Annotated in this window: 53 protein-coding genes and 3 pseudogenes (1 of these 56 running past the window's edge); 27 read left to right on the plus strand and 29 right to left on the minus strand. The window is 70.4% G+C overall.

The annotated features are described in order from the left end of the window. The first annotated feature begins 1196 nt into the window (after nt 1-1196). Complete coding sequence (locus tag ACF073_RS36360) at nt 1197-1331, plus strand: hypothetical protein (protein WP_392075770.1); 135 nt, start codon at nt 1197-1199, stop codon at nt 1329-1331. A gap of 13 nt (nt 1332-1344) precedes the next feature. Here ACF073_RS36360 and ACF073_RS36365 read toward each other — a convergent pair whose 3' ends face one another. After that, complete coding sequence (locus tag ACF073_RS36365; protein ID WP_392075771.1) at nt 1345-1974, minus strand: TetR/AcrR family transcriptional regulator; 630 nt, start codon at nt 1972-1974, stop codon at nt 1345-1347. Nucleotides 1975-2081: 107 nt separating this feature from the next. On the opposite strand from ACF073_RS36365, the gene ACF073_RS36370 reads away from it, so the two are divergent. Further along, on the plus strand, nt 2082-3134 hold the full coding sequence (locus ACF073_RS36370) for an aldo/keto reductase (protein WP_392075772.1): 1053 nt from the start codon (nt 2082-2084) through the stop codon (nt 3132-3134). Nucleotides 3135-3179: 45 nt separating this feature from the next. Here ACF073_RS36370 and ACF073_RS36375 read toward each other — a convergent pair whose 3' ends face one another. From ACF073_RS36375 to ACF073_RS36420, 10 genes are all read right to left on the minus strand, one after another. Continuing rightward, the gene (locus ACF073_RS36375) at nt 3180-3488 is read right to left on the minus strand and encodes an ImmA/IrrE family metallo-endopeptidase (protein WP_392075773.1); all 309 of its coding nucleotides are present in this window, start codon (nt 3486-3488) and stop codon (nt 3180-3182) included. 230 nt (nt 3489-3718) lie between these two features. Beyond that, nucleotides 3719-4090 (minus strand): VOC family protein, encoded by a 372-nt coding sequence (locus tag ACF073_RS36380; RefSeq protein WP_392075774.1) that lies wholly within the window; start codon nt 4088-4090, stop codon nt 3719-3721. Between the two features lie 887 nt (nt 4091-4977). Further along, nucleotides 4978-5388 (minus strand): hypothetical protein, encoded by a 411-nt coding sequence (locus tag ACF073_RS36385; protein WP_392075775.1) that lies wholly within the window; start codon nt 5386-5388, stop codon nt 4978-4980. Nucleotides 5389-5515: 127 nt separating this feature from the next. Beyond that, nucleotides 5516-6037: a hypothetical protein gene (locus ACF073_RS36390; RefSeq protein WP_392075776.1), complete on the minus strand. Its 522-nt coding sequence runs from the start codon at nt 6035-6037 to the stop codon at nt 5516-5518. 211 nt (nt 6038-6248) lie between these two features. Then, complete coding sequence (locus ACF073_RS36395) at nt 6249-6890, minus strand: hypothetical protein (RefSeq protein WP_392075777.1); 642 nt, start codon at nt 6888-6890, stop codon at nt 6249-6251. Between the two features lie 537 nt (nt 6891-7427). Further along, nucleotides 7428-7607 carry a hypothetical protein gene (locus tag ACF073_RS36400; RefSeq protein WP_392075778.1) on the minus strand — a complete coding sequence of 60 codons (180 nt, stop codon included), beginning with the start codon at nt 7605-7607 and terminating at the stop codon, nt 7428-7430. 11 nt (nt 7608-7618) lie between these two features. Next, entirely contained in the window at nt 7619-8698 is a 1080-nt protein-coding gene (locus ACF073_RS36405) for a MerR family transcriptional regulator (RefSeq protein ID WP_392075779.1), read from the minus strand. Between the two features lie 304 nt (nt 8699-9002). Further along, nucleotides 9003-11036, minus strand: a complete 2034-nt coding sequence (locus tag ACF073_RS36410) for a hypothetical protein (protein ID WP_392075780.1) — start codon at nt 11034-11036, stop codon at nt 9003-9005. Nucleotides 11037-11683: 647 nt separating this feature from the next. Beyond that, nucleotides 11684-12448 (minus strand): maleylpyruvate isomerase family mycothiol-dependent enzyme, encoded by a 765-nt coding sequence (locus tag ACF073_RS36415; RefSeq protein WP_392075781.1) that lies wholly within the window; start codon nt 12446-12448, stop codon nt 11684-11686. Between the two features lie 113 nt (nt 12449-12561). Further along, nucleotides 12562-13779, minus strand: coding sequence for an MFS transporter (locus ACF073_RS36420; RefSeq protein ID WP_392075782.1), 1218 nt, complete (start codon nt 13777-13779; stop codon nt 12562-12564). 47 nt (nt 13780-13826) lie between these two features. Between ACF073_RS36420 and ACF073_RS36425 the strand changes: the two genes are divergently transcribed. Next, nucleotides 13827-15269, plus strand: a complete 1443-nt coding sequence (locus ACF073_RS36425) for a PLP-dependent aminotransferase family protein (protein WP_392075783.1) — start codon at nt 13827-13829, stop codon at nt 15267-15269. Between the two features lie 412 nt (nt 15270-15681). After that, entirely contained in the window at nt 15682-17652 is a 1971-nt protein-coding gene (locus ACF073_RS36430; RefSeq protein WP_392075784.1) for an acyl-CoA dehydrogenase, read from the plus strand. A gap of 1126 nt (nt 17653-18778) precedes the next feature. Here ACF073_RS36430 and ACF073_RS36435 read toward each other — a convergent pair. The 4 genes from ACF073_RS36435 to ACF073_RS36450 form a co-directional block, all read right to left on the minus strand. Continuing rightward, nucleotides 18779-19606 (minus strand): restriction endonuclease, encoded by an 828-nt coding sequence (locus ACF073_RS36435; protein ID WP_392075785.1) that lies wholly within the window; start codon nt 19604-19606, stop codon nt 18779-18781. Nucleotides 19607-19967: 361 nt separating this feature from the next. Continuing rightward, entirely contained in the window at nt 19968-21008 is a 1041-nt protein-coding gene (locus tag ACF073_RS36440; RefSeq protein ID WP_392075786.1) for a hypothetical protein, read from the minus strand. A gap of 153 nt (nt 21009-21161) precedes the next feature. Continuing rightward, nucleotides 21162-21290 (minus strand): hypothetical protein, encoded by a 129-nt coding sequence (locus ACF073_RS36445; RefSeq protein WP_392075787.1) that lies wholly within the window; start codon nt 21288-21290, stop codon nt 21162-21164. Nucleotides 21291-21593: 303 nt separating this feature from the next. Further along, on the minus strand, nt 21594-22226 hold the full coding sequence (locus ACF073_RS36450; RefSeq protein ID WP_392075788.1) for a type III effector protein: 633 nt from the start codon (nt 22224-22226) through the stop codon (nt 21594-21596). Between the two features lie 128 nt (nt 22227-22354). Between ACF073_RS36450 and ACF073_RS36455 the strand changes: the two genes are divergently transcribed. The 5 genes from ACF073_RS36455 to ACF073_RS36475 all read left to right on the plus strand — a co-directional run bounded on the left by ACF073_RS36455 (nt 22355) and on the right by ACF073_RS36475 (nt 25132). Then, the gene (locus ACF073_RS36455) at nt 22355-22786 is read left to right on the plus strand and encodes an Hsp20/alpha crystallin family protein (RefSeq protein WP_392075789.1); all 432 of its coding nucleotides are present in this window, start codon (nt 22355-22357) and stop codon (nt 22784-22786) included. Nucleotides 22787-22886: 100 nt separating this feature from the next. After that, nucleotides 22887-23282 (plus strand): DUF2267 domain-containing protein, encoded by a 396-nt coding sequence (locus ACF073_RS36460; protein WP_392075790.1) that lies wholly within the window; start codon nt 22887-22889, stop codon nt 23280-23282. 55 nt (nt 23283-23337) lie between these two features. Then, nucleotides 23338-23775: a DUF2267 domain-containing protein gene (locus tag ACF073_RS36465; protein ID WP_392075791.1), complete on the plus strand. Its 438-nt coding sequence runs from the start codon at nt 23338-23340 to the stop codon at nt 23773-23775. A gap of 211 nt (nt 23776-23986) precedes the next feature. After that, nucleotides 23987-24223: a hypothetical protein gene (locus tag ACF073_RS36470; RefSeq protein WP_392075792.1), complete on the plus strand. Its 237-nt coding sequence runs from the start codon at nt 23987-23989 to the stop codon at nt 24221-24223. A gap of 42 nt (nt 24224-24265) precedes the next feature. Further along, complete coding sequence (locus ACF073_RS36475; RefSeq protein WP_392075793.1) at nt 24266-25132, plus strand: ASCH domain-containing protein; 867 nt, start codon at nt 24266-24268, stop codon at nt 25130-25132. Here ACF073_RS36475 and ACF073_RS36480 read toward each other — a convergent pair. After that, a pseudogene (locus ACF073_RS36480) lies at nt 25129-25977 on the minus strand (IS5 family transposase). The gene ACF073_RS36475 and the pseudogene ACF073_RS36480 overlap by 4 nt on opposite strands. A gap of 930 nt (nt 25978-26907) precedes the next feature. Between ACF073_RS36480 and ACF073_RS36485 the strand changes: the two are divergent. Next, the gene (locus ACF073_RS36485) at nt 26908-27369 is read left to right on the plus strand and encodes a hypothetical protein (protein ID WP_392075794.1); all 462 of its coding nucleotides are present in this window, start codon (nt 26908-26910) and stop codon (nt 27367-27369) included. Between the two features lie 64 nt (nt 27370-27433). On the opposite strand, the pseudogene ACF073_RS36490 reads toward ACF073_RS36485, so the two are convergent. Further along, nucleotides 27434-27635, minus strand: a pseudogene (locus ACF073_RS36490) (transposase); the annotation flags it as partial. Nucleotides 27636-27963: 328 nt separating this feature from the next. Here ACF073_RS36490 and ACF073_RS36495 point away from each other — a divergent pair. Next, nucleotides 27964-28431 carry a hypothetical protein gene (locus ACF073_RS36495; RefSeq protein ID WP_392075855.1) on the plus strand — a complete coding sequence of 156 codons (468 nt, stop codon included), beginning with the start codon at nt 27964-27966 and terminating at the stop codon, nt 28429-28431. Between the two features lie 111 nt (nt 28432-28542). On the opposite strand, the pseudogene ACF073_RS36500 reads toward ACF073_RS36495, so the two are convergent. Both ACF073_RS36500 and ACF073_RS36505 read right to left on the minus strand, forming a co-directional pair. After that, nucleotides 28543-28860: pseudogene (locus tag ACF073_RS36500) on the minus strand (IS5/IS1182 family transposase); the annotation flags it as partial. Continuing rightward, nucleotides 28845-29276 (minus strand): transposase, encoded by a 432-nt coding sequence (locus ACF073_RS36505; protein WP_392075795.1) that lies wholly within the window; start codon nt 29274-29276, stop codon nt 28845-28847. The gene ACF073_RS36505 and the pseudogene ACF073_RS36500, both read right to left, overlap by 16 nt. Before the next feature lie 295 nt (nt 29277-29571). Here ACF073_RS36505 and ACF073_RS36510 point away from each other — a divergent pair, with 295 nt between their 5' ends. Next, nucleotides 29572-30018, plus strand: coding sequence for an ATP-binding protein (locus ACF073_RS36510; RefSeq protein WP_392075796.1), 447 nt, complete (start codon nt 29572-29574; stop codon nt 30016-30018). Nucleotides 30019-30394: 376 nt separating this feature from the next. On the opposite strand, the gene ACF073_RS36515 is transcribed toward ACF073_RS36510, so the two are convergent. Next, nucleotides 30395-30880, minus strand: a complete 486-nt coding sequence (locus ACF073_RS36515) for a MarR family winged helix-turn-helix transcriptional regulator (RefSeq protein ID WP_392075797.1) — start codon at nt 30878-30880, stop codon at nt 30395-30397. A gap of 150 nt (nt 30881-31030) precedes the next feature. On the opposite strand from ACF073_RS36515, the gene ACF073_RS36520 reads away from it, so the two are divergent. The 7 genes from ACF073_RS36520 (at nt 31031) to ACF073_RS36550 (ending at nt 38306) form a co-directional block, all read left to right on the plus strand. After that, nucleotides 31031-32191, plus strand: a complete 1161-nt coding sequence (locus ACF073_RS36520; protein WP_392075798.1) for a PP2C family protein-serine/threonine phosphatase — start codon at nt 31031-31033, stop codon at nt 32189-32191. Nucleotides 32192-32335: 144 nt separating this feature from the next. Beyond that, nucleotides 32336-33223: an STAS domain-containing protein gene (locus ACF073_RS36525; RefSeq protein ID WP_392075799.1), complete on the plus strand. Its 888-nt coding sequence runs from the start codon at nt 32336-32338 to the stop codon at nt 33221-33223. After that, nucleotides 33220-33636 carry an STAS domain-containing protein gene (locus ACF073_RS36530; protein WP_392075800.1) on the plus strand — a complete coding sequence of 139 codons (417 nt, stop codon included), beginning with the start codon at nt 33220-33222 and terminating at the stop codon, nt 33634-33636. Before ACF073_RS36525 ends, ACF073_RS36530 begins: the two co-directional genes overlap by 4 nt. Next, the gene (locus ACF073_RS36535) at nt 33633-34082 is read left to right on the plus strand and encodes an anti-sigma regulatory factor (protein ID WP_392075801.1); all 450 of its coding nucleotides are present in this window, start codon (nt 33633-33635) and stop codon (nt 34080-34082) included. Before ACF073_RS36530 ends, ACF073_RS36535 begins: the two co-directional genes overlap by 4 nt. Continuing rightward, nucleotides 34079-35125, plus strand: a complete 1047-nt coding sequence (locus ACF073_RS36540; RefSeq protein WP_392075802.1) for a SpoIIE family protein phosphatase — start codon at nt 34079-34081, stop codon at nt 35123-35125. Before ACF073_RS36535 ends, ACF073_RS36540 begins: the two co-directional genes overlap by 4 nt. Continuing rightward, nucleotides 35122-36849 carry a PP2C family protein-serine/threonine phosphatase gene (locus ACF073_RS36545; RefSeq protein WP_392075803.1) on the plus strand — a complete coding sequence of 576 codons (1728 nt, stop codon included), beginning with the start codon at nt 35122-35124 and terminating at the stop codon, nt 36847-36849. The genes ACF073_RS36540 and ACF073_RS36545 overlap by 4 nt, the downstream gene beginning before the upstream one ends. Nucleotides 36850-37115: 266 nt before the next feature. Further along, nucleotides 37116-38306 (plus strand): PP2C family protein-serine/threonine phosphatase, encoded by a 1191-nt coding sequence (locus ACF073_RS36550; protein ID WP_392075804.1) that lies wholly within the window; start codon nt 37116-37118, stop codon nt 38304-38306. A 14-nt stretch (nt 38307-38320) separates the two neighbouring features. Here the strand turns inward: ACF073_RS36550 and ACF073_RS36555 are convergent, their stop codons facing one another. Next, nucleotides 38321-38827: a MarR family winged helix-turn-helix transcriptional regulator gene (locus tag ACF073_RS36555; protein ID WP_392075805.1), complete on the minus strand. Its 507-nt coding sequence runs from the start codon at nt 38825-38827 to the stop codon at nt 38321-38323. Between the two features lie 229 nt (nt 38828-39056). Further along, nucleotides 39057-39599: a GNAT family N-acetyltransferase gene (locus ACF073_RS36560; RefSeq protein ID WP_392075806.1), complete on the minus strand. Its 543-nt coding sequence runs from the start codon at nt 39597-39599 to the stop codon at nt 39057-39059. Between the two features lie 313 nt (nt 39600-39912). Between ACF073_RS36560 and ACF073_RS36565 the strand changes: the two genes are divergently transcribed. After that, on the plus strand, nt 39913-40218 hold the full coding sequence (locus ACF073_RS36565; protein WP_392075807.1) for a hypothetical protein: 306 nt from the start codon (nt 39913-39915) through the stop codon (nt 40216-40218). A gap of 276 nt (nt 40219-40494) precedes the next feature. Here ACF073_RS36565 and ACF073_RS36570 read toward each other — a convergent pair whose 3' ends face one another. Continuing rightward, nucleotides 40495-41094: a TetR/AcrR family transcriptional regulator gene (locus ACF073_RS36570; RefSeq protein WP_392075808.1), complete on the minus strand. Its 600-nt coding sequence runs from the start codon at nt 41092-41094 to the stop codon at nt 40495-40497. 128 nt (nt 41095-41222) lie between these two features. On the opposite strand from ACF073_RS36570, the gene ACF073_RS36575 reads away from it, so the two are divergent. The 6 genes from ACF073_RS36575 (at nt 41223) to ACF073_RS36600 (ending at nt 48849) form a co-directional block, all read left to right on the plus strand. Further along, complete coding sequence (locus ACF073_RS36575) at nt 41223-42914, plus strand: amidohydrolase (protein ID WP_392075809.1); 1692 nt, start codon at nt 41223-41225, stop codon at nt 42912-42914. After that, nucleotides 42907-44352, plus strand: coding sequence for an APC family permease (locus ACF073_RS36580; RefSeq protein ID WP_392075810.1), 1446 nt, complete (start codon nt 42907-42909; stop codon nt 44350-44352). The genes ACF073_RS36575 and ACF073_RS36580 overlap by 8 nt, the downstream gene beginning before the upstream one ends. Before the next feature lie 472 nt (nt 44353-44824). Beyond that, entirely contained in the window at nt 44825-45985 is a 1161-nt protein-coding gene (locus ACF073_RS36585; protein ID WP_392075811.1) for a spore photoproduct lyase family protein, read from the plus strand. Nucleotides 45986-46035: 50 nt separating this feature from the next. Continuing rightward, a complete protein-coding gene (locus ACF073_RS36590) occupies nt 46036-46419 on the plus strand; it encodes an SRPBCC family protein (protein ID WP_392075812.1) in 384 nt (127 codons plus the stop codon). A gap of 401 nt (nt 46420-46820) precedes the next feature. After that, the gene (locus tag ACF073_RS36595) at nt 46821-48029 is read left to right on the plus strand and encodes a phosphatidylserine/phosphatidylglycerophosphate/cardiolipin synthase family protein (RefSeq protein ID WP_392075813.1); all 1209 of its coding nucleotides are present in this window, start codon (nt 46821-46823) and stop codon (nt 48027-48029) included. A gap of 232 nt (nt 48030-48261) precedes the next feature. Next, nucleotides 48262-48849: a GNAT family N-acetyltransferase gene (locus ACF073_RS36600; protein WP_392075814.1), complete on the plus strand. Its 588-nt coding sequence runs from the start codon at nt 48262-48264 to the stop codon at nt 48847-48849. A gap of 148 nt (nt 48850-48997) precedes the next feature. Here ACF073_RS36600 and ACF073_RS36605 read toward each other — a convergent pair whose 3' ends face one another. After that, nucleotides 48998-50116 (minus strand): SGNH/GDSL hydrolase family protein, encoded by a 1119-nt coding sequence (locus ACF073_RS36605; protein ID WP_392075815.1) that lies wholly within the window; start codon nt 50114-50116, stop codon nt 48998-49000. Nucleotides 50117-50607: 491 nt separating this feature from the next. Continuing rightward, the gene (locus ACF073_RS36610; protein WP_392075816.1) at nt 50608-51330 is read right to left on the minus strand and encodes a nitroreductase family protein; all 723 of its coding nucleotides are present in this window, start codon (nt 51328-51330) and stop codon (nt 50608-50610) included. Nucleotides 51331-51464: 134 nt separating this feature from the next. Here ACF073_RS36610 and ACF073_RS36615 point away from each other — a divergent pair, with 134 nt between their 5' ends. After that, complete coding sequence (locus ACF073_RS36615) at nt 51465-51968, plus strand: Lrp/AsnC family transcriptional regulator (RefSeq protein WP_392075817.1); 504 nt, start codon at nt 51465-51467, stop codon at nt 51966-51968. 161 nt (nt 51969-52129) lie between these two features. On the opposite strand, the gene ACF073_RS36620 is transcribed toward ACF073_RS36615, so the two are convergent. The 4 genes from ACF073_RS36620 to ACF073_RS36635 form a co-directional block, all read right to left on the minus strand. Beyond that, nucleotides 52130-54493 carry a glycosyl hydrolase family 18 protein gene (locus ACF073_RS36620; protein ID WP_392075818.1) on the minus strand — a complete coding sequence of 788 codons (2364 nt, stop codon included), beginning with the start codon at nt 54491-54493 and terminating at the stop codon, nt 52130-52132. A 405-nt stretch (nt 54494-54898) separates the two neighbouring features. Further along, nucleotides 54899-55561 carry a hypothetical protein gene (locus ACF073_RS36625; RefSeq protein ID WP_392075819.1) on the minus strand — a complete coding sequence of 221 codons (663 nt, stop codon included), beginning with the start codon at nt 55559-55561 and terminating at the stop codon, nt 54899-54901. A 124-nt stretch (nt 55562-55685) separates the two neighbouring features. After that, on the minus strand, nt 55686-56939 hold the full coding sequence (locus ACF073_RS36630; RefSeq protein WP_392075820.1) for a PQQ-binding-like beta-propeller repeat protein: 1254 nt from the start codon (nt 56937-56939) through the stop codon (nt 55686-55688). A gap of 198 nt (nt 56940-57137) precedes the next feature. Continuing rightward, nucleotides 57138-57335 carry the 3' portion of a purine-cytosine permease family protein gene (locus ACF073_RS36635; protein WP_392075821.1) on the minus strand. The gene runs 1452 nt beyond the window's last position, so 198 of the gene's 1650 nt are visible here — the last part of the coding sequence; its start codon lies off the right edge, out of view; it ends in the stop codon at nt 57138-57140.

The raw sequence follows: 57335 nt of genomic DNA on the forward strand, positions 1-57335 counted from the left end.
CGACATCGCCCGCGACCTCACCATCTGGTTGGCCGCCCGCGACTTCCCCCGACGGCCAACCAAACAGGGCAGCGATTTCTAAAACACGCTCTAGGTGAGAGGCAGTACGGGCTCAGGGTCTGCGCTACCAACTGCCCGAGCTGGACGCTCTGCATCATGCCCGGTTCGAGGACGTGATCCGGGAGCTGATGCACCGTGATGGCTGAATCGACGCGGTCCGTGTAGGTGATGGCGGTGGTCTTGGCTCTGATGTGAAGGCAACCGACCCGTACGGAAGGCGCTGGGTGATCCAGTGCAAGCACCGCCGCCAACGGCCTTGCCGTAGCTGCGGTGGGTCACCCGTCCGTTGGTGACGATCACTGCGACGTCTGCCCCGTGTACCGGGCGCGCTGTGCCGTTGAGGACCTACTGGTCCGGGGTGCCCACCCGTGACGTTCGCCAAGCAGCAGCGTCTCCACGTGGTGGACGTGCGGCGTCGAAGAGCGCCTGAGTTCTCCATGACGGGGGGACGCGGCCTGATCGGGTGGTGGAAGTGACGTATCCACCCCAAAGTGCTGACGTCTCTTTGCGTCCGCTCATGCGGCCTGGGTGGCGGGACGTAGCGCACGGTGGCGCATTTGGCCATTGTTCCGTAGCTCCATGATCACGTGGGCGTAGCGAGCCGCGAGGGGGCCATGCTGGCGTTCCCGAATCCCTGCCCATAACTTCGCCTCGGCTGTAGCGTTCCCAGGGAGGGAAGGATCGCCTACCGCCACAGCGAGCATGGGTTCCGGCAGCATTCATTCCATGATCTATATGTGCGGGTGCCGGTCGCAGCGCCGCGTGCTGCATTCGGCGCGCGGCCGCACCCGGCTCACCACGCCAGAGGCGCCGGCCTTCCGCTCTTGCCGTCCTCGCGGCATCCCGAAGTGCCCCCCCGGCGACGTCCAGCCGGTACAGCGTCGACCACAGCCGGGTGTTCGTCTCCTCCCGCACCGTGCCCACCTGCCGGGCCAGGCGGCTCGCGACCGGCAGCAGCACCCGCCCGCTCCCGCGACCACGCCGTCGCCCGGACGCGCGGGCGTGGACGACGGGGTCAGGCCGAAGGCGCTCGCACGTCCATCGGGAAGCTGGCGAAGAACACCCGGACGCTGTCAGCCGACCTCAACCGGATCGAGAGGCGGATCAAGGCACTGACCTGGCACTTCCTTCCGGAAATGCAGAAGACCCAGGACACCAAGGGCACCCTCTCAGCCCGCGCTGACGCGCAGAACGTGGCCCGGCTCCTCGCTGACTACCTCACGCAGGCCCACACCACGTTCTCCCGGGTCGAACACACGGAGGGGACATAGAGCGGGAATCCGATCACGCGCGGCCTTCGCCGCCCCGCAGGTACGCTCCCGCTCGCGCCGCAGCCACTGCGGCCTCGGCGGCCTGGTCCGCGGCGGCTTCGTCGAGGCGGTCGCTGCTGGTCAGCAGGCGGTAGTAGAGCGGTGCGGAGACGGCACGGATCACCTCGTGGGCATCGGTGCCCTCGGGCACCTCGCCCCGGTCGACGGCCTGCTGAACGCAGGGTGCCCACTCCTTGACGCGGATGTCGTAGAAGCGGTGCAGGGCTTCGGCTGTCTTCGCCTCGCAGGTGGCGGCGGCGATCACTGCCTTGAACAGCGCTCCTTGCCGCGGGTCGGCCAAGGTGCGCTGCACGAGCCGGGCGTTGGCCTTGAGATCGCCGAGCAGCGAGCCGGTCTCGGTACGCGGCAGTGACTGCTCGGCCATGTCCACCAGCAGATCGGCCACCAGGCCGGTCACGGTTCCCCAGCGACGGTAGACGGTGGTCTTGCCCACCTCGGCCCGGCGCGCGATGTCGGCGAGGTCCAGATGGGCAAAGCCATGCTCCGCCAGGGCGTCCCCCGCCGCCTGCAGCACCGCCGACCGCACCCGCGCCGTGCGCCCTCCAGGACGGACGGTTCCCGGCTCCGCACCCTCAAACTCCATAACGGGACTCCAGTTTCGTTAATCACTCGCACCTGCTACGTTGAGACTCCACACTAACGGAACTCCAAGACCATTAGTTCGGTTCGGGCGGCGAGAGAGGGAGAGCCATGGAATACAGGCGGCTGGGCGCATCCGGCCTCAAGGTCCCCGCACTGAGTTTCGGCGCCGGCACCTTCGGCGGCCAAGGGCCGCTGTTCGGCGCCTGGGGCAACACCGATGCGCACGAAGCGCGCCGGCTCGTGGACATCTGCCTCGACGCCGGGATCACGATGTTCGACACCGCCGACGTCTACTCCAGCGGGGCCTCCGAGGAGGTGCTGGGCGAAGCGATCAAAGGCCGCAGGGACCAGGTGATCGTGTCCACCAAGACCGGCCTGCCGATGGGCGATGGACCTGGTGATGCGGGCTCCTCTCGTTCGCGCCTGATCACCGCATGCGAGGACGCCCTGCGCCGGCTCGGCACCGACTACATCGACGTGTTCCAGCTGCACGCCTTTGACGCCGGCACGCCGATCGAGGAAGTCCTGTCCACGCTCGACGATCTCGTACGAGCAGGGAAGGTCCGCTACCTCGGCATCTCCAACTTCGCCGGCTGGCAGGCGATGAAGTCCCTCGCGAGCGCGGAGAAGTACGGCCACTCCCGCTATGTCGCACATCAGGTCTACTACTCCCTCATCGGCCGTGACTACGAATGGGAGCTGATGCCCCTCGGGCTCGATCAGGGCCTCGGAGCCCTCGTCTGGAGCCCCCTCGGCTGGGGACGGCTCACTGGCAAAATCCGCCGCGGTCAGCCGCTTCCGGCCAACAGCCGACTGCACCACACCGCGGACTACGGCCCGCCGGTCGAGGACGAACACCTCTACCGCGTGGTCGACGTCCTCGACGAGATCGTGCAGGAGACCGGCAAAAGCATTCCGCAGATCGCCATCAACTGGCTGCTGCAGCGACCGACCGTCTCTTCCGTCATCATCGGCGCCCGCGACGAGAACCAGCTTCGCCAGAACCTCGGTGCCGTCGGCTGGACTCTCACGCCCGAGCAGATGGCGAAACTCGATGCGGCGAGCGGCAGGACAGCGCCCTACCCGTACTTCCCTTACCAGCGACAGGAAGGCTTCGCCCGTCTCAACCCGCCAGCTGTCGCGCCTCCGCCCGCTGCATGACATCCGCGTCGGGCAGCTGGAGCGGTACAGCCGCGCGTCCCAGACTCAGGCGCTGACAGGCCCGGCTTGCCGCAGAGTCCGACAGGAGACCGAGTTCTCGGCAGCGGTACAGCAGGGAGTGCACCGAGACCCCCACACGTCGCACAGCTGCGACGGTTTGTGCAGGTCGGCTCGTGCGGGCAGGTCGGACAGGATCGACTCGCGGGGGGGGAACTCCGCCGCGGAGGTGTCGGTTTCACGCTCCTGTGCGATGTCACCGGGGCTGGCGTCGCCGTGCGGGACCAGATGGCCCAGCTCGTGGGCCGCGCTGAAGCGGTGGCGGTAGACGTCGCCGGTCCTGTTCGGAGTCAACACGATCAGCGGCCGGGGAAGCCGGGCAGGTCGGCCAGCGGAAGCCGGACACGCTTCTCCAGTGCCACACCACGCCCGCGCCAGCGACGCCCAGTGAGCACTTCACGTGCACGGCCCATGGCCTTACCGCATAACCCAGCCACACCACCACTGCACCCCGCCGGCACCGGCACGACGTCGGCGGGACGCAGCGCTGTTCACCGACGACTGGCTGCTGGTCACCCGGAGCGCGATCAGCCCTTGGCCGTCAGACAGAACGGATGCCCGGCTGGATCGATCAGCACCCGCCAGCGATCTTCATTGGGCTGGCACTCCGGCTTGCTTGCGCCCAGATCCAGGAGCCATGCCTCGGCCTCGTCCAGGTCGTCGACATCGAAGTCGAAGTGGAACTGCTGGGGGACGGTTTGGTCGGGCCAGCGGGGAGCCCGGTAGTCATCGACCCGCTGGAAACCGATGAAGAGTCCGTCCTCGTGGTTGAGACCGGCAAAGTCGGCGTCGGACTTCGGATGCGGTTCGAGGCCGGTGGCCTGCTGATAGAACGCAGCCAGCGCCAAAGGGTCTGAGCAGTCGAGTGTTATCGCGGACAGCTTCATCTGCGGTGGCATGGCAGCTCCGGGCCGGTCGGTGACTCTCGCGATGTCACACGCTAACTGATCGTTTCAGAATGACGTGCATGGTCAGGTGGTTGTGTGCTGCGAGGATGCGTTTTCGAGCGAGCGGTCGAGGACGGGGGCAGGTCGTGACGAAGTGGCAATTTTTGCAGGGGGAGTCCCTGCTCAGTGAGCTGAGTGAGTACTGATGTGACCAGCCGAACTTCTTGGCGCGCTATGCCAGGGCCGGGATGGGAGAGCGTGAGGACCTTGTTCGAGGCTTTGGCAGCTCTCCGGGGTCCGGATCCAGATGGGTCTAGGACTGTCGCAGTGGTGAAGCCCTGGCGTGACTTGGACCTCACGCTGGTTCCGGTCGGCGGCGGGCGGTCCGATGTCCGCCTCAGTTACTGACCCGGGGAGCGGCGACTCTTCTGGAGTCGTCGCAGGCAGATCACGCTGGGCGAGTTCTGGCAAGCCCTGGTAGAGGCCGGCGCGTCGGTCGTAGCGGATGCGGAGCCGTTTGGGGATCCCGCCGTCGCAGGGAGCGATGCGTAGCTTCTTCACGAATTCGCCGGAAGACCTGCCGAACGCACGGAAGTACATTGCGGCTTGTCGCGACTACGTGATGACCAAGATCGCGTACCTGTCCGGTGTCCGTGCGGCGGATCTGTGCGGGGTGTGCACGGGTGACATTCACTGGGAGACTGCACCGGCCGCCGGCGAGGTCCCGACGATGACGAAGGGCGCACGAATAGTGGCCGCGTATACTGCCTCGGCCGCCTTCATCGCATTGTGCGGCTCCATCGCCGGCGGTGTCAGCCGCCATGTTCCCGAGAAGGAAACGTCATCCGCCGGTCAGCAGAGTTCCATGGCCCTTCCGATGTCCGCACCCCTTTGCTGGGCTACGGATGTTCCTGCCACCAGCGGTCCGTCTCGGCGCGAGACACTTCGGCGTCGTACTGACTCGCATCGAAGTGGAGCTCCGGCGGGGGGTGGGGCACGGGGGTGTGCGCCGCCCCCGGAACCTCCCAGTCCGACCACTGCACGATCTCCCCGAACCGCTGGACGACCACGGTCAGGGAGCCACAGCAGCCACCGGTGCAGTCCGGTTCCCCCAGCTCCAGGCGGCGTGCCTCGCCGGTCGCCCGGAGAGGGCTGGGACAGTCGGTCGGCAGCGCATCAGTCGCATACGGTCCGCGGCCGTGTTCGCCAACCGCCTCTTCGACCACGTCCTCGCCGTTGACCCAGAACCGCAACTGCGCAGGGAACCGTGGCCCCGGCGGGAGCACCTTGATCTCCAAACGATCGAACATCAGGTCACCCTACGGCGCACGCCCGACATCGGTGTCGGCCGCTCGTCCGCCAGCCGAAGCACGGTAGTTGTCACATAAGCGACTTGTTCTCATCAAGCTCAGCAGGTGCCGGGCGGAAGTGTCACGCTCACTGCGCAGCGGGGTTGCTGTAGTCGTCGACAAGTGGGCTGTGGCGTTCGGTGAGTGGGCCAACGCCGAGGTCTTCGCGCATGAGCTTGCGCATCTCGGCGGCTGCTTTGCCGCGTGCCTCCCAGCGGGCGCGATCCTCTGGGCTGCTGACAACGGTGCCGTCGGCATAGCCGTCGCAGATGCGTCGCAGGCAGTGGAACACGCTGTTGGAGGCCTGGACGACGGGTTGGGGTGCGATAAGCCACATCCGTTCTGATGCGATTGCGATGCCTGAATCCCGAAAGGCTTCACGCAGTGCAAGCGCCCGCTCGTCGTCCGAGGGGTGCCCTCGCTTTGCCAAGGCCCGCAGGGTCTCACCGAGGACCTTCACCGTGGTGGTGTACTGCGTGTAGATGTCGAGCCGCAGTCGATGGGCTTCTTTGACATCCTCATGCTTCCACCGGTTCCGGTCGGCGATGAGAGTGGCGACGATGCCGATCGCGGCCCCGGTCAGAGTGGAGAGCAGTGGCAACCAATCCATGCAGGCCAGCTTGGGCCATCCCGTGACGGCGGCGCCAGGTGGCTGACCCCGTAACCCATCTCACGGCCGGCACCACGCCTGTCGAGCGGCGATGGTGGTCAGGCGGCTGCGCATCGCGGGAGCCCGATCGGTTCAGTGCACCGCCATGAGCCGCGCTTCACCGCCACTCACCTCAAGGCGGTAGTTGTCGAGACAGCACAGCGGTGGTCTGTCAGTGCAGGATGCTGACGGCTCGCGCGATCACGAGGAGTGAGGTCAACAGGGCGGAGACACTCTGGACACTCATCATGGCCTTGGCACGGGTCGTCAGCGGCATGGTGTCGGTCGGGCTGAAGGCCGTGGAGTTGGTGAGGGACACATACAGGTAGTCGGTCAGCGTCGGAACCCAGTCCGAGGTGGCACTGGCACCGTCGGCGACCTCCTGGACGGCGTCGTCGTTCTCGTCCTGGGAGAAACGGAAGTCCGCCAGAGGCAGCATGGAACGAGGCTCCTGGGTGCGGCTGACGGGGCCGCCTCGGTCCAGCTCCCAGTAGGCCAGACCGAAAACGATGATGTTGGTGAGCCACACCTGCAGCGCCGCCAGGAGCAGGGAGCGGCCGTCCTTCACCCCGGCGTACACCAGCTCATGGATCAGGACGGTCAATGCCACGAGGTTGCTCACGGCGATGACCGCTACCAGCGTCAGCGACAGCACCCGAAAAGCCTTCGTCTGCCGGGTCAGACGTTTCGGGTTGATCGCGATCAGTGGAATGAGCAGCAGGCATTCCAGGGCGGGCAGCACATAACGAGGAGCGATCAGCAGCCGTTGCGGCAGCACCAGGTACAGAGCGATCGCGGCCAGCGTCGCGATCACCGCCGGCAGTCGCGCCTCACCCCTGCGCTCATGCCGAGGATGCCTGGTGCTCGCATCTGCACGCCTACGCGCCATACCGCCTGGTCCTCCGTTTCCCGCCACGGGCAGCGCCACGGCGCCCTCGCATCCCTCATCGATGCCGGCCACCGGGCACCGCGAGCATGTACCCCGTCACGCCGGGGTCGGATCAGCATTCGGAGCAGTACATCGCCGACTTCCACCGGAGAGGATGACCGCGTGGACGAGTCGCACCGCACGATCTTCCGGCACCTCATGGACGACCGAGGCACCGCGGCGTCCGGACCGCCGTGGACGCCGGTCTCGCCACCCCTATGACGGACGTTCGGCCGACCATGCGATCGTCATAGCCCAGCGCGTGGTCCACCTGGTCACCGTGCACGAGGGAACCACCTGCTCCCCCGGTCCAGCCCGCGACCGCCTGGCCTGCCGGCGAGCCGGCTCCAGGTTGACCAACTCATCGGGGACGTCTTCACGGGCCGGATCCTAGGCGTCGAGCGCGGCGCCAGGCGGCCGGGCTCACCGACCGATCGGGTACAGCTTCCGGTTGAAGGGATGCGTCATGACCTGGCCGCTCCCGGAGCCGATGCCGGGGAGCCAGCGGAGCCGGCTTGGCCCCGTGGCTTGTCGGGCGAGTCGGTACTCGTCGGCTTCGCGGATGAGTTCGTGGGGACGGATCTGGTGCACGTCGAAGTGCATGCCGCTCGCTCCTACTGCTGGAGCTCCATGACGTCGGCGACTACGCAGCTGACGTTGTCGGGTCCGCCGGAGGCGTTGGCGAGGGCGATGAGTTCGCGGACGGCCTGCTCGGGCTCACTGATCTCGGAGAGTACTCGGTGGATGTCTTGACTCGGCACGACAGTCGACAGGCCGTCGGAGCAGAGCAGATATCGGTCTTCCATCCGCGCGTCGTGGAGGCGCACGTCGGGAGTGGTGTCGGCTCCTGGGCCCAGGGCCCGCTCCAAGAGCGACCGTTGGGGATGGGAGGCGGCCTCTTCCGGACTGAGGCGTCCTTCGTCAACCATCGACTGGACCAAGGTGTGGTCGTGGGTGATCTGGAACAGCTCTCCGCCGCGCAGGAGGTAGACGCGGGAGTCGCCGATGTGGACGAGTGCCAGCTGTGATCCGGTCCAGAGCATCGCGGTGAGCGTCGTGCCTGTGCCTTCGGATGCAGAGCCCGTCCCGGCGGCGTCGTGCACGGCCTGCTTGGCCTGTTCGATGACGTCTTCGAGGACGTTGAGGAGGTTGCCGGCAGGGATGCTGTCGGTTTCGAGGTGCTTGAGCGCGTCGATGGCGGCTGCGCTGGCAGGGGCTCCCTGGCTTCCGCAGCCGTCGGCGACAGCGAAGAGCCGGGATCCCGCGTACGCGGTGTCCTGGTTGCTCTCGCGGACGAGACCCGTGTCGGAAAGAGCGGCGTAACGGATTCCGAGGGGCTTGGCGGTCGGGGACATGGCGGGGTCCTTCCGTGACAGGTGGTCGATGAGGAAGGTGGCCAGGTCCCGTCGTGTGGCGGTGTCGGCCTCGACCTGGGCCCAGAACGCGCGGACCTCTTGGCCCGCCGGGCCCGCGTCCAGCGCGCAGACGTGCTGAATGCGGGCCAGCGGCATTCCCAGGCGCCGGAGCCAGGCGACGAGTCTGGCCTGGTCCAACTGGTCGGGTGCGTACAGGCGGTAGCCGGTCACCGGGTCGACGCGTGCTGGGCTCAGCAGGCCGAGCTCGTCGTAAAGACGCAGCGCCTTCGGCGACAGCCGGGACGCCTTCGCGAACGCCCCGATGGTCAGCAACCCCATGCTCGCTCCTCCTCATGCCGAGCGCATTACCCGGCCCACTGATGTTGTGGCCTCCCCCAAGGTGAAGGTCAACCAAGGAGGCGCCGGTGCCGGAAGCAGCCAGGGCTGCGTTCTCAAGGGCCAAAAGCGACGAGGCGGTCCATCGCGGCGAGGATCGACTGGCGGGCACCGATGGCGGCAGGCCCTATGCCATGGCATCGTGCCGCTTGTGATCTGCCGGGACCCTGCTGAACACCGCTGTGCGGCGGTCCCGCGCCCGACTGGGGCGGGGCCGCCGCACAGCGGTGTTCACGTACTGCGGGGCTCAGCGGCGGTACATCACGTAGAGCTTGCTGTTGTGGGAGGCCGCTGACGGTTCGTCCATGGGCTTCGCCGGCGCCTGCCAACTGACGTGGCCCAAGGCGCCCCAGTGCTGGGATTCTCGGCAGAAGCGCAGCGCGCCCTCCGTATCGCGGTGGAAGACCCACAGGTCGTCCTGGTGGACGGCGAGGGCAGGTCCGTGCGTGCTGGGCCACGCATTGACGGTGCCGACGTTGGTCCAGTGGGGCCGCACCTCAGTCCCGTAGAGCTTGCTCGTCCCGGTGGCCGCGTACATGCGCTGGTCAGTCCCGGTAGCGATCCGCCACAGCCGGCCCTTGTATCTGGCCATGGCAGCGGGCCGGGTGACGATCCAGCCGAGATTGTCACCCCAGCTGCCACGCCAGGAGGTCCATGTCTTGTGATGCCAGTGGGTGTTGAGCCGGCCGTCCGGACCCGAGTGGTTCATCCACAGGTACACGTCCAGATCGCCGACGGCCAGGGCCGGTGCCCTCTCCGCTTTCGAAGGCACCGACGTCACCTCGGTCCAAGAGGTGCCGTTGCTGGTGGTCGCCCATCGGAGCACGTCGTCCTTACCGGTCAGGGCGAGGTGGAGCTTGCCGCTGAACTCGCACAGCGCGACCGCGTAGAGGGAAGCCCACCCGTGGATCTGTTGGGGCTCACTCCAGGTCGTTCCGTCCATGACCGTCCACATCACCGCCTGGTCGGGCCGGACATACACGCAGTGGAGCTTGCCCTTGAACGACGCCAGCGCGGGCGCGGTCATGCTGTCCCACGGAAGCGTGACCGGTACCGACCAAGCGGCAGTGAGGCCGCTGCCGGTACGCACTGCGTACTCCAGGGCTCCCACGGGGAAGGGCACCATGTCGCCGCTGTACTTCACGGTCAGCAGGTGGTGGCCATCGCCGTTGAAGTCCCAGGTGCGGAGCTTGCCGCGGGCCATGAGCGCCAGATCGTACTGGTCGAGGAGGATGACCCGAGCGCACGAGAGGTCGTCCTCGTTGCGGACATGGCTGACGACCCAGGCGAACATGCCGGCGATCTCCGCCGCCAGGCCGACAAGCATTTCCGTGTGGCCGCCGGGCAGCATGCCGGCCAGCGCCCACCCCCAGTGGCTGAAGATCCGATCGCTCATCTCGGTCAGCGCGGTCTGCAGGGCCCGGGCCCATGCCGGGGGGCTCTGGTCCGCCTCCCAGCAGGACAGGGACAGCACCAGGCCCTCGCTGACCTGCCCCTCGAAGACAGTCCGGCGCGAGACGTCGAAGGTGCCGGTCTCATTGACCTTCATCTTGCCGAACTCCTGCGAGATGAAGCCCACGCCTGATTGCTTGTCACTGCCGGTGGAGGAAGCCCAGTAGATCTCGTCCTTGCCACCCCCCTGGTCGCCCACTGCCCGCCTGCACCGGAAGCTCTCCAGCTCCAGCTTCACCCGGAACGTCGGCGCGGTCGCCCGCTCCGCCCCGAGCCGCGACGGGTCCCCGGTGTCGTGAGCGGCGCCCGACACGCGCCGAGGCCGCTGGAAGACGGTGGCGCCGAACCCGTACGAGGGGAGCGCCTGTACAAACGAGGGGCTGTCAGCGTTTTTGCCGGCCGCGGTCGCCTCCCGGTCCACGATCGAGGTATTGGGCAGCGCCGCGTGCTCCTGACCCACCGCAGGCAGGACGAGCCCCAGATCGGTGAGAGCGAAGCCTGTGCCCACCGGTCGACCGGAGATGGCCGGGGGCACCACGGCCACCCGTTCGCCCAGCGCCTGCACCGCCTCCCGGTACACCCGGCCCCAGTCCTTGACCTCCTGCTCGGGCAGCGCCGCCCCCAGCACCTCCAGCAGCCACCGCTCCAGGTCGCTGAGCGCCTTGCCCTGCCGCAACCGGTCCGCGGCATGCAACGAGGCACCGATCAGCACGTTCGTGTGCCCCTGCGTCGCAAACCGCTCAGCCCGCGCCCTGGTGGATGTTCCCATCAACGAGTTGCGTAGCCGCTCCAGTCGTTCCGCCGGCGGCGCGTCCCCACGTTCGGTCACAGAACCCCCATCCCTGCAAAACACCCCACACCCGCACAGGTCAGGGCAGCGGCCCGAACCTCCCCCACCTGAAAGTCACAGAAACTGAACGCACCGTAATCGACTGGATATCTTCAAAGGTGTCCTGCAATGAGCCTGCCGCACTGGCGTGGAGCGTGGCGTACAGCGACAACGTCAGCGGTGGAGGCACGACCGACGCCCTCCGCCACACTGGTGGGACCACCGAGGATCTGGTCGCCGTCGGGCTGGCTGCCCTGCCGGCCCCGTGGCGGCTGGGCGTCTCGTTCCCCCGGCAGGCCGACCTCATCGCGATGCTCGACGTACGTCACGGCACCTGGCGGATCACGCCCGAGGTAACACGAGGAGCCACCCGGCGAGGTGCCGGGTGCGGGCGGTGGCGGGTCACGCAGCGTACGGAGAGGCACCACGAGGGAACTCGCCCACAGGAGCGTCCGCATGACCGGTCCCGAGGGTGCGTGGCGCCGTTGGCGGGGCGTGGGGCGGCTGCGGACCATGCCGCGGGCGCGCAGCTCGCTGAGGTCGGGCGGGCGGGCGGATGCACGGTCAAGCGCAGGGGATCAGGAACCGCTCAACCTGCCGGCGAGACGGGTGGGCGCACCGAGTGACCGCGTGACCGGCGCCCGGACTCACGGCTCGTCGCCCGCGTGGCCCCAGCCGGGCAGCGGCGGCTGGGGCCACGCCGGCGGGCGCGACAGGAGACGCGCCGGGCGGTCGGCCGTCAGCGTGCCGGCCGGAGTCCGCCCGGTGAGCCAGCCGAGCACCTGGTGCCCGGCCCCGGCGACCGAGGCCCCTTCCGGTGCCAGGGACCAGCTCCGGCCGAGGTCCACCGCCTCCACCGAGGCGAGCGGGAAGCCCCGGGCGCGCAGGGTCGCGAGGGTGTCGTCCAGTGCCCAGGCGACGTAGGCGTCGGGCCACTGCTCGGTGCCGTGGCCGGTGCCCAGGTCGAGGTGGTGGGTCTCCAACTCACGCAGACAGCGCAGCAGGACGTACCAGGCGGGGTGCCGCCAGCCGGGCAGCGCCGGCACCAGTCGCTCCCAGGCGGGGGCGGGCATCGCGCGGGCCCGGACGGAGAACCGGTCCAGATCGTGCCGCAACCGGGTCGCGATGCGGTCGGCGGACAGCAGGGCGTCCCGCTCGACCGCCGACGCGAGCGCCGCCGCGTCCGTGCGCGGCCCCGGTTCACAGCCGGTGTGCGCGAGCCCCAGCAGCCACACGTACGCGTCGACGGTGTGGGCGACATGCGCCAGGACGTGGCCGCGCGTCCACCCCGGCAACGCCGACGGCGCACGCACCGCCGTGTCGGACAGGCGCGACGCGGTGCGCAGGAGGCGGGCACCGGAGCCGACGACGTAGCCGATGGCGTCGTCCGCGAAGGTCGGGTGCCGGCTCACCGGAACTCCCCTACCGCCTCGGTGGGGCCCGTGATGGGACGGTTCCTCGCGTCCGACCGCGCCGCCCGCCCCCGCCCGGAGGTGGGCGGGGTGCGCCTCGTAAGCCGGGCCGTTCACGCCGCCGCCCGCCGATCACGCAGCGCCGGGCCCAGTGCGGCCGTCATCATCAGCGCCGTCAACGCGAACCCCCAGGCGTACCCCGTGTGCGTTGTGAGCAGGCCGAAGCCCGCGGCTCCGACGCCCATCCCGCCGTCGTAGGCGAGGTTCCACAGCGCGGAGACGGTGCCGTACGACGGGCGGGAGACGCGGCTGTACATGAGGGTGAGGGTGGCGTTCTGGACGACGCCGAAGCCGGTGCCGAACACGGCCGCGCCTGTCAGTACGGCGACCGGACTGGCCGTGGCCGCCAGCATCGACAGCCCTGCCGCCGACGCGAGCAGACCGGGGGCGACGAGCCGCGTGGCGCCCCGGCGGTCGCCGTACCAGCCCGCCGCGTAGCGGGCCGCGGTGGACGCGGTGCTCTGCACCAGCAGGGCCGCAGTGGCGATGCCCGCCGACGCGCGCGGGACGGCCAGTGGCAGGAACGTCACCAGGATGCCGGCGGCGAGTGCGGTGGCGAAGAAGACCGCCGTGGGGCGCCGCAGCCCGACCGCGCGCACGGCGGCCACCATGCCGAGCGCGCGCGTCTCGGCGCTCACGGCTCGGCGCTCGGGCGTGCTCGGCGCCTGGACCTCCCGAAGCGCCGCCACGGTCGGGATCGCCGCCAGGGCCGCCAGGCCCCCGGTCGCGGTGAGCGCAACGTAGCCGAGGTGTTCGGACATCCAGACCCCCAAGGGCAGGCTGACGAGCGACGGCACACCGCCCACCACGCCGACGAGGGCCAGCCCTTCGCCCCGGCGCTCGGCGGGGATCAGGGCCGCGGTCAGGGCGCCGCCGGCCACCATCGTGAGGCCGAAGCCCAGGCCGCGTACCAGGCACATCGACGCGGTCCACGCCGCGCCGCCGTCGAGGGGCAGTGCGAGGGCGGGGGTGCCCAGCAGGAACAACCCGGCCGCCAGCGGCCCCCGGTGGCCGTACCGGCCGAGGATGCGGGGGCCGGCCAGCTCGCCGAGCACCGTGGACAGCATGAGTGCGCTCGTCGCGAGGCCCGCCGCACCGCGGCCGACGTGCGTAGGCACCGCCGACAGCAGCAGGAAGAAGCTCACCGTCACGGCCACCACGCTCACGAGCCGCAGCAACAGGGCGCGGCTGAGCAGGGGTGGTCGCGCCGGTGCGGGAGCCTTCGCGGCGGTGGATTCCGGGACGAGGGGCGGGTCGGCGCCAGGAGTCATGCCGCCGACACTAGGGAGTGACCGGATCGCCGGTAAGCTCCAATTCCATGACCGTACAGTGGGCCGGTTTGTCGCCCGAGCTGCTGCTGGGCCTCGACCGGAGCAGTGGTGAGCAGCTGCGCGTCCAGGTGGAGCGGCAGCTCCGGGACGCGATCCGCGGTGGCCGCCTCGCCGCGGACGAACGCCTTCCCTCCTCGCGTGAACTGGCCCGTTCGCTGGGCCTGTCCCGCGGTCTGATCCAGGACTGCTACGCCCAACTGCAGGCCGAGGGCTACCTGGTCACCCGGGTCGGCTCGGCCACCCGCGTCGCCGCCTGCGCACCCCTCGCCGCCCCCGTCGAGCCGTCGGCCGAAGACACCGCGCAACCCTCGCGCCTGATAGCCGACTTCCGGCACGGCGTGCCCGACCTGGCCTCGTTCCCGCGTGCCGACTGGCTGTGGGCGGTCAGGGAGGCGGCCCGCCGGATGCCGACATCCGACCTCGACTACGGAGATCCGCGCGGCAGTCTGGACCTGCGCGGGGTCGTCGCCGCCTACCTGCGCCGGGTCCGCGCGGCCGCCGCCGAACCGGACCGCACTCTCATCTGCTCCGGCTACGCCCAGGGGCTGGCGCTGGCCCTCCAGGTGCTGGCCCGCGCCGGCGTCCTTGCCGTCGCACATGAGGACCCCGGCAGTCCCGCATCGACGAGCGCGGCCGTCCGTGCGGCGGGCCTCACCCCGGTCCCCGTCCCGGTCGACGCGCGCGGCATCGACGTGGCGGCTCTGGAGGCGAGCGGCGCTCGCGCGGTGATCGTCACCCCTGCGCACCAGTGGCCCACCGGTGTCCTCCTCGCCCCGGAACGCCGTCACGCCCTGCTCGCCTGGGCGCGGCGCCGCGACGCGTACGTCATCGAGGACGACTACGACGCCGAGTTCCGCTACGACCGTGAACCGGTCGGCTCTCTCCAGGGCCTCGCCGCCGACCGGGTGGTCTCGATCGGCACCGTCAGCAAGTCCCTGGCCCCTGCCCTGCGCATCGGCTGGCTGCTGAGCCCTCCGGCGCTCACCGCGCCGCTCACCGAGGCGAAGCGCAGCGCGGACCGGGGCACGCCCACCCTCGACCAACTGGCCCTGGCCCGGCTGATCGAATCGGGCCGATACGACCGCCATCTGCGCCGTATGCGCACCCTGTACGGGGCCCGCTGCCGGACGTTGCGCGCCGCCTTGGCCGAGCATGCCCCCGGCGTGCGCCTGACCGGCCTCGCGGCGGGGTTCCACGCCGTGGCCCATCTGCCGGACGGAACGGACGAGTTGACGGTGATCACGGCGGCGCGCGCCCGCCGGGTCGGCTTGTACGGGATGAGCGCGTGCCGTGCCTCGGGCGGCACGGAGCCTTCCCAACTCGTTCTCGGCTTCGGTGACGTGCCCGAACGGGCGATCGCGGAGGGGATCGCGGCGGTCGGTGACCTCCTCGGCGACGTCCGGGTGGCGGAGGCAGGCGTCCGGAGCTGACCGCGCGTACTGGCCCGGTCGCGGCGTTGAGCGCACAGAGCGGTCGGCTCTGTGCCGGTGGTCGTTAGGTCCGCGGTCGTCGCGGCGGTCGTCGCGGCACGGTCATGCAGGCATGCCGGCAGGCCACCCCCTCGGCAAGGTCGCCGGCAACAACGCCGTCGCCGACCTCCTCGGCTTGCCTCTGTGCGACTTCACCCCGGCTCCTGCGTCACCTGCCCGCCGCCGCGTCATGACGCCGCGTTCGAGGCGGCGGAGGACGGCGGCCCGGCCGCGCGAGACGGTGGCCCCGGCCTCCGGGGACAGCGCCCGGCATCCGTCCGGAACCGCGCGCCTGTCCCGAGGCCCCGCGCCGACCATGATGGGCGCGGAGGCCGCGCCGGTTGATCGTCACGGCTCCGGGTAGCGGAGCGGCATGGCCACCGAGAACACCTCCGCCCCCGCCACCGGCCGGGTCCAGTCCGAGATCGACGTCCCGTCCCTCACCGCCGTCCTCGACGGCGAGTACGCCGGGATCCGGGACCTCGTCCGGACCAACCTGGTCACTCACGCCGCTGTCCTCGACGAGGCCGAGGAGCTCGGCATCGACGCGTTCCGCGAGAGGGTCCGCGATGTCGTCGTCCAGCTGGCCGCGACCGGTCAGACCGGCACGGGCTTCCCGGCTGCGTACGGCGGCGGGGACGACGTCGGCGCGTCGATCGCCGCCTTCGAGACCCTGTCGTTCGGCGACCTCTCCGTCCTGGTGAAGGTCGGCGTCCAGTTCGGGCTCTTCGGCGGAGCCATCCTGCATCTCGGTACCGACCACCACCACAAGACCTACCTGCCCCGCCTCGTCACCGGTGAGCTGATGGGCTGCTTCGCCATGACCGAGACCGGTCACGGCTCCAACGTCCAGGCGCTCGGCACCATCGCCCGCTACGACCCCGAGAACCAGGAGTTCGTCCTCACCACCCCCGACGAGCAGGCCCGCAAGGACTACATCGGCAACGCCGCCCGCCACGCGGAACTCGCCGTCGTCTTCGCCCAGCTGGAGGTGGGCGGCCGGTCCGAGGGCGTCCACGCCTTCGTCGTCCCCCTCCGGTCCGACGGCCGGGTCCTGCCCGGTGTCGCCATCGAGGACGACGGCCGGAAGATGGGCCTCAACGGCGTCGACAACGGCCGCATCCGCTTCGACGGTGTACGCGTCCCCCGCGAGGCGCTGCTCGACCGCTTTGCCCGGGTCACCCCCGAAGGCACCTACGAGAGCGCCATCGAGAACCCCGACCGACGTTTCTTCACCATGCTCGGCACCCTCGTACAGGGCCGGGTCAGCGTCGCCGGAGCCGGTGTCGGCGTCGCCAAGGTGGCACTGGCGGTCGCCACCAAGTACGCGGACCGGCGGCGCCAGTTCGGGGCGTCCCCCGACAGCGGGGAACAGGTACTCCTCGACTACGGCCTCCACCAGCGCCGGCTGCTCCCCCTCCTCGCCCGCACCTACGCGCTGCACTTCGCCCAGGACGTCGTACGAGCCCAGTTGCACGAGGTCTTCTCCGGCGTCGAGGACGACCCGCAGGCGCGGCGCCGCCTGGAGTCGCGGGCCGCCGGCATCAAGGCGCTCGCCACCTGGCACGCCACCCGAGTGGTCCAGGAGTGCCGCGAGGCGTGCGGCGGGGCCGGCTACCTCGCCGTGAACCGCTTCGCCGCCCTCAAGCGCGACAGCGACGTCTTCACCACCTTCGAGGGCGACAACCACGTGCTCCTCCAGCTCGTGGCCAAGGGCCTGCTCACCGACCACGCGAGCGAGTTCGAGGACCTCGACCAGCTCGGCATGGTGCGCTACGTCACCGGCCTCACCGTCGAGACCGTCATCGAGCGGACCTCGGCGCACAAGCTCCTCGAACGCGTCCGCGACCTGCTGCCCGGCGGTGACGCGTGGGACCGGGAAGCCGGACTGCTCGACTCTGAGTACCAGCTCGCCATGGTCCGCTTCCGCGAGGAGCACATGCTCGCCGGGCTCGCCCGCCGCATCAAGCGCGGCATAGACCAGCAGGGCGAACCCGGTGCGGTCTTCTCACAGGTCCAGGACCACGTCATCGCCCTCGCCCGGGCCCACGTCGAACGACTGGTCACGGAAGCCTTCGTCGACAAGGTGCGCGCTCTTCCCGAAGGTGCCGAGAAGGATGCTCTGGGCCTGCTGTGCGACCTGTTCGCGCTCTCGACCATCGAAGCCGACCGCGCCTGGTTCATGGAACACGGCCGGCTGACCGTCCAGAGGTCCAAGGCGATCAGCCGCGAGGTGAACCACCTCTGCCGCAGGGTGCGCCCCCTCGCCGTCGACCTCGTCGACGCCTGGGGCATCCCGGCCCCCGTCCTGCGGGCACCGGACCTCGTCGGCCCCGCCGACTGAGGCGCCCCCGGGGCGTACACCCGCTCCGCCGCGGATTCCGGCGGAGCGTGGGCCGGCCCGAAGCGGTCTTGGACCGGCCGTCACCGCTGTACGAGGCCGGTCAGGAGTCCAGCACGTCCCGGACGTCCTCGGGAACGGTCGGCAGCGGTGCGTGCCCTCGCAGCGGCTCCGTCCGTCTCGGGAGTCCGGGGCGGTGGAGCGGGGCTGCGAGCGGGCCGCAGAGTGTACCGGTCGCCATGGCCTGATGCACGAATGGATCGCCAAGGGGCTGCTGGACCAGCCGCGGCCGCGTACCCGGCACCGCGGTTCGGAAAAGGCCGAGCACAGCGTCAACCAGCGCCGGCTGCTTCTGCTCCTGCTTGACAAGCGGCAGCAGGTGGCGGACCTGAGTGCGCTGGCGCAGGTGCCGCCGGCGATGTGGCTCTGGTCGGACGGCTGCGTGCCCACGCGCCAGGCACAGCGGGCGTGGGTGACCTGCGTCGGGCGCGGCAAGCGCAGCCAGGCAGTGGCGCGCGAGGGTGCTGCGGGTCTGCTGGATCAGGCCGGGCATCACCTGGCCGGCGAGACGGCGCGGGCCCGGTTCGTACGGATCACCACCGGACTGGGCAACGGCACGGCGCTGACGGTGTGCGGGCGGGCGGAGCTGCTGGACGCCGCGCGGGACGTGAGGGAGCCGGAATCGGTGTTCGCAGCCGGCGGCCTCGTCCGCGCGCTCGGCCCCGCGGGGGTGCCGATGACCGTCGAGGCGGTCGTCGGCCACATCAAGGCCCTCAGCGCCGCGCGTCGCACCCTGGACGGGACCGTGGACAGTGCGCTGCTGGAGCGAGCCCACCCTCCAGGAGCGGTTCGACCACGCCGGGGAGCAGTTGCTGCTCCTCCTGGGGTTGGAACTGCTTCGCCGCCGCACCCAGCCCACCGGGCGGTAGAGGTCGCGTACGCCGGTGGCGTCCTCGGGCCCGGCGCCTGTTGCTCGCGGCTGCGGTGGCGCCGGGAAATCCGCGAGGCCGGCTGGGCCCTGGCTGTGCCACGGCCTACCGCGCCGGCCTCCTCGGCGAGGGCATCCGCCTCTGGTCCGCCCGCTGAACGAGCAGGCCCTGAGATCGAACCGCCGATGCGACGACCCGCCTCAGGCCACCGACGGCTGCGCCTCCCACGGCCGCGGTCCCGCATCCTCCTGCCAGCGCTGCAGTTGCGGACCGTCGACGCACACGATGCCGCACTGCTCTGCGTAGTCGAGCGCGGGGGCGGTGAAGTCGCTGGTGGTGACCACGATGGCGACATCAGCGCCGTGAACGGTGAAGCAGGTGCCGCCGAAGCGCTGCAGGTCCTGTGAGCCGACCCGGTTGCCGTCGCAGTACCGCTTGCACTGGATGACGACCAAGCGCCCGTCGGGCGTCCTCGCCACGACGTCGGCGCCCAGGTCCCCGGCCCCGCCCACGACGTCCACGTCGAGACAGCCGTCGCGCCGGCACAGTTCGGCCACCGCTTGTTCGAACTCGTCCGGGTCCAGGGCCTCATAGGCGATCTCCACGGTGTCCGCGGGTGCCTCGGGCACGGTCTCGGGAAGCAGGACGGTGGGATCCGTGCCGAGGCTGCCGCCGCCGGCGCCGGCCCCGGCGGGGACCAGGCCGACGGCGGGCGCCGGCGGCTGAGCGTCGAGCGCTTCGACCGCCGTGTGCGTGGCTTCGTCCAGGGCTTCGGCCGCACGGCGCGCGATTCTCGCCGCCGATATGCGGCGCTTCCCGCGGAAGCCGGCCATGGCGGCGCCGACGCCCACAAGGGCGAGCGCCACGGCCCAGGAGGGACGGTGCACCGCGGCCGCGGCCGCGGTGCGGGCGGCCGCGCCCACCAGGGCGAGGATGACGGCGAGGAGAGCGAAGTAGAGGGCTGTCGCCCGGAGTTCGAACCGGCGGGAGCGGCGCGTGGTATGCCGGGTACGTGTGGGAACGGTCATGGTGATGTGTCCTCCCCTGGGACGTCAACGAAGATCAATTCGCGTCTTCCCAGGCAGCAGCCGTTCTATCGGGTCCGTCGTGCATACCTCTTCCAGCCCGACGGCAGGCGCGGGCTCGCTGCCTGTCGAGCCAGATGTCCTCGGCCCCGGTGCGATCCGCGCGGGAACGTGGCGTGGGCGTCAGGCCAGGGGCCCGAGCCGTCGGCCTCGATCGGCCGGTGCCTCCAGGGCAGCTACGTCCGCTCCTCTCCGCAGACGCTCATCGCCAACTGAGGCAGCCCACGCCGCCCTCGTCTCGCTCAGGCCCAGGCAGTGCCAGTCAACGCCCCGCCCTGCCGCGGCCTCCACGGATACAGAACGGCTACGGAGTCGCTCCGGAGAAGCTCACCCGCACCGCCACCACAGCGCCCGACCCATCCAGGTCGGCCGACACAGGGAAGTAGCCGTCGCCCCAGCTCGTCATCGCGCAGAGCAGTCGGGCGTCGCCGACATCCACGGTTCCGGCCTCGACTTCAGAGGCGCGAATCTGTCGCATGACCTGCCAGTGATGGGAGTGAGGCCGGAAGTCCACCATCATGCGGCGCCCGGTCTCGTCCTTCCAGCTCTGCACAGCGCGAGCCTTCTCCATCGCCTCCGCCACCCCCAGCCCAGTCCACCCGTGGACACCGTCCTCGCCGGGTTCGCCCAGTTCCGGTGCTGCGAACACCGCGGCGGCTTCCTCCGCGGCAGCACCCCAGAACGCGACGTCGGCCAAACCGTCCACAGGCTCGTCGTGCTTCCAGGAATTCAGGGCATCGGCATCGCCGAAGAGCACCCGGGCCCAGTCGACGCCGACGTCACCCAGCAGCACGGATGACTCCGCTGGGGCGTCGCTCATCCGAACCGCTATCTCTGACCAGCGCCGCCCGGCACCGTCGCCGAAGCCGACCCGCGAAGCCAGCACCGGCAGATGACGGTCACGGGGTACCCCGCCCACCGCGACGACGGGCACCCCGAACATCAGGAAGCTGCCGCCGCCCTCAGCGGCAGCCCGGCGTACGCGTTGGGCATGCGGTTCGCGGCCCGGCACCGCCTCCAGACAGGCATCCAGGCCAGCGGCCCGGCAGTGCGCTTCGAACATCGTCTGAAGCTCCGCTACCCGGGAGGCAGGGATGTCGTGCAGCATCGGGCCTGGCTGCCGGTCGAAGCCCCGGACCGCTGCCGAGGCATCCGGGCCGACCACGGCAAAGTCGACCGAGTTGAGCACTTCGGCAGCCATCACCGGGTCGTCAACGCCAAGGAGAGCAGGATCGATCTCCGCCGGCGACCGCTCACCGCTCCACACTCCCAGATGACCGCCGTCAACGATGACCAGGGCCCCCGATGGGCAGCTGATCTCTCCGAGCCTGAAGATCTCTTCCACGGCGCACGAGTCTACGATCGCCTCTCCGGCCGGCTGCACGCGCACCAGGGCGATCCCGAGACACGAATGCCTGGGCTTGAGTGAGAGGCATCGGCTCTCAGCGTCTCAGCCGAGGTCGGGCACTGCGGTTCAGAGACCTGCCGTGCCGGGCGCCTACAGGTCGAGGCCGAACTGGTTCACCAGGTCGGTGAACAGCTCCTGTGCGGTCTCCCGCAGGGCTTGGGCCTCGTCGAGCGGGGGCAGTGCAGAGGCGATCGCTGAGTTCCTGCCAGGTGACGTCATCGGCCCCCTGTTCGACCCGAGCCAGGAGCTGGGGTATCTGCTTGGCCGCCCCGAAGACGTCTTCCAAGTGCGCCCAGTCCATCACGCGTGTATGCAACAGCACGCCTGGCCGTCCGCCTTGTCCGGGAGCAGAACCAGCACCGGGCATTTCTAGTTGAGGTCGAAGGGCTCGGCTCACCCTGGGGTTCCCAGCAAGCGCGCCCCGGCTCACCGCGCCGCGGCGACAAACCAGTGCGGACCTGGGCATGCCACCACGGCCCGGGGCCCGAGCAGGAGCGGACCAGAGAGTCGGAACGGGTGGGCTCAGGGGTGTAGGAGGGTGTCGAGTTGTGCAGCGAGGTCGGGGTGGGTGGTGGTCAGGTGGGGGCGGGTGGCGTTGAGGGGGCGGATGAGCTCGGCGGGATCGTCGCAGGCAAGGGCCGCGTGGAGCTGGCTGAGCGGGAGGCGGGCCGTGGCGGGCAGGTCGGTGAGGGCGGTGATCTGGCCGGCGATGCGGCGCAGGTCGGCTGCGTTGCGGCGGGCCCAGTGGGCGTTGGTGCGTTCAGCGGCGCGGCGTTCGCGGGTGGCCTGGACGCGTTGTTCGCCAGTGGTTCCGGCGGGACCGGGGCGGCCGCGCAGGTAGCGGCGTTCGGCGGCCTGGCGGCTGGCGACGCCGAGGGGCTGGGCGAGGTCGGCCCAGCTGGCCCCCGCGCCACGGGCGGTTTCGATCAGGCCGGTCTCCCATCCGGCGAGCTGCTCGCGCACCTGCCGCAGCAGCATGAGGGAGGCCAGCGCCTGCTCCGGCCCGGGACCAGGTGCGTCCGGGGTGTCCGGGGACTCTCGCTTGGCGACGCGCAGGGCGTCGTCTATGGCGCGCAGGGCCGCCGCGGCGGCGAGGAACGACGCCGGGCTGTCGGCATTCGTGCTGGTCGTGGACGGCTGGTCGGCTGCGGTCACGGACACCTCCCTCTTGTTGTCATCAGGTAGACGACACCATGTTTGTCATCCATTGGATGACATGTTACAACGGTGTCAGTGAGGCGCATTGGCAGCAACTGCCTGAACCTGCTGGAGGTGTTTTCACGATGTTGATGCGCACTGACCCCTTCCGTGAGCTGGACCGGCTGACGCAGCAGCTGATGGGACCGGGGACCTGGTCCCGCCCGTCGGCGATGCCGATGGACGCCTACCGCGAGGGCGACGAGTATGTGGTGGCCTTCGACCTTCCGGGCGTCACCGCGGACTCGATCGACATCGACGTCGAGCGGAACATGCTCACCGTCAAGGCCGAGCGGCGGCCGGTGGCGAAGACCGACAACGTGCAGATGGAGCTGTCCGAGCGGCCGCTGGGCGTCTTCTCCCGCCAGATCGTGCTCGCCGACACCCTCGACACCGAGCACATCCAGGCCGACTACGACGCGGGCGTGCTCACTCTGCGCATCCCGATCGCCGAGCGCGCCAAGCCCCGCAAGATCTCCATCGGCGTCGGATCCAGCCACAAGGAGATCTCCGGCTGACACCGGCCGGACGTGTGCGGAGGGCGGGCACCTGATCTCCCCCTCACCCCGCTCTCCGCACCCCTGCGGGCAGTCCGAAGAAGAAGGGGTGGCAGCCGAGATGACTCTGCGACGCGAAGCGTTCCTCGGTCACGTGAAGGAACGCGGCGAGTACGACTCCGGGGAGGAAGCCGAGCGTGCGGCCCGTGTGGTACTCGCCCTCCTCGGCGCGCATCTGGTCGGCGACGTCCGCGCCCAGCTCGCGGCGTGCCTGCCGGAGGCCTTCGCCCTGATCCTGCTCAACCCGCTGCAGAGCGCCGAGCCGCTGCCCCCGGAGCGGTTCGTCCGCGCAACCGCCGCGTGGATCGAAGGCGCCACCGAGCAGACCGCGGCCTGGGACGTCAGTGCCGTGCTGTCGACCGTCGCCGACGCCGCCGGCGACGACCTGCTGGGCCAGATCCTGCTCCAGCTCCCCGTCGGCTACGACCTGCTCTTCGGCCGCCCCCAGCCCACCTGACCATCCCGTCCCCGGTGCCCGAACACCGGCCACAGCAAGAAAGGCATCCACCCCCGTGATCTCCGACCGGCACGCACCGTCCCGGCAGTCGTACGGGACGGCGTACGAGCAGATGCTGGAGAAGGTCCGCTACGAGGGCGCCTACCCCGCCCTCGAGAGAGCCGACGAAGCCGTCCGCCTGGTTCTTGCCGGACTGGGGCGCCAGCTGACCGGCGACGAACGCGTCGACCTGGCCGGCTGCCTGCCCTGGGAAGCCGCACGCGTACTGACCGCGCAGATCCCCGACCACCAGCCGCTGACCGGCTGGTCCTTCGTCAAGGACCTCGCCGCTCGCACCGGCGCCTCCCTGGCCACCACCCGCTGGGACACCGGCTCCGTCTTCTCCGCCGTCGCCGCCTACGTCGGCTCCGATCTGATCACCCGTATCCTCCACCAGCTCCCCACCGGCTACGCCCTGCTGTTCGGCCGCGCCGAACTCGCCCCGGCCGCGTAGACGGCGGCATGCGCACTCGGGGCGGGCGCGACGAACCACTGCGTCGCCGGCCGCACTTGCGCCCCCGACGCGTCGCCGTCCTGGCCGGGACCCCGACCCCAGCCCCAGCCAACACCCGAGAGGCTGCCTCGGCCGCTCGTGCGGTGCCCGCGATCCTGGATCAGTCCGACGAGCACGCCGCCCAGCTCGCGCCGAGAGCGGGGCCAACGCCGTGTGGACGGCGTTCGGTGCGGCCATCTGCGCGCTGTACCGGCTGGCCGCTCGCGTCCAGCTCGCTGAGGGCCCCGAGGGGGTGGCCGTCGCCCTGGACATGCACCCGGCGGCGGTCGCCGCCCCGCCCCGGGAACGCCGTGCGCACCGGCTCGTGGACCTGGCCGAGGGGCGGGAGGCGGCGGTGCGCGCCCTGCTGGCCACATCCTCTTTCCACAGGTCACAGGGCCTGCCATAGGGCCCAGCCAGGACAAGCTGAAACCCTGTGGAGCCCGCCTGCGTGGCGTGGCATGCTCTTGGGCGGCTGCTGAAGGAAGGGAAGGTCAAAAAGGTGTACGTCCCGTCATCTGCACGAGCTCTCGATGATGATGAGCGTGAGCTCGTGGAGCTGGCACGTCGCACCATAGACGCGCATACCGACGCCGGGCCCGATGAAGACGGGATCCACACGGTGGGCGCCGCAGTCATGGCCGCCGATTACCGGATGTTCGCCGGCGTGAACCTCTACCACTTCACCGGCGGGCCCTGCGCCGAACTCGTGGCTCTGGGAGCTGCGCGGGCCCAGGGTGCCCGCCAGATGCGCTGCATCGTCGCCGTGGGAAACCACGGGCGCGGGGTCATCGGCCCGTGCGGGCGCGATCGGCAGGTCTTCGTGGACTACTACCCCGCCATGCGCGTCATCGTGCCCACCCCCGCGGGGCTCACGTCCGTGCTCGCGGCCGACCTGATGCCGCTGGCCCAGCGATGGACCCCGGAGGCGGGAATGAACGGTCTCGACCCATCGCTCTACCAAGACCCCGATACGGCCGGTCCCCCAATCATTCGGTTCAACCCTCGCTATCTCGAGGTCGTCAGCTCCGGTACCAAGACCAAGACCACCCGCTTCCGGGACCCGACGCAGCTCGGCCCGGCACGGCTGGTGTTTGAGAGCGACCCTGAAGTCGTCCTGTCGGCAGAGGTGACCGATATCAGGCAGTGCCTGGTCAGCAACCTCACCGACCAGGACGCCCAAGCTGAGGGGCTGACGACCGCAGCCGAACTCCGGGAAGCCCTCAAGGGCCACTATCCACATCTGTCGGGAACCGACGAAGTCGACGTCATCACCTTCCAGGTCAACGACAAGAAGGGCGCCGCTTACAACGGCTAGCACAATGAGCTGAGTTGTCGGTGGGTGATCAGGCAGCAGGCGAGTTTGAGGAGCTCTTCGTGGATGTCGGCCCTACGTTCCCAGCGGATTCGCAGGCGTCGGAAGCCGTGCAGCCATGCGAAGCTCCGCTCGATCACCCAGCGGTAGGTACCCAGCCCGGTGCCGTGTCGGGTGCCACGGCGGGCGATGGCTGGCACGATGCCGCGCTCGCGGACCCGGTCGCGGTAGACGTCGTGGTCGTAGCCGGTCGGCGAATAGCGAGTCGGGTTTGCGGCGCGGTCGTCCGACACGGCCGCGGACGGGCGGGATCGCGTCGAGCAGGGGCAGGAGCTGGGTGACGTCGTTGCGGTTGCCGCCGGTCAGCAGGACCGCGAGCGGGGTGCCGTGTCCGTCGGTGATCAGGTGATGCTTCGAGCCGGCCCGGCCCCGGTCGACCGGCGACGGGCCCGTGTGTTGCCCCCTTTTAGGGCTCTGACGTGGGACGAGTCGACCACGCGGCGGGACCAGTCCAGCCGCGAGGCCGCGTTCAGTCCGGCCAGCAGCACCTCGTGCAGCCGCTGCCAGACGCCGGCCTCGTTCCAGTCCCGAAGGCGCCGCCAGCAGGTCATGCCCGAGCCGAAGCCCAGCTCCTTCGGGAGGTACTCCCACTGGATGCCGGTGTGCAGCACGTAGAGGATCCCGCACAACACCTCACGGTCCGGCAGCGGCTTGCGGCCCGGGTACCGAAAGCGCCGTTCACGCTGTGGCAGCAGCGGTTCCAGGCGGTCCCACAGTTCATCCGGCACGATCCACGGCGATGTCCCCACGCCAGGCCGAACGCTCAACTCCCCCCCGGACACGGCCATCAGCATCGATCCACCTCATTGTGTTAGCCGTTGTTAGAGCTCATAACACGATCTTGTTGAGGTGTGCTGGTCGGGCGTGACCAGCGGACCGATTCCGCCGTTCGTGGGGGGTGAGGAACCGGCCGTGGATCGTAGGCGAGGAACTGTGGGCACTGATCGAGCCGTTGCTGCCGCCTTGGCCGCTGCGGGCTCCCGTTCCCAAGCCGGTTGACGACCGGTTGTGCCTGCAAAGGGCACCCTGGTCGTGCTCTACCACTATGTCAGCTGGCAACTGCTGCCGCTGGGGCTAGGGTTCGGCTCTGGGCAGACGTGCTGGCGCCGGCTGGGCCGGTGGCACGAGGCCGGCGTCTTCGAGAAGCCGCACCGTCTCCTGCTCGCCGAGCAGCACGTGGCCGACGCATTCGACTGGACCCGGGTCTGCGTGACGTCGTCGAGCAGACCTTCTCGCGTTGCACCACTTCAAACGCCTGGCCGTGCGCTGGGAACGACGCCTCGACCTGCACGACGCCTTCGTCTCCCTTGCCTGCGGCCTCATCCGCTGGAGACGCCTCAAGTAGACCCGCCCGTGATCGTGATGCGGGCCTAGTGCTGTCCACCTGGCCCTGCAGCACATCACCGCCGGAGCCGGCGGCCGCCGGCTCCGGCGCCTGGCGCGCGCGGCATCCCGGGCGGCCCGATACCCGGAATCGGTGGCGAGGATCTCCAGGCGGCGGACGGCCCGGACGGCCGCGAGGGGGGAGTCCTTCGCCAGTCTCCCGATCTCCTTCTCCAGTTCCTCCGGCAGAGGGGTGACCGTCTCGGGGAGCGGTACCGCTGAGCGCGCGATGTCGGCGGTGCGCTGGTCCTAGAGCCTGTCCCCTTGTCGATGAGTCGATCTACTGATCGGCATCCCCTGAATGCTTGCGGCAGCGCGCATGGAACCCTGTCCACATGGACACATTCGCGGACCGACTCGACGGCGGGTGGACGTGGTGGGAGGCCGCCATCGAAGAGGCGCAGGAAGGACGCTGGGTCCGTGACGCCGTGGAACGGCAAGTCATCAAGGACATCGCTGCCGCCACCAACCCTCTCCACGGTGGGCGGATGGCCCCGTTCACCGAGGACTCGTGGCACATACGCATAGGGAGGATCGCGAACTGGGCCGGGGTGCTGCGGCTCGCGGCCTGGTCAGGCGGTTGGGTGCTCCAACCGGTCGCCGGACGCATCCCGTCACACCCTGCTGGCATGTCCGAGCTGCTGTCCGGCATCTACGCGGTCGGCGAGCAGGGGGAAATCTGGATGCGGCAGCTCCTGAAGGGCGAACTGCCGCCAGAAGCCGAGATCGCGAAGGCCGAGGGTTTCCTCACCGGACCTGGGTCCATCGAGGACCTTGAGCTCTTCTTCTACGACTGAAATGCCGTCCCTTCATCTGATCATCACAGCCGAACCTAGATGAGGATGGCGGCGAAGGTGGAGTTATCAGCTGCTTGTGGGCGGTCTGGTACAAGCCGACCTCGTCGGACAGGTCCCGCCAAGGCGAGCAGGTTCGGTACTTCCACGCGATGGCCTCCACGGTTCGGCGCTGATCGGCCCTCCGCTGGCCACGGACCGGGTCGGCCGGCATTCAGCGGCTCGTTCCGGCCCCACATCGCATCAGCGATCACTAACCGGACACACACATCCGATCAACTGACCAAACGATGAAAGAGACACGCCCTACAGGGCGTGTTGCGAAAGTGGCCGTCGCGGCAGCTCGTTGGTGCTCCGACGCGTACCGCTGCTTCATACCGGAGGCCGAGCTGTTGCCCCGGCAGGCTCCTCCGTGTGGCGGAGGTGGTCCGGCCGACGGGACGATGCCGGCGGTGGCCGGGTGGCGACATCCTCAGTGGGACTTCTCACCTCACTACACCGGAGCTTGTGATGGCCACCGCGTACCCGTCGCCCCAGGCCCGCACTGCTGCCCCTCGGTGGGCAGTCCAGCTGGCTTGGGCGACCGTCCTGTGCACAGTGCCCTCGTGTGTATGGCGGCTCTTACTCGGGTTCGGGGTCGACGTCGGCTTCACCGGCCCACTCGGTTCGCTGTACAAGGGCACGTCGATCATGGTCTACGTGCTGATCCTTTCGGTGGCCTCACAGGCAGCCGCTTGCCTGACGCTGGGGCTGGTGAAGCCCTGGGGCGAGCGGGTCCCGCTCTGGATTCCGCGGTGGGGCGGCCGCCGCATCCCGTCACTGGCGGTGGTCATACCCGCTGCGATGGGCGCCATAGCCGTGATGGCGCTGTGCGCGGCGGTCACCCTGGTGCCAAGAGGGCCGCTGGACAACCCCGACTTCCCCCAAGGGACAGCGGGCGTGATCATGGATGTCTGCTATGCCCCGCTGCTGGCCTGGGGGCCACTCGTCGCCGCCCTCACGATCGCCTACGCTCGGCGCCGTCGGTCGGGTGACCTGCAAAGTCACTCGACCGAACCGGCCTAAGGGCGTGTTGTGGATGTGCTGGTCACGTCCACTCGTGGGCACCGCCCGGTGGCGCTTGAGCCGGGTGATCCCGCACTCGACCGCGTGCCGCTGCTTGCAGTCGTCCTTGTCGAACTTTGGCGGCCGGCCGCCGCGCGATCCACGCCTGAGGCGGTTGCGGACCCGGTCCGCCGGAACCGGGATGGTGGGCTTGATCCCGCGTCTGCGCAGGTAGAAGCGATTGCCGCGGAAGTCGTATGCCGTGCCGGCCCGCACCCGGTCCGGGCGCTCGCGCGGTCTGCCGAGGCCCAGCCTCGGAGCTCGGATGGCTTCCGGGACCGCTTCGAATTGCGGAAAGTCGCCCCCCTGCCCGGCCCTGATCACGACGGACAGGGGCGCCTGCCCCTGCTCGACTGCGAGATGGATTTTGCTGGTCAGTCCGCCCCGCAAGCGTCCAAGGCCATGGCTGGCCAGCCGGCTCGACGAATCCCACTGGGCGATTCCTCCTGAAGGCCCCCCTCCTTCGCCGCTCCGGCGGCGTGCTGGTGGGCCCGGCAGGCGGTGGCGTCGACGGTGACGACCCAGGTGATCAGACCGCTGGCATCCGTCTCGGCCTGAAGCGGGGTGAGGATCCCCGTCCTGGTACCGTCCCGCCACTGCCGGCGGCGGAACAGGTCATAGACCTGGTCCCACGGCCCATGACGTTCGGGCACGTCACGCCGGGGCGTGCCGGTTCGAGTCCGCCGCCGTATGCCGTCTATCAGCTGCCGCCTCGTCCACACCCGCGCCCGACCTGGCTTGAAGCCCGTCGGCAGCAACGGCTCAAGTCGGGCCCACTGGCCGCTCGTCAGATCCCTACGTCCCACAGGGCTTGATCATCAACGAACAAGATCCACTCTCGCAACAGACCCTAAACGCCCACCGCCGGCACACCACTGACACCCGTATCTTCTGCCTCCTGGGCCCGCCGCGTCCGCCCTGCCCACCGGCTCCGCTCCTGCCCCTGAGCTGCACACTCGGGCACCTCACCATCGCCGGCACCGGCCCCCTCTCGATCGGCTGGGACCAGAAACCCCTCATGACCTGGACGACACCGGGTACGTGAAAGAACCCAGCCCTTTACACAATCACCCGATGAGGAGCCCGGCACAGGACGGATCTATGGTCACTCCACTGAGCGAGCCACACGGACACAAAGCCGCAGTACCTCTGCGGTACACCACCACCTGGACCACAACCGATACCCCGACCGCCGCAGCACGGCACGCCGTACGCGCCCTGCTGGACGAGGCCGGGCACCCGCCCGATGGCCGGCCGGGTCAGGACGCCCAGCTCGTCGTCAGCGAACTGGTCACCAACGCCGTGCGCCACGCACCCGGACCAGGCCGACTCATCCTCGACGTCACACCGGACCGGACTCTGCTGCGCATCACCGTCAGCGACAGCTCACCCGGTCACCGGCCCGAACCCAGGCCGCACGATCCGCGCCGTCTCGGCGGACACGGCCTGTACCTCGTCCAGCAGCTTTGCGGCCGCCTCAACGTCACCACGACCAGCACCGGCAAGCACGTCACAGCCCGCCTCCGCCTGGGCCGGCCCCACGACTAGGGCAACGCCAGGGCGGAGAGCGTCGGCGTGTGCGCCCCTGACAAAGGGGAACTCCGGGCGAGCCGCGGGCGCGGGCGCATGTGATCGGCGACCTGGCATATGCCCGTCATCGCAGTCCACAGTCGTCCTGGCAGCAGCAGCGCGTGCATGGCTCTTCGTCGGAATGGGAAAAATTCACCCTCGCCGCAGGCGTCGACGTGCCCGGAACGATGCCATCCGGCAACTGTTGTCGTTTGACAACTATGGCCTTCAGGCAACAAAGTGTCGGAGTCACACCGAGCGGGGAAGGATCTGGCATGTTCCGGTGGGCGGAAGTCGCTCCGTGGGCCGGCCGTCCACGCTTCGGAGCGCGCCGAGCGGTGGTCCGGCCCTGTGATCAGGCTGTCTGGTCCTTGGCGTGCGAGGCCTTGCCGGGTATCCGCAGTGCGGCTGAGTCGCGGAACGCCTCCAGCCCCTCCAGCAGCGCCGCACGCTTGGGTGCGGGCATCAGCTCGAGCACCGCCCGCAGCTCCGCCTCCCGGCGCGCACGCAGGTCTTCGAGGACCACACGACCGCGACTGCTGAGGTGCAGCCGCACCTCGCGCCGGTCGGCGGGGCTGACCATGCGCTCGACGAGACCGGCGGCCACCAGCCGGTCGCAGAGGCGGCTGGTCGACGGGGGCGTGGAGGCGAGCGAGTCGGCGAGGGTGCGTAGATTGATGCCGTCCTGGTGTTCGAGCATCAGGAGTACGCGCATCTGGGATGGAGAGGCCGGTGCCGTCGAGGTCCGGCCCCACAGGACTTCCAGCAACTCCACGGCCGTCGAGGTCGCACGCGCGACTTCGACGGGCTCGGGGCAGGGGCGGAAGACAGTCACCGTCACACTCTCGCAGGCACCTGGGACGCCTGTCAGCGTACTAGGTGCCTGTAGCGGCAAGGGATGGTTCGGACGGCCCGGCGTGCCCCGACCCGGGCGGCCTCGTCGCCCGGGCGAGGTCCGTGTACCCGTCGAAGGATAGGTGTATTTACGATCGTGAACAGATTTGTGACCGCGGAGCGTGCTCTGCGCACGGCGGCCCCGCACGAGTTGCTCGACGCCGTGCGCCGCGTGCTCGAGGCGGAGTACGCGGCGCGGTCCGTCGACCTGTACCTCGCCGACTACGGCCTCACGGTACTGCAGCCGGTGTCGGTACTCCCTCACACCGCGGAGCCGGTGTCGTTGCACAGCAGCCCCGCGGGCCGTGCCTTCGGTGCACAGAAACCGTTCACGGAGGGGATCCGTGGCGGTGGCGTGCGGGTACATCTGCCCGTCACCGTGCGCGGGGACCGGCTGGGCGTGCTGTCGGTCACCCTGCCGGACAGGGAGGACGCCCGCGAGCGTGTGGACGAGCTCGCGGACATCGCCGAGGTCCTCGGGCACGAAGTGATCGTGGCCGAGCGTGACACGGACGTATATCTGCGGGCCAGGCGCAAGGACCGCCTGACCCTGGCCGCTGAGATGCAGTGGCATCTCCTGCCCGGCCGCTCCTGCTCCCGGCCCGAGTACGACCTCGGCGCGCAACTGGAGCCGGCGTACGCGATCTACGGGGACAACTTCGACTGGTCCGTCACGGCGGACAACCTGATGCTCTATGTCACCAACGGCATGGGGGAGGGAATCGAAGCCTCCCTGCTGACGAACCTCGGCATCAACGCGCTGCGCAACGCCCGGAGGGCCGGCATCGCGATAGACGACCAGGCCGCTCTGGCCGACCAGGCGGTGTACGCCCACTACCAGGGACGCTGCTACATCTCGGTGCTGATGTTCGACTTCGAACTCGCGACGGGCCGGGCGAAGGTCGTGGACGCGGGCTCTCCGCAGTTGCTGCGGCTGCGTGACGGCGTGGTCGAGCGCGTAACCTTCGAGGCGCAGCTTCCGCTGGGAATGTTCGAGGAGACCGACTACGTGGTCCAGGACTTCCAGGCGGAGCCCGGTGATCGGCTCGTGTTCGTCAGCGACGGGGTGCACGCGGTCGCCTCCCCCAAGGGCGAGGCGTACGGGGACGCCGCTCTGGAGCGGGCGATCATGTCCACGCGTCTGCTGCCGGCGGCCGAGGTGCCGCGTGCCATCCTGCGCGAGCTGACCGGGCATCGCGGGCAGTCGGTTCCGCAGGACGACGCCCTGGTGGTCTGTCTGGACTGGCGGGGACGCTGAGCGGGCCGCGGGTTGAGATCGGGAGCGGTGATGTGGCGATGCTGTGTCGCTTCCGCCGCATGTGCGGTGCCAATGCTTGTCATGTGACAATAATTGACCTGGTTGTGTCGGTCCTGGCGCAACGGCCTGTTGTGAAGGGAGACGATGCAAGTGTCGGAGCAGGCGGCAGTCGAGTGGGCGGCGCGGGAACTGGCCGCGTTTCTGGAGCGCCGGCGGGAGCAGATCGCCCAGCGATGGGCGGACGCGCCTCTCTTCAGGACGGTCTTCACCGTCTCCCGCGACGAGGCGGTGGAGGCGTGCAAAACCGTCGTCGACGCCTTGGCGGACGTGGCCTCGACCGGTCGGCTGGAGAATTTGGCGGCCCCGGGGTTCGACTCGGCCCGGGAACAGATGGGGCGTATGGCCGCTTCCCGTGCCCGCAGCGGATACAGCCCGGCCCAGATCGCGGAGGAGACGGCCGGTCTGCGGGTGACGACCGCCGAGCTGCTGCGCGGCGAGGTCCGCGACTCGTCGGACGAGGCGCAGGAGATCCTGCTGGCTCTCACGGTCCTGATGGGCACGCTGAGCCTGGTGATCATGGAGACGACGGTCAGTGCCGGCGAGGAACTGATCGCGCGGCAGCGCCAGCAACTGCTCGAAGTGGCCACCCCCGTGATCAATCTGTGGGAAGGCATCATCGCCGTGCCGCTGATCGGCACGCTGGACAGCGCCCGCAGCCAAGTGGTCGTGGAGTCGCTGCTGGAGGCCATCGTGGACCAGCGGGCGCGCTATGCGATCCTCGACATCACGGGCGTGCCCACCGTCGACTCGCTCGTCGCGCAGCACCTGATGAAGACGGTCGCCGCGGCACGCCTGATGGGCGCCGAATGCATCGTCTCCGGTATCCGTCCGGCCATCGCCCAGACCATCGTCCAGCTCGGTATCGACCTGAGCTCGGTGCTCACGCGCAGCTCTCTCGCCGACGCCCTGGCCTACGCGCTCAGCGACCAGGGCATCGAGATCCCCCGCGCGGGCGGTGTGACCTCGCGATGACCACCTCCGTACCGGGTATGCCGGCCGCGGTGCCGGTCCTGGCACTGGGGGACATCCTGCTGGTCTCCCTCCAGGGGGAACTGCACGACAGCGTGGCGGAACGACTGCAGCAGGACATCGCTGACCGCGTCGCCCGCACCGAGGCCGGCGGTGTGGTGATCGACGTCTCCGGCATCGAGATCGTCGACTCGTTCCTGGGCCGGATCATCGCCGAGATCGCGGCCAACGCCCACCTTCTGGCTGCTCGTACCGTTCTGTGCGGGATGCGGCCCGCTGTCGCGATCACGCTGGTCGAACTCGGGCTGACCCTGCCCGGAATGGTGACCGCCCTGGACGTCGACCGCGCTCTCGAACTGCTCCGGCACGATGCCTCCACCGGCGCTCCGGGCACCACCCGTGCGGGGTGCGCGTGACATCGGCATCCGATCCCGCCACCGCGACGACCTGCCCGATCGGCTCGGACGCGGATCTCGCATGGGTGCGCCACCAGGTGCGGCAGTTCGCCGCCGAGATGGGGTTCGGGCTTGTGCAGCAGACGAAGCTCGTCACCGCGGCCAGCGAACTGGCCCGGAACACCCTGGTCCACGGCGGGGGCGGGCACGCGAAGATCACCCCGCTGGTCAAGGGGACGACGCCCGGCCTGCAACTGTCCTTCACCGACAACGGCCCCGGCATCCGCGACCTCGAGTTGGCGATGAGTGACGGCTACACCACCGCGGGCGGCCTGGGACTGGGTCTCAGCGGTGCCAAGCGTCTGGTGGACGAGTTCTCCATCGACACCACGCCCGGCGAGGGGACCGAAGTCACCCTCATCGCCTGGGCCGCCGGCGTACCGGGCACTCGTCAGGGGACCCGATGACACAGGTCTGGACCATTCCGGTGCATGACTCCACCCGAGTGCGGGACGCCCGCGTGGCCGCCGAGGAGGCCAGCGCCCATGCCCGACTCGACGCCCAGCGCACCGCGGTCGCGGCCCTGGTCGCAACCGAGCTGGCGACCAACCTGCTCAAGCACGCCGACGGCGGCCGTCTGCTGATCGACATCGACGATCGCCCGGGAACCGGCGACCGCGGTACGTCGGTACAGCTCGCCGCCCTCGACCACGGGCCAGGCATCCTCGACGTCGTCCTCGCCATGCGGGACGGCTACACCACCAGCGAGGCGTCGCTCGGCGCGGGGCTGGGAACCTGCCTGCGCATCTCCAGCGCGTTCGACCTGTACAGCACCCCACGCGGCACCGTCGCGGTCGCCCGCGTCGATCAGCGCGCCGGTCAGGAGGAGACCCGCTCCGCCGTCTCCGCCGGAGGAATCAACATTCCCTTCGCCCAGGCCGAACACTCCGGAGACGCCTGGAGCTGCGCCCGGTCGGGCTCCCGTTCGACCCTGATGCTCGCCGACGGCCTCGGTCACGGAGCCAAGGCCGCCCAGGCGTCCAGCACCGCGGTCGACGAACTGCACCGTGTCGCTCACCTGCCGGCCGCGGAGATCCTGCGACACCTGCACACGGCCCTGCGGCCCACCCGCGGGGCGGCGGTCGCCGTCGCGCAAGTGGACACGGACAACGGGGAGCTCGATTTCGCCGGGGTCGGCAACATAGGCGCCCGCCTGCACACCGCCGGTTCATGGCAGCACCTCATCTCCCACCCCGGCATCGTCGGCGCCCACTACCCGGCGGCCGTACCCGTACGCCGGCTGCCCTGGCGGCCGGGCAGCCTGCTCGTCCTGCACAGCGACGGACTGCCCAGCCGGTGGGCACCGCCTGACGACGCCGACCTCCTGGTCCACGCCCCGGCAGCGATCGCCGCCACCATCCTCCGGGATGCCAGCAGCGCCGCCAGCCCCGTACGAGACGACACCTGTGTAGCCGTGCTGACCTCCGACCGCCCGGTCCGGCGCCCGTGATCCCGCCGGACATCCGGAAGATCACCTCGACCGCCGATGCCGCCCGGGCCCGGATCTTCGCAGCCCGTCTCACGGCCGCACTGGGCGTGCCCCCGGTCGAACAGGCCCGTTTCCTCACCGGGCTCACCACGCGCCTGCGCGAGGAGCTGGCCCGAGGCGGCACGGAACTCACCCTGACCGTGGAGTCGTCCGCGTCCGACGGGGCCCTGCGCTTGCGGGCCGTATCGGAGCCCGTCTCACCCGGGCCTGATCGCACACCGTCCTGGCGGCTCACCCTCGCCTGTCCCGGCCCCCTGCCCCGGAACACGCCCCGGTCGGCGGCCCCGCACGAAACCGCTGACGCGGAAGCGATCCTGGCGGCGGACGAGGAGGTCGCAGCGGTCCTGCGTCACCTGGACGAGACGGAGGAACAGCTCCGGCTGCACCGTGAGGAATTGCACCAGACCAACCGCGGTGTGATGGCGCTGCACGCGGAGCTGGACGCCGCCGCACGAAACCAGCGGGACCTGCTCGATGCCGAACGAACGGCACGTGGCCAGGCGGAGAAGGCACGGCGCCTGCTGACCTTCCTCGCCGACGCCAGCGCGGCGGTGACCGCGTCCCTCGACCAGGAGGAAATCGTGCGTTGCCTGCCCGAGCTGCTCGTTCCCGAGTACGCCAGCCAGGTCGACGTATGGCTCTTCGACGAATCGGCCAGCACGAACGGGGCCCGCTCCGCCGCCGCGGTCGCCGCCGCGCGTTGCGACCGTCCACAGCACGCCGGAGCGTACCCGGGCGCGTTCCCCGGAATCGACGACCTTCCGCCCTCGGCGCTGTCCCCGGACCGGCCGCTGCTGTCCATCCCCCTCACCGCGCGCCGCACCTCGGGCGTGCTGACACTGACCGCACCCGGCGACCGCTTCGACGAGGACACCAGCGTGATGCTGGTCGAACTCACCCGACGGGCCGCCATCGCCCTGGAGAACGCCCGCCGCTACGAACAGCACCGGGACACCGCCGAAGCTCTGCAACGCGCTCAACTCACCGATCTGCCCCCCGCCGAGGGGCTGCGCATGACGGCCCGCTACCTGCCCGCGACCCGGGGGCTCAACATCGGCGGCGACTGGTACGACGCCTTCCCTCAACCGGACGGCAGTCTGATCACAGTGGTGGGAGACGTCACCGGACACGGGCTGCGCGCTGCCGTCATCATGGGCCAACTGCGCACCGCCCTGCGCGCCTACGCGGTCGACAACGACAGCCCCGCCCGGATCCTGACCCTCCTGCACCGCATGCTGCGCCACCAGCAGCCGAATCTCTACGCGACCGCCGTGGTCGCCCGCTTCAGGCCCGGCGATCCCCATGTCGTATGGGCCGCCGCCGGGCACCCTCCGGCCATGGTCCGGGCACCGGACGGCGGCGTGCGCGTGCTGGACACCCGCCCCGGCGTGATGCTCGGAGTCCCCCTGCCCTACGAGTACGAGGACCACACGGCCGTACTGCCGGCCGGCTCGACCCTGGTCCTCTACACCGACGGTCTCGTGGAGCGGCGGGCACACGGCATCGACCCGGGGATCGAGCTGCTCGAACGGACCCTGGCCGACCTGGACGAATCCGCGGTGGAGGACTTGGACGGGTGCGCCGAGTCGTTGCTCAAACCTCTGGTGCACGACTCCGAACGAGACGACGACGTCTGTCTGCTCCTGTGCCGTACGGTTGCACCCGCACGCCCGAAACCTGAGTGAACCCAGCGCCCGCGAGGAAGGCAGAGGGTGCCGTCCGGTCGCGAGCCGTCGGGAGGGACCGATCTCCTCACTGCACGGACGGCCGGTGAGGCAGCACCGCCGTCCGCGCCACCGGAACCCGGCGGGAAGGCCTCCCCACCCGACGCCCGTCCGCTGCCGGAAGAGGGTGTCGTCGGCGGTGGTGCGGTGAGCATTGCCCGGCCCTGCCGCATCCCGGCCGTCGGTCGCGATAGCGTGGGAGCCACGGGAGAGTGGTTGGAGAAACGGTGAACACCTCTGGACCGGGCTCGTCCGTGGAAGCCCAGCTGCGCGCGGTTCCGCCTCACGCCCTGGTGTCCACCGCGGGCCGCCTGCTGGCGGAGCGTTTCGGCGCGCTGCACGCGACGCTCCTAGTCGCCGACTACGGCTTGTCGGTTCTGCAACCCGTCACCCATCCACCGCACACCGGCGAACCGGTCTCCGCCCACGACGGTCCCGCCGGGACCGCCTTCACCGCCCAGAAGCCCGTGGTGGAAGTTACGGCCGACCCGGCCACACAGGTGGTGCATCTGCCCATCACCGTGCGCGGCGACCGCCTCGGGGTCCTCTCCGTGCGTATGCCATCGGCGTCGGCCGACGCGGGCACCGTGCTGCAGCTCGGTGATTTCGCCACGGCGCTGGGCCACGAGGTCGCCACGGTCGACCGGGACACCGACCTCTACCTGCAAGCTCGTCGTACCCGCCGCCTCACCCTCGCCGCCGAGATGCAGTGGCAGCTCCTCCCCGGCCGTGGCTGCGCGCGCGCCGAGTACGTCATCGGCGCTCACCTGGAGCCGGCCTACTCCATCGGCGGCGACAACTTCGACTGGTCGACCAGCGCCGACCACCTCACACTGACCATCACGGACGGTATGGGGCAGGGCATCGACGCCGCCCTGCTCACCAGCCTCGCCGTCGGTGCCCTGCGCAACGCCCGCCGGGCCGGCATCGGCCTCGCGGACCAGGCGTGCCTCGCCGACCAGGCCGTCTACTCGCAGTACGGCGGGAAGAGGTACGCCTCCACCCTTCTCCTGCGCTTCGACCTGGCCACCGGCACGGTGTGCGCCGTCGACGCCGGATCCCCCCAGCTCTACCGGCAGCGGGGCACCACCGTCGAACGCGTCGAACTCGAGGCGCAGATGCCCCTCGGCATGTTCGAGGAGACCCTTTACGAGGAGCAGACCTTCCAGGTCGAGCCGGGTGATCGCCTGGTCTCCATCAGCACCGGCGTCCACGGTCCCCGGTCAGCCACCGGAGAGGCGTTCGGCGAGGGTGTGCTGCGCCAGATCCTGAGCGCGACCCGCCAGACCTCCCCCCACGAAACGGCCCGATCCGTCGTGGCCGGCCTGCTCGAACATGTCGGCGGCGAGGGGCTGCTCGCCGACGCCACCATCGTCTGCCTGGACTGGACAGGGCGCGACGCCCAGGCGACCCCGTAGGGACAGCCCAGCCCTCAAGGGGGCTGCTGAGGTGGCTGGAAGTACCTCTGGTCCTGAACGGAAGCGATCCCCTTCATGCCACGGATCAGCGCCGAACGCGCCGCGGGTTCCATGGCAGCCAGCAGTTCGTCGAGGGCCTGGGTACGTCGCCGGGCCACATCCCCCATGACGCGACGCCCTTGGCCGGTGAGTCTCAGCTGCACCTCACGGCGGTTGTACGGGTGCAAAGCGCGCTCCAGCATGCCGGCCGCCTCCAGCCGGTCACAGAGCCGACTGGCGGTGGGCAGCCCGATGTCCAACCGCTGCGCCAGGCCGGTGAGGTTCACCTCCGGGGCCATCTCCAGAGCCCGCAGCGCCCGCAGCTGATGGAGGGACAACCGGACCGTCGCCTCCTGCGCGGCCACTGACCACAGATGCGCGAGACGCTCCACGGCATCGGCGATCTCATGCGCGCCGACACTCGGCTGGTCACCCGAGCCCTCAGCGCGGCCGTCGGCGCCGCCGGGAAGTGTCACGAACACATCACTTTCAGTCGGACTGGGTGCCGTGGGAACACCCGATACTCAATCGCTACCCGAGCATCCGGAACGCAACCAGCGTCATTCGGGGGGACAGCCGGCCGACGCCCAGAGGGCTGCGAGGCCCGGCACGCGGTCGAGTGCGGCATCAATCGCCCCACGAGACATCGAGCCGTGGCCACCAGATACGACATCGCGGTCCGCTACGAGGCCACCGTCCTCGTTGCCGCCGTCACCGAGTGGGTGAGACGTACTGGACCGACGACAACTCGAACACCCGGACTCGCCGGCCGCCGGTGGGATTGACGGTCTCACGGACCGGACGCATCCCCAGTTTGGTCATGATCCGTTCGGAGGCGTCGTTGCCCACTTGAGCGATGCTGACGATTCGCTCCAGCCCTCGCTCCTCGAAGCCGAACCGTACAGCGGCTGCGGCGGCCTCGGTGGCCAAGCCCCGCCCCCAGTGGGAACGCCCCAGCCGCCAGCCGACCTCAACCGCCGGCAGTACCTCCGGCAAGAAGCCGGGCACCGAAAGGCCGGTGAACCCGGCCAGCTCGCCCGTGGACCGGATCTCCACGGCGAACAGGCCGAAGCCCTGTGACTCCCACTCGCTCTCCCATGCCTGGATCCCGCTGCGCGTCTGCTGTTCGTCACGGACGCCGCCGTCACGGATCCACCGCATGACCTCGGGGTCGGCATTGACGGCAGCCATGGGCGCAACATCTTCCTCGCGCCAGCGACGCAGGACCAAGCGGGGAGTCTCAAGCGTGACCATCCGATCATTCTGGATCACACAATGGGGGCCCCGCCATCCTCTCGGCACTCGCCGTCCGGGCCCCGGTGACGGCGTGGCCGCCTTGGTGACGAACGTCGTCGTGCGCTGACTCGGGCGGCTTGGCTGTGCCGGTTGCTGCGGATGACGGCCTTCGCCCGGAACCCGCATCGTGTCTCACTCCATCAGGTGTAGGAGTGGCCTGAGTGGGCAGACAACCGGATCGAATGCTTCCGTTTTGACGCTGCTCAGGGCCCACGCCTCGCGCGGCTCCCCTCGCAGCCAGAACGGCCGGTGACGCGAGGAGGAATGGATCATGGGGCTGACGCGACGCGTGGCGATGGCGGGCGTTTCCGCGACGATGATGGCGGGGGCCGTGCTGGCCGGTGGCAGCTCGGCGATGGCGGCCACGACCGTCTCGCCTGCCGCGGGGCGTCTCCCCGCGCAGAGCGCAGCAGCCGACGGCCCTCGAAGCGATCGTCACCGTGATTCCCAGCGGCCCGCGGATCGCTGGATAGAGGATCAGCTGGCGACCTTCTACCCGTCGTACACCCATCGACCGGCGGCCTTCGACCCCTGGGTCCGGGACCAGGTGGCGACGTTCTTCCCGGCCGGTCGGTGAGTCGGTCGGCGATGCCGCCACGGCAGGGTCCCGGGCACCGGCCTGAGGTGACCTGAGACCCGCGTGCCGCCTGGGCGCCGCCGGCAGCCATCGCGAGGCCGCGGATCTGCGCTCTCGGCGAGCGTCCGTGTGCGCGCAGGCTGGGCGTCCGGATGGAAGGCGGCGTGGAACTCGTCCGGACCCTAGGCCGTGGCACGTCCCGCACGCGGGAGTCATCGGGAGGCACCGACACGCACCCCGGCCACGCCCCGGGCGCCTGGCCGGCCGCGCCGACCCTTACACGGCTGGCGCACCGAAGGCGCGGGCGGCGGCGAGCATGGCGTCTACGGCCCGTCGTACGCTGATCTGGCTGTTGCCGGCCACGATGTGCAGCCCGTAGGCGTCCTCCAGCGCGACGAGGTTGAGGGCCGCCGTCGCTGTGTCCATGGAGAGGTCGAACACCCCGGCGCCGGCGCCCTGTTCAAGGACGGCCCGGTACGTGGCCAGTTGCCGCTCGTACATCGCTTCGACCAGCGTGGTGTGCAGTGGCGAGGTACCCGCCACCACGTCGAACTCGTACAGCAGACGCATCAGCGCGTCGTCGGGCCCGGTCGGCAGTCCGGCGCGGATCGTCTCCCCCAGCAGCCGGGCCGGGTCCGCGATCGTGTCCCGCAGTGCGTCGCGCCGGTCGCAGAAGCGCTCCATGCCGGCGCGGTACGCCTCGCTCAGCAGCGCGTCCAGGTCGTCGAAGTAGTACAGCACCGCGCCTCGGGTCAGTCCCGCGCTGCGCGCGACGTCGGCCAGCGAGAGGGAGCGCAGACCGGTGCTGGCGGTGGTGTCGATCACCGCCTGGATGAGGTGGGCGCGGCGTTCGTCCTGGTTCTTGGGGCGGGCCATGCCCTTGACAGTAGCCGAGGTCCTCATGACACTCGACCCATTCTTTGACGCTGCTGTCAAAAAACTCGCGCACCGTCTCCGGGTGCTCTCGCGCCCGTTCGCAGTGCGATCCAGAACCGAGGACCACCATGCTCGACACCCTGATCACCGGTGCACGTGTGCGCACCTTCGACGACGCCCGGCCGTGGGCCGGTGCCGTCGGCATCACCGGCGGGCGCATCGCGTTCGTGGGCGAGGAGACGGACGCCCCCGCGGCCCGCCGGCACCGCCGTCTGGACGGCGGCCTGCTCACCCCCGGCATCATCGACAGCCACAACCACCTGCTGCTCGGCTTCGACCCCGACGCCGTCAGCCTGGAGGGGGCCGACACCCTGGACGAGGTGCGCCGCCGCCTGGCCGAACTCGCCGGGGCGCGTCCGGACCTGACCTGGATCTGCGCCGAGAACGCCGTCTACTCGGTGGTCCACGGCCGCCGCCCGCAGGCCCGGGACCTGGCCGGCATCACCACCCGCCCCGTCTTCGTCACCACCTACGACCAGCATTCGGTGTGGCTCAACGACGCCGCCGTCCGAGCGCTGGGGCTGGACGAGGGCGGAGACATCCCCTGGGGCCGCCCGGAACGGGACGCGGACGGCCGTGCGACCGGATGGGTCACCGATTTCTACACCAGCGCCATGACGACGGCGGGCTTGGCCGGCCTGCAGCGCGACATCCCGATGTACTCGCCGCAGCGGCGCTACCGCAAGCTGCTCGGCAGCCTGCGGATGGCCACCGCCGCCGGCATCACCACCGTGGTCGAACCGCAGGTCCCGCTCGCGGAGATCGACCTGTTCCAGCGTGCCCAGGCCGAAGGGCGCCTCAGCTCACGCGTCATCGCGGCGCTCTTCCACCCCATGGGCTCCGACGGCGCGTTCCGCCGGCGCCTGCGCGACGCCGCCGACGCCGCTCCGAGCGGCGACCGCCTCGCGTTCGGCCCGGTCAAGCTCTACGCCGACGACGTGATCGAACCCCACAACGCGTGGATGCTGGACGACTACGCCAACCGGCCCGGCCACCGCGGTCACCCCTCGGCGCCGTCGGGTGAACTCGCCAAGGTCGTCACCGAACTGGACCGTCTCGGCTTCCAGACACACACCCATGCCACCGGTGACGGCGGTATCCGCCTCGCCCTGGACGCCATCGAGCACGCCGCGCGCGTCAACGGCACCCACGACCGCCGCCACGGGATCGTGCACGTCGAGTGCCTCGCCCCGCAGGACCTGCCGCGCTTCGCCCGGCTGGGCGTCACCGCGGCCATGCAGCCGCGCCACTGCTCCCCCGACCTCGTGGCCGGCACCTGGATGGAGAACGTCGGAGAAGCCCGCTGGGACCGGGCCTGGCGGCTGCGTTCCCTCATGGCGTCCGGCGCCCACGTGGCCCTCTCCAGCGACTGGCAGGTGGGAGAGATGGACCCGCTGGTCGGCTTCTACTCGGCTCTGACCCGGGCCGGGCTGGACGGCAAGGACGCCTGGACCCCGGCGGAGCGCCTGGGGCTCGACGAGACGCTGCGCGGCTACACCGCCGAGGGCGCCTGGGCCTGGCACCGGGAGGACGCGTACGGCGTCATCCGTGTGGGTGCCGAGGCGGACCTCGTCGCCTGGTCCGCCGACCTCTACGCGCTGGAGGCGGACCCGGCGGCACTGCTGCAGCAGCGAGCGGAGATCACCTGGGTGGGCGGCGAGGTCGTCCACGAGGCCGCCGCAGCGCGCCCCACCGCCGGCCACTACGCCGCGCTCACCTCGTGCTCGGCCCGGGCCGAGGACGGACACGCCCATGCCTGACCTCTCCGCACAGCGTTCCGGGACGTCCGCGGCCTGTTCCGACGGTGCCGCGTCCGCCTCCGTGCCCGCCGCCACGGCCGCTGGGCGAGCCGCCGGGGACACAGGCGGCGCGCGGCTGCGGGGCGGCCTCGGGCTGCGCCACATCGTCTTCCTCGGCCTGGCCTTCATGGCGCCCCTGGCGGTGTTCGACACCTTCGGCCTGGTCTCCGAGGAGACCGGCGGCCATGTACCGCTGGCGTACCTGGCCGTCCTCGTCGCCGTGGGACTCACCGCGCTCAGCTACGCGCGGATGGCCCGCCGCATCACTTCCGCCGGCTCCGTGTACACCTACGCCGGCAGGGCGCTCGGCGCACCCGTGGGATTCCTGGTCGGCTGGTCCGCCACGCTCGACTACGTCCTGCTCCCCATGCTCAACGCCCTCCTGGCCGCGATCTACATGGGGGCCGTCCTCCCCGCGGTCCCGGCGTGGGTGTGGGTGCTGTCCACCGTGGTGATCTGCACGGCTCTGAACCTGGTGGGCGTGCGGCTGGCCGCCAAGGTGAACGTGCTGCTCGTCATCGTCCAGGCCGGGGTGGCCGTCGCGTTCCTCGTCTTCGCCGTGCGCGCCGTCGTCACCCACGGCCGGTCCTTCGGGACCACCGGGTTCGACCTGACCACGGTGCCGCCGCGCGACCTGTTCGGCGGCGCCTCGCTGCTGGCGTTGTCGTTCCTCGGTTTCGACGCCGTCTCGACGCTCTCCGAGGAGGCCGCGCGCCCGCGCCGGGACATCCCACGGGCCATCCTGTTCATCGTGGCCGCCGCCGGGGTGTTCTTCCTCGCCGTGACCTACGTGATGCAGACGCTCTTTCCCGATGTCTCGGCCGTGGGCGACATCGTGGGCGCTTCGCCGGAGATCGCCCGGTACATCGGCGGGGCCGCGTTCCAGACCGTCTTCGTGTGCGGGTATCTCACCGCGGTCCTCGGGTGCGGTCTGACCCAGCAGATGAGCGCGGCGCGGCTGCTCTTCGCCATGGGACGCGACGGGATGCTGCCGCAGGCGGTCTTCGGGCGGGTCGATCGACGGACCGGCGTGCCCGCCGTCAACGTGCTCGTCGTGGGTCTCGTCGCCGCCTCGGCGGTCTTCCTGGATCTCGGCAGCGCCGCCTCGCTGATCAATTTCGGTGCCTACACCGCCTTCGCCGCGGTGAACCTGGCGGTGATCGGCTTCTGGGTCCGCGACCGGCGTGCGGGACGACCGGAGGCCTCCGGGTCCGCCGCTGCCGTTCTGCAGCTGGTCCTGCCGTCACTCGGGTTCGTCGTGAACGCGGCCCTGTGGGTCAGCCTGGACACCCCGGCCAAGATCGTGGGCGTCTGCTGGGCTCTGGCGGGCGTCGTGATCCTGGCCGTGCGCTCGGGCGGATTCCGTCGCCCGGTCCACACGCCGGACCTGACCGAGTGATGATCCGCTCCCCGTCCCCGGCAGGCCGCAGGCACTGTCGCCGACCGCCCCGCACCGGCCGTGAACGCAGCTTCCCGGTGTGGCGGAAGTACTGCACGGGCGTCCGCGCGGTGGGCCCGGGCCGGTGAGCGGAGCACGGACGTGCAGACTTCGGGCAGGCGACCTGGCGCCGCGCGGCTGCCGGGGCATGCCTTGTGGTGCCTGACGCTCGGGCTGCCGGCTCTGATCCCCGTGGGCGTCGAAGACCTGTCCGTCCTTGGATCCGGAGCAGCAGCACGGCCCCGGGCTGCTGCCCCGGCGAAGCCGTTGGCCGTTGCCCGGCTCCGGAGCGCGACGGCCCGGCCCTTGCCGAGCCGCGCCCGTCTGCTGCGGGGCCTGACAAGTGCCTCGGCGGCGCGGACCCGCTCGGCGGTCACCTGTCGAGGGGCCGGCGCCCGCGTCCTACAGTGTGAGGACAACCCTGGGAGTCACCGTGCACCACCCCACTGAGGAGCAGCTCAGCCTGTTCGGGCCGCCGGCCGAGGAGGCCGGCACCGCGCCGTCCGCGGGGCCGGCCTTCCGCGACGGCCCGCAGGCGCGGCGTACCCTCGCGGTGAACCGGGTCTACGCGGAGCCCGAGGCCGCCGCCTCCTCGTACGGGCGGCGCATCCTCGCGCGACTGCCGGACGCCGAGCTGGTCGAGGTGCCATCGCACTGGCGTATCCCCTCACTGCACGGCAACGAGGGGAACGTGGCCCGCTGGGTCCGCGTGAAGAAGGAGTCGCTCGTACTCGGCATCAAGCGGAGTCTCACCGTCCGCCCCAACGGCCGCTCCGCCGACTGGATCGCGCCCGGCGCATCGAACGGCTGCGCCCTCGCCTGCGCCTACTGCTACGTGCCGCGGCGCAAGGGCTTCGCCAACCCGATCACCCTGTTCACCAACGTCGACGCGATCATCGGCCGGCTGCACCGGCACGTACGCGCGCAGGGCCGCAAACCGGAGCCGAACCAGTGCGACCCGCAGGCCTGGGTGTACGACATCGGCGAGAACGGCGACTGCTCGGTGGACGCGCTGGTCTCCGACGGCACGCAGGAGATGATCACCGCGTTCCGCGACTGGCCCACGGCGAAGGCGTCGTTCGCCACGAAGTTCGTCAATCCCGACCTGCTGGGCTACGACCCGCGCGGGCGTACCCGCATCCGCTTCTCCTTGATGCCGGAACCCGACGCGCACCTTCTCGACCTGCGCACGAGCCGGCTCGCCGACCGCGTCGGCGCCGCGTCGGACTTCCTCGACGCAGGCTACGAGGTGCACTTCAACCTCTCCCCCGTCGTGCTGCGCCCGGGATGGCGCGCGGACTGGGCGGACCTGCTGACCCATCTCGACGACGTACTGCCCGCCGCGGTGAAGCGGCAGGCCGCCGCGGAGGTGATCATGCTCACCCACAACGAGGAGCTGCACCAGGTCAACCTGGGATGGCATCCGCGGGGTGAGGACGTGCTGTGGACGCCGGACACACAGGAGCGCAAGCTGTCCCAGAACGGCGCGGTCAACGTCCGCTACCGCGTGGAGGTCAAGCGGCACGCCCTCGACACCCTGCGGGACCTGATCGCGGCGCACGCGCCCTGGCTGCGCGTCCGGTACGCGTTCTGAACGCGCGCAGCGCAGAGTAGACCGCCACCTGCCGAGTAAAGGGGACAGCGATGCGGCACACCGTCGTCGTCTCGGGCCCGGCCGCTCCCGCCGAGGTCTGGGAGCGCTACGCCCGCTACGACCAGTGGCCGCGCTGGGCGCCGCATCTGCGCGAGGTGACGGCGACCGGCGACCGGATCGCGCCCGGTGCCACAGGAGTGGTGACCTCCGTGGGCGGTGTGCGTGCGCGTTTCGTGGTCACTGCCGTCGACGAGGCAGGCCGCACCTGGAGCTGGCAGGTCACCGCCGTCGGCGTCCAGATGACGCTGCGGCACACCGTCGTCCCGCACGGCACCGGCTCACGCGCCGTACTGGACATGACGGCCCCGTGGCCGGTGCCCGTGCTGTACGCGCCCCTGGCCGGCTGGGCACTGCACCGGCTCACCGGATCGTGAGCGCCGGCGGCGACCTGGCCGTTCTCTCCCCCCGGCCGGCGGTCGCCTGCATCTGCCGCCGCCACCGCCCGCCGGACGGATCGACGTCGTACGTGTGCCGGCACGGTCCGCTGCCGGTCCTTGGGCTTTCGCGCCCTCCCTGCACGGGCTCACCGAGGCGGTCCGCGCCACAACCGCCGATCCTGCGGAGACCTCCGCTGGGCTGCTGGGCCGTCTGTCCCCCGGCGCAACAACGACACGGCGCTGATGGCCTGACGACTGAATCCCGCACAGCACGGTTGATGGCGCGCTGGGCCGGCCGCGCGGACAGGAGTGAGGCGCTGTCGGCCGGGCATCTGCTCTTCCGGGCCCGGTACGGCAGCCCCCGACGGCCCTTTCATCGATTCCACAGGAGATACGGCGTGATTCTGGACGGGATACCGGCTCCGGCTGTGCGCGGGGACGCGACCGAGACGACAGCCCGAAAGCAGCGCCTGCGCCGCCGCCTGGAGCGGCTGATCGGTGTGGCGGCCACCGAAGGCAACGAGCTGGTGCCCCTGCGCAACGGTGACGAGATCTTCCCGGCGATGCTGGGGGCGATCCGCTCGGCCCGGCACACGATCGATCTGATGACGTTCGTCTACTGGCGTGGCCAGATCGCCCGTGACTTCGCCACCGCGCTCGCCGAGCGGGCCCGCGCGGGGGTGCGGGTGCGCCTGCTGCTCGACGGGTTCGGCGCCAAGGAGATCGAGGGGCAGCTGCTGGACCTCATGGCCGAGGCGGGCGTGCAGGTGGCCTGGTTCCGCAAGCCCTTCTGGCTGTCACCGTTCAAACAGAACCACCGCTGCCACCGCAAGGCCCTGATCGTGGACGAGCACACCGCGTTCACCGGCGGCGTAGGGATCGCGGAGGAATGGTGCGGCGACGCCCGCCATCCGGGCGAGTGGCGTGACACCCACGTGCAGGTGCGCGGCCCGGCCGTGGACGGCATCGCGGCGGCGTTCGCCCAGAACTGGGCGGAGTGCCACGACGAGTTGTTCGACGACCGTGACCGCTTCACCGAGCACGAGCAGGCGGGCTCGTCGACGGTACAGGTGGTGCGCGGTTCCGCGAGCATCGGCTGGCAGGACATGCAGACCCTCATCCGGGTGATGCTGACCTCCGCCGAGGAGCGGTTCCGCCTCGCCACCGCCTACTTCGCCCCCGATCCGTACTTCGTCGACCTGCTCTGCAGGACCGCCCGGCGTGGTGTCCGCGTGGAGATCCTGCTACCCGGCCCCCACACCGACCAGCGTGCCTGCCAGCTGGCCGGCCAACACCACTACACGCGGTTGTTGCGGGCAGGTGTGAGCATCCGGCAGTACCAGCCCACGATGATGCACGCCAAGATCATCACGGTGGACTCGGTGGCCGCGCTCATCGGGTCCACGAACTTCAACCGGCGGTCCATGGACCATGACGAAGAGGTGATGCTCGCGGTCCTGGACGAGACGTTCACCGCTTCGCTGGACCGTGATTTCGACGCCGACCTGAAGGACAGCGTGGAGATCGACCCTTCCCGCTGGAGGAGACGGGCGGTGCTCCAGCGCGTCAAGGAGATTGCCGTCAGCCCCGTCCGGCGCTTCCTGTAACGCGGGTGGGCCAACAGTGCGCTGCGGCCCTTCATCGACGAGATCCAGAGCGGCGGCTGCTGCAGGCCGGACGCGACGAGACAGCCGCACGCGCGTACGGCCTGCGAGAGCAGATCGAGCAGCTCACCAGTAGCCTCGTCGAGACTGAGGCCCGCCGCTGAGCCCCTCCCTTCAGAGGCACCGCACCTATAACCGATCGACACCCTGAGCGTGAGGGCGTTAGCTGGCCGGCATGCCAGAACTGCGCACCGATCGTCTCCTGCTCCGGCGGTGGCGGGAGTCCGACCTCGAGCCATGGGCGGAGATGAACGCCGACCCCGAGGTCCGAGAACACCTTGGGGAACTGCTGACGCCGGAGCAGAGCGATGCCACGGTGGCCGTCATGCAGGCCGAGTTCGACGAACGAGGGTTCGGGTGGTGGGCGCTCGAAGCACGGGAGACCGGTGAGTTCATCGGCCGTGCGGGCTTGGACGAGGTGGGCGCGGACATGCCGTTCGTGGGGGTGGATATCGGGTGGCGGTTGAAGCGTTCGGCGTGGGGTCACGGTTTCGCGACCGAGGCCGCCCTGACCTGTCTGGCCTTCGGCTTCGATGTCCTCGGGCTGCCGGAGATCATTGCGACGACTACCGCCGGCAACCTTCGTTCCCAGGCAGTGATGCGGCGGATCGGCATGACCCGCCGCCATGACGACGACTTCGAGGACCCGAGTGTGCCCGAGGGGCCGCTTCGCCAGTGTGTGCTGTACCGGATCACCCGCAGGATGCTCACGGACGATGCCCCGCGGCGGAACACCACCAGCGGAACCACTCCCCCGCCTTGAGCGGTGGCTTCACTCGAAACGAACTGCACGCAAACGGACTTCGGGCTCTTCCGCAGTGGCCACAGCGCCTGTGCTCGTCGGCCAGGTGTTCCGGCCGCGTCTCCTTGCCACAGGCGCCGTGGCTCTGGTGTCGGGTTCGGCCTGCTGGTCAGCTGTCGAGGAGGGCGATGCGGATGGCTCGTTCGACGTGCGCGGCGGTGTTGGCGTAGCCTGCGGCGTTGGGGTGGACCAGCGTGACACGCTTGTTGATGGGAGCGCAGTTCAGCAGCGTGCCGGCGAGCTTGGCGGGCCAGTAGTCCGCGGCGGTGCCGCAGATTCCCTCGACCCACTTGGTGTCTGCGGGCTGGCAGGCGTCGTGGCCCACGCTGGAGGAGTAGACGTCGACGTAGCGGTCGCCGAAGAACGACGTCACGCGCTGGATCGTGCTGTTCAGCGGCTGGAGGACGTCGTCACGGAGCCAGTCGATGTCGGCGTGCTTGATCAAGCTCAGCTCGGTGAGGGCGAGGCGGTTGCAGGCGCTGCTCTCCTGCGGCAGGACGGCCGGATAGCCGACGGTGATCACCTTGGCGTTGGGCGCGGCCTCGTGCACCTTGGCCAGCATGGCGATGTACTCGTCCTGGACCCTGGCGAGTTTGTCCTGGATGCTCTCCTCTCCCTCGGGCGGGTTGGTGTAGTGCTCGCGGCAGGACTTGCCGGGGGTCGCGCCCAGTTCGAGGCACTTGAGCAGCATGCCGCCGAAGGGGAGGCTGTTGCCGCCGACGCCGATGGTGACGACGTCGGTCTGGTCGTTGAGGTGCGCTCGCTGGATCTGCGGGTCGACTGCGGTCCAGCCGCCCGCGGGGGGCTGGACCGGACTGATCGGCGTCTGCCTGGAGGTGGTGATGTCGTCGATGGTGGCGTTGCCGCAGCTGACGTTGGTCAGGTGGACGGGCTTGCCCGGCGGGAACTCGTCGAGCTCCCGCTCGACCACGCCGGGGTAGGCGTCGCTGGTGCGGTCGCAGCCGTCCCGCGACGCGCTGCCGAGCGGGGGCTGCGGGTTCCCGACGAACCCGCCGGCGGTGTACGAGTCACCCAGCGCGGCCCACCGATAATGATCGGCCGCACCGGCGGAGCCCGAGGGCGCAAGTGCGGATACCGCCAGCGTGAGCCCCACGGCCAGTGCTCTTGCGCGCAGGCGGGACACGGGGTGTCGCGCAGCTCCCCCCGGACGGGCCGGCAGGGCCGTCGAGGCGAGGGCTGCCAGCCTGCCCATGAACGTCGAACGCATCCAGGATCTCCATTCACTCAACGTAGTCACGCGACTACGGCATGAAGGTAGTTGAGGGCAGGTGATCGTCGGACGGGTGCACCGGGGTAAACCACCCGAGCGCATTGTGCTGAGGCTCTGGGCCGCGGTGAGCGCGCGGGGAGCCGCCCCCCGGCGGTGAAGAGACGTGCTGCGGACAGCTGACGGCGTCGGACCGCGCCAGGAGGACATGGTCGCCGAAGGGCAACGTCATTCGGCTGCCAGGGGGCCTGCCTCCCGCACGGTTTTGCGCCGTGGCAGTCGGTCTACGGCTACTTCGCCCACCGGCGGAGAGACGGGGACTTCACCCGGCTCGACGGACTGCCGCGGAAGCTGGTGCGGCACAAGGAGCGTCCCGGTGCTGAACGCCTCCCGGTCGCGGGCCTGTCACTAGAGGCTCGCGGAACAGGAGCCGCGCGCTCCTGATCGGGGCGGGGCCAGGCGCCAGGGCCGGGCTCGTCATGACCGGAGCCCTATCGCGGGGATTGCCCGGCCACGCCTGGTCGCGCCGCGATACCGGCCGGGCTCTCGGCGATCGCCTCCGCCAAGGGCTTGCGTACCAGGTCCGGCACCTCGCAGTCGGCCGCCGCATAGCCGATGGGAAAGAGGATGTAGGGCCGTTCATTGCCGGGGCGCCCGCAGATCTCGGTGAGGAAGCCCATCGGGTTGGGCGTGTGCGTCAGCGTGCTCAGTCCCATCGCGTGGAGGGCCGCGATGAAGAGGCCGCAGGCGATGCCCACGCTCTCGTTCACGTAGTAGTTCTTGCGCAGCGAACCGTCCGGCATCGCGGTGCTCTTCTCGGCGAAGCAGACGACGATCCACGGCACGACGTCGAGGTAGCTCTTGTCGGATGTCGTCTCCAGCCGCGCGAGCGCGGCACGCCACTCGGGCGGGATGCGGCCGCCCTCGTAGTTGGTCCGCTCCTCCTCCTCGGCGGCGACGCGGATGCGGTGCTTGGTCCCGGCGTCGCCGATCACCGCGAACTTCCACGGCTGGAGGTGGGCCCCGGAGGGGGCGGTGTTCGCCGCGGCGACGGCGAGGTCGACGCAGGTGCGCGGGACCGGTGCGTCGCTGAAGAACCGCACGCTGCGCCGCCGTTCGAGGAACGACACGAAGTCCTGGCCCCGCCGGACCATCTCGTCCTCGTCGTAGCGGTGGGGCCGGTAGGGGACGAAGGGGTGGTTGTGCTGCCTCACGACTGCTCCTCGTGGACGGGGCCCACAGCGTGCGCCCTGCGCGGTCGAATGGGCAACAGGTCCCCCGTTCCCTTGTTAATCTGACAGGAAATGAGGCAGCCGGGTGCCTCTGAGGGCGCAGATCGGCGGGTGCGGTGGCACGGCGGGGACTGGACGCGCTCGACGGCCGGATGCTGCGGCTGCTCCGGGACCGCCCACGTGAGGGTTTGCTGGAGATCGCCCGCCAACTGGGCGTCGCACGGGGCACGTTGCAGGCACGACTCGACCGGCTGGCGGGCGCGGGCGTGGTGACCGGCTTCGGGCCGGACGTGGACGTCGCCGCGCTCGGCCATGTGGTCGAGGCGTTCACCACGTTCGAGGTGGACCAGCCGGCCCGCGAGGCGATCACCGCCCATCTGCGGGGCGTCCCGCAGATCCTGGAGGCCCGCGTCGTGACGGGGCCCGGTGACATCTGGTGCCGCATCGCCGGCACGAGCAACCAGCATGTGCAGCAGGTGATCGACCGTGTTCTCGAGGTGCCGGGCGTGCGCCGCAGTACGACGGTGATCGCGCTCAGTGCCGTCATCCCCTACCGGGTGCAGCCACTGGTCGACGAGGTGGCCGGCCTCGCGGGGGAACCGGACTCCCGCCGCGGATGACCGGCCGGCCGGGTCGTTCCCTTTCCCCGGCCGGGCCAAGGGCGTACGGTTCGCCGGCCGGCGCCCCTTCCGGAGGACCCGGCCGGCGTGCCGGTGAGCGCGACGCCCGTGGAGTCGACGCGGCGGCCCCGCCGGGGTCGCCGTCGGGCGTCGTGGCGCGGCTATTTCAGTCCGTCGTTCAGCGCGGTCATCAGCTGACCGTTCGGCGTGTCACCCGACATCTCCCAGACGAAGCCGCCCAGGAGTCCCTTGGACTTGATCCAGGCCGTCTTCTTCCCGATCGACCAGGCGTCGTCGAACGTCCACCACTGGCCGCCCGGCCCGGTGTAGCCGTACGTCGAGACGGACTGCTCGTCGTGGCGGACGGTCATGGCGGGGAAGCTGGTGATCAGATTGGAGTAGCCGCGCACCCCTGCCTCGGTGTCGAACTGGCCGGGTGCCGCGCCGCCCGCGTCCTGCCACTCGCCCGCGGCCCCGCCGTCGGTCACGGACTGCCAGCCGCGCCCGTAGAACGGGAAGCCCACCGTCAGCTTGCGTGGGTTGACGCCGGCGTCGAGGTAGGCCTTGACCGCGTTCTCGACGCTGAAGTGGAAGGGGTAGGGATCCTGTGCGTCGGCGTAGAGGTTGGAGCCGTGGCCGGTGCGCTTGGGTTCCCAGGAGTTGTCGCTGCCCGCGCCGTGGAAGTCGTATCCCTGGACATTGGCGTAGTCGAGCGAGTCGAAGATGCGGCTCAGGTCCCAGCCGGCGGAGATCTTCGCCGGGTCGGCGGGGGTGAAGGCGGTCAGCAGCCGGTGAGCGCCGCCGAGCGCGTCGAGCTGCTTGCGGAACTCCGCGAGCAGTGCGGTGAGGTTGGCCTTGTCCTGGGTGCCGTAGTGGTTGCCCGGATGGCCTTCGGAGCCGGGCCACTCCCAGTCGATGTCGATGCCGTCGAAGATCCCGGCGGCCGTGCCCGGGCCGCCCGCGCCGTTGTAGACGGGCAGATCACCCTTGATCCACACGTCGACGCAGGACTTGACGAACTTCTCCCGGGAGGACTGCGTGGCCGCGGCGTCCGAGAAGAACTTCGAGTACGTCCACCCGCCGAGCGACACCACTGCCTTCAGCTTCGGGTACTTGGCCTTGAGCTTCCTCAACTGGTTGAGGTTGCCGCGGAGTTTGCCCCAGCCGTCGTCGGCGACTCCGTCCACCGACTGCTCGGCCGACATGGGCCGCGCGTAGTCGGCGTCCGCGTCGCCGGCGCCGGTTCCCTCGTCCGGGTCCTGGGGGTTCTGGGAGACGCCCTTCGTCACCCCGGCCTGGCAGGTGAGGTTGGCCGGGTCGAGGTTCTCGAAGGCGTAGTTGACGACGTCGAGCTTGGCCGCGGCACCCGAGGTGTCCAGGTTCTTCACGAAGTACTGGCGGCCGTAGATGCCCCACTGCGCGAAGTAGCCCACCTTGAGCTGCTTGCCCTGTCCGGCGACGTCGTCCGTGGTGACGGACACGGTGTTCGACGCGGGTGAGGCGTTGTCGGCGGTGTCGCGGGCCTTGACGGTGAAGGCGTAGGCGGTGGCGGGAGAGAGCCCGTCGACGGTGGCCGTCGTGGTGTCGGCGCCGACAGTCCTGGCGAGGGTGCCGCCGCGGTACACGTCGTAGGCGGCCACGCCCACGTTGTCGGTGGCCTTGTCCCAGGACAGGGCCACGCTGGAGGAGGTCTTGCCGGTGGTGCGGAGGTTGCCGGGCGCCGTCGGGGGTGACGGGTCGGTCGCCGGGTCCACGGTCCTGACCGCCAGCGGAGCGCTCGCCGGTCCCGTGTTCCCGCGCGTGTCCTTGGCGCGCACGGTGAACGTGTAGCCCGTCGCCGGTGTCAGTCCGGTGACGGTGGCGGAGGTACCGGTCGTGGTGGCCACGGTGTCCGAGCCGTTCAGCACCTCGTACGAGGCCACGGTGTGGTCGCCGCCCTGGGCGGGGGCCCAGCTCAGCGCGACCGAGTGCGCCGTGACCGTCGTGGCCTTCGGCGTCCCGGGAGCGGTCGGCGGGACGTCGGGGGTGCCGTCGCACTTGTCGCCGTTGACCGTGCAGCCCGTAGGGGTGCCGATCGGCCCGTTGGCGATGAACCAGTAGCTGTACGGCTCGGTGCTGCCGCCGGCCGGCACACCGTCGTTGTAGAAGGCGTTCTTCACCGTGACGTGCCGGCCGGAGACGGTCGCGTCACCGTTGTAGTGGCCGGTCACGGTGACCCCGGCCGGCAGGTCGAACTCCAGGGTCCAGCCGTTGACGGCGGCCGGGCCGCTGTTGCGAACGATGTACGTGCCCTTCCACCAGGATCCGTTGTCCTGGGCGGTGAACGTCGCGGTGAGGGTCCCGGCGGCGTGGGCGGGCGCGGCGAGCGTGGTGAGCAGCGCGAGCGGCAGCAGCAGGGCGGTGCCGAGCGCGGTGATCCACCGCCGGAACGCCGCCTCGCGGCGCCGGGCGCCGGGGCCGCGGGGGAGCGATCCGAGCGGGCGTCCGCGGGACGGTGCGCGTGGTGGTCTGCGCAAGTGGAACATGGCTCTCCCTGTCATCGTGGGGTGGTGCAGGGGCGAGGTGAACCGTGTGTGCGCGGTGCCTGACTGAGGGCTCACAACGTAGAAGGTCTGGACCAATGCGTCAACGGCTGCGGGGGCGCTGACGCGTCCAAGGTGTGAGATGCCGGTGGGCCGCTGAACCCGGCGGCCTCCGTCGTCACTTCCGCGTCCCGAGTCGGGGGCGTGCCACCCGCCGCCCTTCGTGAGATCACCACGCAATCAGAGACGAGACCGCTCGGCGGCGCGGCGACGTCTGGGGACGGCGGTCCACCTGTTCGGTCTCGACGGCACCGACCCGACGTTCAGGGAGATGTGCGGCCGGTCGGCCATGTCGGGCATGCGCAACCAGGCATCCCGTAGGGGCCGGCGCGCGCTCAGCCGTCGGCGTCACACCATCGGGATGAGGACCCCGGGAAGGTCACCGGCCGCCACGGCGTCCTGAGCGGCGGCCAGGCCGCAGTACTCCCCCACGGCCGTGAACACGGCCGCGGGAAGCCGGGGCCCGTGCTCCTCGTGGTACGCCGCCACGGCGGCCTCCCCGACGTCCCCGATGGCCGGGAACACCGCTCCCGCCGCCCGGAGGGCCGCGTCCAGCGCGGGACCCTCCCCGGTGTCCTCGCCGAAGTCGGCCTGCCGGATCCGTCCGCCGCCGGGCGCGTGGACGATCCGCGCCGGCGGGCCCCACCGGTTCCACGCCACGCAGACGATCTCCTCGCCCGGACCGGGCCGCATCGACCCCACCTCGCGGAACCCGGTGGACCAGGTGGCCGCCCCCCAGTCCTCGGGCACGTACACCCAGCCCCCGCAGGTGCCCTGCACGGCGCGGTTCACGTGCGGTGACCGGTCCCCTCGGTCCCGCGCCGGCACGGTGACGTCACGGCAGGGGGTCCGGACGGCCAGTGCGTCGAGGCCGGCGCCCAGCCCGATGAGGAACTCGTCCGCCTCCACCCCACGGGCGCAGGTCAGCGAAATCCCGCCGAGCATCTCCGGCGAAGGGGCGGATCCGTGCGTGTTGCTGTGTGCGCCCATCCAGGTGATCCCGCCAGACATACGGGACACCCTGATGACCGGCATCGGGGAGCCGGCTCGCCCGGGCGCCCGCCGAGGCCCGCACCGGACGCGGACTGCCCCCGGCCGGTCCGGTGCCCCGGCCGGGGCACCGGACCGGAGCGTGCTACGCCTTGCCGAAGGCGATCAGGGTGCCTTCGGCGCCGGGCACGAAGAGCCGGCCCCTGGCCGTGGCGATGCCGGGGACGACGAAGCCACGCCAGTCGTCCTCGGGCGGGATGAACGCCCCTGGCACCGGTGCGGGATAGCGCCGGTAGGACCAGACGACCGCGCCCGTCTGCTGGTCGAGCACGACGAGGCGGCCGTCGGCGTCGTCGACGTACACGTAGCCGTTGGCCACGAGGCGTACGGTGGCGACGTCCACCGAACTGCGGTAGGTCCAGGCGGCCTTGTAGGTGCTCGTGCTCAGCGCCCTGACCTCGCCGCGGTGGGCCACGTACACCCGGCCCGGTCCGAAGGCCGGGGTCGCGTCCGCCGGCAGCTTGCGCAGGGCCTTGCCGGTCTTCTCGTCGTAGGCGGTGACCGTCTCGTCGTCGCTGTCGCTGCTGCGGGTCCAGGCGGCTCCCGCGCCCAGGACGACCGGATTTCCGTAGGCGCCCGACACGTCGGGCACGACGAACCGACGCAGTTCTGCGCCGGTCTTGAGGTCCAGCTGGTGCCAGCCGATGCCGTCGAAGCCGACCCACACGCCGGAGGAGTCAGCGACGGTCGGGGCCCAGGCGTGCTGGGAGAGGGGGGCCGTCCAGACCCGGGCACCGGTGTCCGCGCGCAGCGCCAGGGCCGTGCCGTTGCCGTCCTGCAGGTAGAGAAGCCCGTCGTACCAGACGGGCGGGAACTGCATGGACGCCGAGTCGAGCGTCACCGACCACTTCTGCCGGCCCGTTGCCGGGTCCCAGGCGGAGATCGTCCCGCGCGAGGTCTCCGTGTAGAGGAGTCCGCCCCCGTACGACACCCCGGCCTGGGTCTCGTTCTGCTCCAGCAGGACGGCCGGCCAGAGGTCCTTTCCGCTCGCGGCCTGGAGGCCGACGAGCATCATGCGCGGGCCGCCCTCGGTGCCGTCGTCGGCGTTGACGACGGCGTACACCTTGTCGCCGACCGCCACCGGCGCCGAGACGACCGTCCCGAAATCCCGTGACCACAGTTTCGTGTACGGCGGAGCCGCCGTGGCTCCGGCGACCGTGCTGTCCGCTCGGCTGTCGGCGCGGTAGCCGAGCGTCGCGTCCGTCGACTCGGCGGCGGTGGCGGTGCGACCCGGCACCGGAGCCGCCGCCCGCACCGGACCGGTGACGGCCAGCAGCGCGGCGGCGGAGACGACGGCGACACCAAGTCTGGTGCGTGAGCGTCTGGTTGTCGGTTTCATGAAGGTCCCCCTCGCTCGGAGGCCGCGCGGACCGGCGGCCACGGCCCCGGCTACCCCCGCCGGAACCGCGCACGCGTTCCGGATGCCGCGGGACGCCGGGTGCGCGGGACGCCCGTCACCGTCGAGGACCCGGTCCGGTCACCGGCGCCGCCGCCGTGGGCACGCGGCGGGGCCGCGCAGCCGGGGCCCCCGGACTGTTCAGGCGGCGGGAGGCAGCACGTGGTCGCCGACCTTGTCCGTACTCAGGCACAGCGAGCAGACCGCGGCGTCGTGAGTGACGCAGGCGGTCAGGTCGGGGCGCTCGTAGGACCGGTGGCACACATGGCAGTCGAGGGTGACCCCGCTGGGGTTGCCGTCGGCGTCCAGCAGCGGTTCCGTGAGGCCGTCGTCGGTCCT

Source organism: Streptomyces sp. NPDC015171 (assembly GCF_043079545.1).
Taxonomy (GTDB): domain Bacteria; phylum Actinomycetota; class Actinomycetes; order Streptomycetales; family Streptomycetaceae; genus Streptomyces.

Coding starts and splice junctions, on each gene's coding strand:
- ACF073_RS36360 (WP_392075770.1), top strand. CDS start 1,197: ATGCAGAAGACCCAGGACACCAAGGGCACCCTCTCAGCCCGCGCTGAC.
- ACF073_RS36365 (WP_392075771.1), bottom strand. CDS start 1,974: ATGGAGTTTGAGGGTGCGGAGCCGGGAACCGTCCGTCCTGGAGGGCGC.
- ACF073_RS36370 (WP_392075772.1), top strand. CDS start 2,082: ATGGAATACAGGCGGCTGGGCGCATCCGGCCTCAAGGTCCCCGCACTG.
- ACF073_RS36380 (WP_392075774.1), bottom strand. CDS start 4,090: ATGCCACCGCAGATGAAGCTGTCCGCGATAACACTCGACTGCTCAGAC.
- ACF073_RS36385 (WP_392075775.1), bottom strand. CDS start 5,388: ATGTTCGATCGTTTGGAGATCAAGGTGCTCCCGCCGGGGCCACGGTTC.
- ACF073_RS36390 (WP_392075776.1), bottom strand. CDS start 6,037: ATGGATTGGTTGCCACTGCTCTCCACTCTGACCGGGGCCGCGATCGGC.
- ACF073_RS36400 (WP_392075778.1), bottom strand. CDS start 7,607: ATGCACTTCGACGTGCACCAGATCCGTCCCCACGAACTCATCCGCGAA.
- ACF073_RS36405 (WP_392075779.1), bottom strand. CDS start 8,698: ATGGGGTTGCTGACCATCGGGGCGTTCGCGAAGGCGTCCCGGCTGTCG.
- ACF073_RS36420 (WP_392075782.1), bottom strand. CDS start 13,779: ATGACTCCTGGCGCCGACCCGCCCCTCGTCCCGGAATCCACCGCCGCG.
- ACF073_RS36425 (WP_392075783.1), top strand. CDS start 13,827: ATGACCGTACAGTGGGCCGGTTTGTCGCCCGAGCTGCTGCTGGGCCTC.
- ACF073_RS36430 (WP_392075784.1), top strand. CDS start 15,682: ATGGCCACCGAGAACACCTCCGCCCCCGCCACCGGCCGGGTCCAGTCC.
- ACF073_RS36435 (WP_392075785.1), bottom strand. CDS start 19,606: ATGACCGTTCCCACACGTACCCGGCATACCACGCGCCGCTCCCGCCGG.
- ACF073_RS36445 (WP_392075787.1), bottom strand. CDS start 21,290: ATGACGTCACCTGGCAGGAACTCAGCGATCGCCTCTGCACTGCCCCCG.
- ACF073_RS36455 (WP_392075789.1), top strand. CDS start 22,355: ATGTTGATGCGCACTGACCCCTTCCGTGAGCTGGACCGGCTGACGCAG.
- ACF073_RS36460 (WP_392075790.1), top strand. CDS start 22,887: ATGACTCTGCGACGCGAAGCGTTCCTCGGTCACGTGAAGGAACGCGGC.
- ACF073_RS36485 (WP_392075794.1), top strand. CDS start 26,908: ATGGACACATTCGCGGACCGACTCGACGGCGGGTGGACGTGGTGGGAG.
- ACF073_RS36510 (WP_392075796.1), top strand. CDS start 29,572: ATGGTCACTCCACTGAGCGAGCCACACGGACACAAAGCCGCAGTACCT.
- ACF073_RS36525 (WP_392075799.1), top strand. CDS start 32,336: ATGCAAGTGTCGGAGCAGGCGGCAGTCGAGTGGGCGGCGCGGGAACTG.
- ACF073_RS36530 (WP_392075800.1), top strand. CDS start 33,220: ATGACCACCTCCGTACCGGGTATGCCGGCCGCGGTGCCGGTCCTGGCA.
- ACF073_RS36540 (WP_392075802.1), top strand. CDS start 34,079: ATGACACAGGTCTGGACCATTCCGGTGCATGACTCCACCCGAGTGCGG.
- ACF073_RS36560 (WP_392075806.1), bottom strand. CDS start 39,599: ATGGTCACGCTTGAGACTCCCCGCTTGGTCCTGCGTCGCTGGCGCGAG.
- ACF073_RS36565 (WP_392075807.1), top strand. CDS start 39,913: ATGGGGCTGACGCGACGCGTGGCGATGGCGGGCGTTTCCGCGACGATG.
- ACF073_RS36570 (WP_392075808.1), bottom strand. CDS start 41,094: ATGGCCCGCCCCAAGAACCAGGACGAACGCCGCGCCCACCTCATCCAG.
- ACF073_RS36575 (WP_392075809.1), top strand. CDS start 41,223: ATGCTCGACACCCTGATCACCGGTGCACGTGTGCGCACCTTCGACGAC.
- ACF073_RS36580 (WP_392075810.1), top strand. CDS start 42,907: ATGCCTGACCTCTCCGCACAGCGTTCCGGGACGTCCGCGGCCTGTTCC.
- ACF073_RS36590 (WP_392075812.1), top strand. CDS start 46,036: ATGCGGCACACCGTCGTCGTCTCGGGCCCGGCCGCTCCCGCCGAGGTC.
- ACF073_RS36600 (WP_392075814.1), top strand. CDS start 48,262: ATGCCAGAACTGCGCACCGATCGTCTCCTGCTCCGGCGGTGGCGGGAG.
- ACF073_RS36605 (WP_392075815.1), bottom strand. CDS start 50,116: ATGCGTTCGACGTTCATGGGCAGGCTGGCAGCCCTCGCCTCGACGGCC.
- ACF073_RS36620 (WP_392075818.1), bottom strand. CDS start 54,493: ATGTTCCACTTGCGCAGACCACCACGCGCACCGTCCCGCGGACGCCCG.
- ACF073_RS36625 (WP_392075819.1), bottom strand. CDS start 55,561: ATGTCTGGCGGGATCACCTGGATGGGCGCACACAGCAACACGCACGGA.
- ACF073_RS36630 (WP_392075820.1), bottom strand. CDS start 56,939: ATGAAACCGACAACCAGACGCTCACGCACCAGACTTGGTGTCGCCGTC.